At 43.1% G+C, this 46,868-nt stretch carries 48 protein-coding genes; 9 read left to right on the top strand and 39 right to left on the bottom strand.

Annotated elements, in window-relative coordinates; genetic code table 11:
- Positions 1 to 30: 30 nt before the first annotated feature.
- From HYR79_03770 to radC, 21 genes are all read right to left on the bottom strand, one after another.
- Positions 31 to 348, bottom strand: coding sequence for a DUF4258 domain-containing protein (locus HYR79_03770; GenBank protein MBI1820809.1), 318 nt, complete (start codon positions 346 to 348; stop codon positions 31 to 33).
- 71 nt (positions 349 to 419) lie between these two features.
- Entirely contained in the window at positions 420 to 1,175 is a 756-nt protein-coding gene (locus tag HYR79_03765; protein MBI1820808.1) for a glycosyltransferase family 2 protein, read from the bottom strand.
- Between the two features lie 34 nt (positions 1,176 to 1,209).
- Positions 1,210 to 1,377, bottom strand: a complete 168-nt coding sequence (locus tag HYR79_03760; protein ID MBI1820807.1) for a Trm112 family protein — start codon at positions 1,375 to 1,377, stop codon at positions 1,210 to 1,212.
- A gap of 104 nt (positions 1,378 to 1,481) precedes the next feature.
- Complete coding sequence (waaF, locus tag HYR79_03755) at positions 1,482 to 2,540, bottom strand: lipopolysaccharide heptosyltransferase II (protein MBI1820806.1); 1,059 nt, start codon at positions 2,538 to 2,540, stop codon at positions 1,482 to 1,484.
- On the bottom strand, positions 2,533 to 3,663 hold the full coding sequence (locus HYR79_03750; protein ID MBI1820805.1) for a glycosyltransferase family 4 protein: 1,131 nt from the start codon (positions 3,661 to 3,663) through the stop codon (positions 2,533 to 2,535). Before HYR79_03750 ends, waaF (HYR79_03755) begins: the two co-directional genes overlap by 8 nt.
- Positions 3,656 to 4,369 (bottom strand): PIG-L family deacetylase, encoded by a 714-nt coding sequence (locus tag HYR79_03745; protein MBI1820804.1) that lies wholly within the window; start codon positions 4,367 to 4,369, stop codon positions 3,656 to 3,658. The genes HYR79_03750 and HYR79_03745 overlap by 8 nt, the downstream gene beginning before the upstream one ends.
- A 76-nt stretch (positions 4,370 to 4,445) precedes the next feature.
- A complete protein-coding gene (gene waaF / locus HYR79_03740; protein MBI1820803.1) occupies positions 4,446 to 6,134 on the bottom strand; it encodes a lipopolysaccharide heptosyltransferase II in 1,689 nt (562 codons plus the stop codon).
- Positions 6,124 to 7,056, bottom strand: a complete 933-nt coding sequence (locus HYR79_03735) for a lysophospholipid acyltransferase family protein (GenBank protein ID MBI1820802.1) — start codon at positions 7,054 to 7,056, stop codon at positions 6,124 to 6,126. Before HYR79_03735 ends, waaF (HYR79_03740) begins: the two co-directional genes overlap by 11 nt.
- Complete coding sequence (gene lpxK, locus HYR79_03730; protein ID MBI1820801.1) at positions 7,023 to 8,132, bottom strand: tetraacyldisaccharide 4'-kinase; 1,110 nt, start codon at positions 8,130 to 8,132, stop codon at positions 7,023 to 7,025. Before lpxK ends, HYR79_03735 begins: the two co-directional genes overlap by 34 nt.
- Positions 8,122 to 9,426 (bottom strand): 3-deoxy-D-manno-octulosonic acid transferase, encoded by a 1,305-nt coding sequence (locus HYR79_03725; protein MBI1820800.1) that lies wholly within the window; start codon positions 9,424 to 9,426, stop codon positions 8,122 to 8,124. Before HYR79_03725 ends, lpxK begins: the two co-directional genes overlap by 11 nt.
- A 259-nt stretch (positions 9,427 to 9,685) precedes the next feature.
- Positions 9,686 to 10,207, bottom strand: a complete 522-nt coding sequence (locus tag HYR79_03720; protein MBI1820799.1) for a lysophospholipid acyltransferase family protein — start codon at positions 10,205 to 10,207, stop codon at positions 9,686 to 9,688.
- The gene (gene msbA, locus HYR79_03715) at positions 10,204 to 11,937 is read right to left on the bottom strand and encodes a lipid A export permease/ATP-binding protein MsbA (GenBank protein MBI1820798.1); all 1,734 of its coding nucleotides are present in this window, start codon (positions 11,935 to 11,937) and stop codon (positions 10,204 to 10,206) included. The genes HYR79_03720 and msbA overlap by 4 nt, the downstream gene beginning before the upstream one ends.
- Positions 11,934 to 13,070 carry a lipid-A-disaccharide synthase gene (gene lpxB, locus HYR79_03710; GenBank protein MBI1820797.1) on the bottom strand — a complete coding sequence of 379 codons (1,137 nt, stop codon included), beginning with the start codon at positions 13,068 to 13,070 and terminating at the stop codon, positions 11,934 to 11,936. The genes msbA and lpxB overlap by 4 nt, the downstream gene beginning before the upstream one ends.
- A gap of 3 nt (positions 13,071 to 13,073) precedes the next feature.
- Positions 13,074 to 14,063, bottom strand: a complete 990-nt coding sequence (locus HYR79_03705) for a Gfo/Idh/MocA family oxidoreductase (protein MBI1820796.1) — start codon at positions 14,061 to 14,063, stop codon at positions 13,074 to 13,076.
- Positions 14,056 to 14,865: a UDP-2,3-diacylglucosamine diphosphatase LpxI gene (lpxI, locus tag HYR79_03700; protein MBI1820795.1), complete on the bottom strand. Its 810-nt coding sequence runs from the start codon at positions 14,863 to 14,865 to the stop codon at positions 14,056 to 14,058. Before lpxI ends, HYR79_03705 begins: the two co-directional genes overlap by 8 nt.
- Positions 14,865 to 15,638, bottom strand: a complete 774-nt coding sequence (lpxA, locus tag HYR79_03695) for an acyl-ACP--UDP-N-acetylglucosamine O-acyltransferase (protein ID MBI1820794.1) — start codon at positions 15,636 to 15,638, stop codon at positions 14,865 to 14,867. The genes lpxI and lpxA overlap by 1 nt, the downstream gene beginning before the upstream one ends.
- An 8-nt stretch (positions 15,639 to 15,646) precedes the next feature.
- Complete coding sequence (gene fabZ / locus HYR79_03690; protein ID MBI1820793.1) at positions 15,647 to 16,087, bottom strand: 3-hydroxyacyl-ACP dehydratase FabZ; 441 nt, start codon at positions 16,085 to 16,087, stop codon at positions 15,647 to 15,649.
- Between the two features lie 40 nt (positions 16,088 to 16,127).
- Positions 16,128 to 17,162, bottom strand: a complete 1,035-nt coding sequence (gene lpxD, locus HYR79_03685) for a UDP-3-O-(3-hydroxymyristoyl)glucosamine N-acyltransferase (protein MBI1820792.1) — start codon at positions 17,160 to 17,162, stop codon at positions 16,128 to 16,130.
- 212 nt (positions 17,163 to 17,374) lie between these two features.
- Positions 17,375 to 17,908 carry an OmpH family outer membrane protein gene (locus HYR79_03680; GenBank protein MBI1820791.1) on the bottom strand — a complete coding sequence of 178 codons (534 nt, stop codon included), beginning with the start codon at positions 17,906 to 17,908 and terminating at the stop codon, positions 17,375 to 17,377.
- A gap of 128 nt (positions 17,909 to 18,036) precedes the next feature.
- Positions 18,037 to 20,334 carry an outer membrane protein assembly factor BamA gene (gene bamA / locus HYR79_03675; protein ID MBI1820790.1) on the bottom strand — a complete coding sequence of 766 codons (2,298 nt, stop codon included), beginning with the start codon at positions 20,332 to 20,334 and terminating at the stop codon, positions 18,037 to 18,039.
- A gap of 285 nt (positions 20,335 to 20,619) precedes the next feature.
- Positions 20,620 to 21,312, bottom strand: a complete 693-nt coding sequence (radC, locus tag HYR79_03670; GenBank protein ID MBI1820789.1) for a DNA repair protein RadC — start codon at positions 21,310 to 21,312, stop codon at positions 20,620 to 20,622.
- A 203-nt stretch (positions 21,313 to 21,515) separates the two neighbouring features.
- Here radC and HYR79_03665 point away from each other — a divergent pair, with 203 nt between their 5' ends.
- Positions 21,516 to 21,704 (top strand): hypothetical protein, encoded by a 189-nt coding sequence (locus tag HYR79_03665; protein ID MBI1820788.1) that lies wholly within the window; start codon positions 21,516 to 21,518, stop codon positions 21,702 to 21,704.
- A gap of 4 nt (positions 21,705 to 21,708) precedes the next feature.
- Here HYR79_03665 and HYR79_03660 read toward each other — a convergent pair whose 3' ends face one another.
- A complete protein-coding gene (locus HYR79_03660) occupies positions 21,709 to 22,347 on the bottom strand; it encodes a hypothetical protein (protein MBI1820787.1) in 639 nt (212 codons plus the stop codon).
- A 127-nt stretch (positions 22,348 to 22,474) separates the two neighbouring features.
- Between HYR79_03660 and rsmD the strand changes: the two genes are divergently transcribed.
- The 4 genes from rsmD (at position 22,475) to HYR79_03640 (ending at position 25,372) form a co-directional block, all read left to right on the top strand.
- Positions 22,475 to 23,098, top strand: coding sequence for a 16S rRNA (guanine(966)-N(2))-methyltransferase RsmD (gene rsmD / locus HYR79_03655; GenBank protein ID MBI1820786.1), 624 nt, complete (start codon positions 22,475 to 22,477; stop codon positions 23,096 to 23,098).
- A gap of 58 nt (positions 23,099 to 23,156) precedes the next feature.
- Positions 23,157 to 23,645 carry a pantetheine-phosphate adenylyltransferase gene (gene coaD / locus HYR79_03650; protein ID MBI1820785.1) on the top strand — a complete coding sequence of 163 codons (489 nt, stop codon included), beginning with the start codon at positions 23,157 to 23,159 and terminating at the stop codon, positions 23,643 to 23,645.
- Positions 23,642 to 24,835, top strand: a complete 1,194-nt coding sequence (locus HYR79_03645; GenBank protein ID MBI1820784.1) for a pyridoxal phosphate-dependent aminotransferase — start codon at positions 23,642 to 23,644, stop codon at positions 24,833 to 24,835. The genes coaD and HYR79_03645 overlap by 4 nt, the downstream gene beginning before the upstream one ends.
- A 207-nt stretch (positions 24,836 to 25,042) precedes the next feature.
- Positions 25,043 to 25,372: a zinc ribbon domain-containing protein gene (locus HYR79_03640; protein ID MBI1820783.1), complete on the top strand. Its 330-nt coding sequence runs from the start codon at positions 25,043 to 25,045 to the stop codon at positions 25,370 to 25,372.
- 42 nt (positions 25,373 to 25,414) lie between these two features.
- On the opposite strand, the gene HYR79_03635 is transcribed toward HYR79_03640, so the two are convergent.
- The 6 genes from HYR79_03635 to HYR79_03610 form a co-directional block, all read right to left on the bottom strand.
- Positions 25,415 to 26,371 carry a c-type cytochrome gene (locus HYR79_03635; GenBank protein MBI1820782.1) on the bottom strand — a complete coding sequence of 319 codons (957 nt, stop codon included), beginning with the start codon at positions 26,369 to 26,371 and terminating at the stop codon, positions 25,415 to 25,417.
- Between the two features lie 205 nt (positions 26,372 to 26,576).
- Positions 26,577 to 27,404 carry a cytochrome B6 gene (locus HYR79_03630; protein MBI1820781.1) on the bottom strand — a complete coding sequence of 276 codons (828 nt, stop codon included), beginning with the start codon at positions 27,402 to 27,404 and terminating at the stop codon, positions 26,577 to 26,579.
- 41 nt (positions 27,405 to 27,445) lie between these two features.
- Positions 27,446 to 28,216 (bottom strand): cytochrome b N-terminal domain-containing protein, encoded by a 771-nt coding sequence (locus HYR79_03625; protein MBI1820780.1) that lies wholly within the window; start codon positions 28,214 to 28,216, stop codon positions 27,446 to 27,448.
- Positions 28,217 to 28,249: 33 nt separating this feature from the next.
- Positions 28,250 to 28,804 carry a Rieske 2Fe-2S domain-containing protein gene (locus HYR79_03620; protein MBI1820779.1) on the bottom strand — a complete coding sequence of 185 codons (555 nt, stop codon included), beginning with the start codon at positions 28,802 to 28,804 and terminating at the stop codon, positions 28,250 to 28,252.
- On the bottom strand, positions 28,797 to 30,626 hold the full coding sequence (locus HYR79_03615) for an FAD-dependent oxidoreductase (GenBank protein ID MBI1820778.1): 1,830 nt from the start codon (positions 30,624 to 30,626) through the stop codon (positions 28,797 to 28,799). The genes HYR79_03620 and HYR79_03615 overlap by 8 nt, the downstream gene beginning before the upstream one ends.
- Positions 30,627 to 30,654: 28 nt before the next feature.
- Entirely contained in the window at positions 30,655 to 31,149 is a 495-nt protein-coding gene (locus HYR79_03610; GenBank protein ID MBI1820777.1) for a carboxypeptidase regulatory-like domain-containing protein, read from the bottom strand.
- A 306-nt stretch (positions 31,150 to 31,455) separates the two neighbouring features.
- On the opposite strand from HYR79_03610, the gene HYR79_03605 reads away from it, so the two are divergent.
- Complete coding sequence (locus HYR79_03605) at positions 31,456 to 32,322, top strand: NAD(+)/NADH kinase (GenBank protein MBI1820776.1); 867 nt, start codon at positions 31,456 to 31,458, stop codon at positions 32,320 to 32,322.
- A 4-nt stretch (positions 32,323 to 32,326) separates the two neighbouring features.
- On the opposite strand, the gene HYR79_03600 is transcribed toward HYR79_03605, so the two are convergent.
- Complete coding sequence (locus HYR79_03600) at positions 32,327 to 32,734, bottom strand: YbgC/FadM family acyl-CoA thioesterase (GenBank protein ID MBI1820775.1); 408 nt, start codon at positions 32,732 to 32,734, stop codon at positions 32,327 to 32,329.
- A 271-nt stretch (positions 32,735 to 33,005) separates the two neighbouring features.
- On the opposite strand from HYR79_03600, the gene HYR79_03595 reads away from it, so the two are divergent.
- Entirely contained in the window at positions 33,006 to 34,022 is a 1,017-nt protein-coding gene (locus HYR79_03595; protein ID MBI1820774.1) for an IS110 family transposase, read from the top strand.
- 383 nt (positions 34,023 to 34,405) lie between these two features.
- The gene (locus HYR79_03590; GenBank protein MBI1820773.1) at positions 34,406 to 35,215 is read left to right on the top strand and encodes a M14 family metallocarboxypeptidase; all 810 of its coding nucleotides are present in this window, start codon (positions 34,406 to 34,408) and stop codon (positions 35,213 to 35,215) included.
- 6 nt (positions 35,216 to 35,221) lie between these two features.
- Here HYR79_03590 and HYR79_03585 read toward each other — a convergent pair whose 3' ends face one another.
- The 10 genes from HYR79_03585 to queC form a co-directional block, all read right to left on the bottom strand.
- On the bottom strand, positions 35,222 to 37,285 hold the full coding sequence (locus HYR79_03585; GenBank protein ID MBI1820772.1) for an LPS-assembly protein LptD: 2,064 nt from the start codon (positions 37,283 to 37,285) through the stop codon (positions 35,222 to 35,224).
- A 43-nt stretch (positions 37,286 to 37,328) separates the two neighbouring features.
- Positions 37,329 to 38,624 carry a bifunctional folylpolyglutamate synthase/dihydrofolate synthase gene (locus tag HYR79_03580; protein ID MBI1820771.1) on the bottom strand — a complete coding sequence of 432 codons (1,296 nt, stop codon included), beginning with the start codon at positions 38,622 to 38,624 and terminating at the stop codon, positions 37,329 to 37,331.
- A gap of 32 nt (positions 38,625 to 38,656) precedes the next feature.
- Positions 38,657 to 39,499: an acetyl-CoA carboxylase carboxyltransferase subunit beta gene (locus tag HYR79_03575; protein ID MBI1820770.1), complete on the bottom strand. Its 843-nt coding sequence runs from the start codon at positions 39,497 to 39,499 to the stop codon at positions 38,657 to 38,659.
- A 129-nt stretch (positions 39,500 to 39,628) separates the two neighbouring features.
- A complete protein-coding gene (locus HYR79_03570; GenBank protein ID MBI1820769.1) occupies positions 39,629 to 40,903 on the bottom strand; it encodes an adenosylhomocysteinase in 1,275 nt (424 codons plus the stop codon).
- Between the two features lie 71 nt (positions 40,904 to 40,974).
- On the bottom strand, positions 40,975 to 42,126 hold the full coding sequence (locus HYR79_03565; protein ID MBI1820768.1) for a methionine adenosyltransferase: 1,152 nt from the start codon (positions 42,124 to 42,126) through the stop codon (positions 40,975 to 40,977).
- A gap of 463 nt (positions 42,127 to 42,589) precedes the next feature.
- A complete protein-coding gene (locus HYR79_03560; GenBank protein ID MBI1820767.1) occupies positions 42,590 to 43,039 on the bottom strand; it encodes a c-type cytochrome in 450 nt (149 codons plus the stop codon).
- A gap of 224 nt (positions 43,040 to 43,263) precedes the next feature.
- The gene (gene nth / locus HYR79_03555) at positions 43,264 to 43,887 is read right to left on the bottom strand and encodes an endonuclease III (GenBank protein ID MBI1820766.1); all 624 of its coding nucleotides are present in this window, start codon (positions 43,885 to 43,887) and stop codon (positions 43,264 to 43,266) included.
- A 14-nt stretch (positions 43,888 to 43,901) separates the two neighbouring features.
- Positions 43,902 to 44,306, bottom strand: a complete 405-nt coding sequence (locus tag HYR79_03550; protein MBI1820765.1) for a type II toxin-antitoxin system VapC family toxin — start codon at positions 44,304 to 44,306, stop codon at positions 43,902 to 43,904.
- On the bottom strand, positions 44,303 to 44,548 hold the full coding sequence (locus tag HYR79_03545; GenBank protein MBI1820764.1) for an AbrB/MazE/SpoVT family DNA-binding domain-containing protein: 246 nt from the start codon (positions 44,546 to 44,548) through the stop codon (positions 44,303 to 44,305). The genes HYR79_03550 and HYR79_03545 overlap by 4 nt, the downstream gene beginning before the upstream one ends.
- A gap of 101 nt (positions 44,549 to 44,649) precedes the next feature.
- A complete protein-coding gene (gene queC / locus HYR79_03540; GenBank protein ID MBI1820763.1) occupies positions 44,650 to 45,339 on the bottom strand; it encodes a 7-cyano-7-deazaguanine synthase QueC in 690 nt (229 codons plus the stop codon).
- 56 nt (positions 45,340 to 45,395) lie between these two features.
- Here queC and HYR79_03535 point away from each other — a divergent pair, with 56 nt between their 5' ends.
- The gene (locus HYR79_03535) at positions 45,396 to 46,622 is read left to right on the top strand and encodes a hypothetical protein (GenBank protein MBI1820762.1); all 1,227 of its coding nucleotides are present in this window, start codon (positions 45,396 to 45,398) and stop codon (positions 46,620 to 46,622) included.
- The last annotated feature ends 246 nt before the right edge of the window (positions 46,623 to 46,868 follow it).

Genomic DNA, 46,868 nt, shown 5'->3' with positions numbered 1-46,868 from the left:
TACACTCCGGGCAAATTCTTTCTTTAGACATTACTTTTTTCCTCTCTTTCTCCGGCGTTGATAATTGTTTATCCATTCCCCATCGGTCGGAATATACACTGTAGGAATATACATCATCTCTTTATCTGAGTAATCACAAACGACATGCAAAGGCAATCCATTCAGCATCATCCCATAGATTAAAATCCTCTGTCTTGCCGGGTACCTCTCGATGATCTTCCCGGTGAGTAACACATAAACAATGTCCTCTGGCTCAACTCCATCCTTTTTGGCCTCAGTAATAGCATGATTGTAATACTCATAGTTTTCATTTTGTACAATTTGTTTTACTTTCTCAATAGAAATCAATGGGACTTGCCCTTTCCTGATTAACTCACCTTAAACTGCAAAATGTCCTGTAATACATCATCGGTAGTTGATTAAGTTTTTGCATTCTTATTGAGTTCCCATAGCTTTGAATATTTTACGAATGTATAAAAAGCATAAAGCCCGCATAAAATAATCCCCAAAAAGCCTTCTTTATAGCCCCCTTTGACTAAATACATTTTTATAAAAGCTGCAGGCGGTCTGAAAATCATTTTTAAAACAGTCCTTTTTTTTTTCGAAGCAAATAAATCATTTGCGGCAAGAGTGGAATAACGGTTCATTCTGATTAAGAAATCAGAGATATTTTTATAGGTGTAATGGATTAATGAATGTTTTAAATAGCCTGTTTTTCCTTTAATCTGGACCGATTCGTGAACCTGCACATCATTAAATCGACCCATCTTCTTATTAAAAATCCGGATACTGTAATCAGGGAACCAGCCGCAATGGAGAATTAACCTTTTTTCAAAGTAACTTTTACGGCTAATGGAGTAACCCGAGAAATCAATTTCCTGCTTAAGAAGTGTTTGAATTTCCTCTTTTAATTCAGGAGTCACCCGCTCATCCGCGTCAACACTCAATATCCAATCAAAGTGGGCCAGGTCAACCGCGGAATTTTTCTGTTTCCCAAATCCCTGCCATGGAACCTCATAAACGAAGTTACTATATCGTTTACAAATTTCAATAGTTTTATCGTGGCTTCCAGAATCGACCACGATAATTTCATCCGCCCATTTAACGCTTTCCAGACAGGCCGCCATATTGTTCTCTTCATTGAGCGTTATAATAACAACTGATAAACGGTTCATTCCAGGTCCAGAATAAAAACGGAGGAGGTTTCTTTCATAATTTAATGGCTTCATCAATGAGCATGATAGGGATATCCTCTTTAATCGGATACTTCAACCTGCAGTGATCGCAAATTAACCCGTCTTTTGATTGATTCAAATAGATCGGTCCTTTACATTTCGGGCATGCAAGAATTTCCAATAGCTCTTTATCAAGCGGCATATTTTTCCCCTTCGAAACATGTTGAATTGTTTAATTGTTGAAGTGTTAAACTGGTCCTCTTTTATTTATCCCAACTCAACAGTTTAACACCTAAACATACTCCATCAACTGATTTTCACTATTTTTTTAAATGCTTCAAATACCTCTTCCGGAGTAATAGTTTCCATACACTCCATTGGACGATTTTTATTCAGACAGTTTCTGCTGAAACATGGACTGCACAAAACACCCTTATGGAGGATAAGATGCTGATCCCCGTAAGGTCCGGTCATTCGAAAATCGGTAGCTCCAAATAAGGCAATGACCGGAATATTCAGTGCCGCAGCGAGGTGCATCGGACCCGAGTCATTTGTGATCAGCATTTCACATCTCTTAAGCAATGCCGCCAATTGTTTCAAAGTCAGTTTTCCAGTGGCGATAATGGGAAGACTTGTCATTTGACGAACGATCTTTTGGACTTGAAGGAGTTCTTCCCTTGAACCAAAGAAAACCACCTGACATTCCTGGTTCTGCTGGATCAAATCGGCTAATTTAGCGAAATTCGCTCCTGACCATTCTTTGGTTTTCCATCTCGCAACAGGCTGAATTCCGATAAGTTTCAAATAAGATTTTACTTTTTCCGCTTTTATAAAATCTTCAATAAATACTTTATCTTTTTCGCATATTTCAATATTAAATTGAGGTTTTTCTTTCCAGCCCATTGTCTTTGGAATGAGCAAATATCGGTCAACAGCGTGAATATTTTCATTTGGAACCGAAATCCGCTGATCATAAAAAAAACGGCTTCCCTCTCTGGAATTATTAAAACCAATGACTTTTTTCCCGCTAGCCGCCCAGGCCAATAAGCCGCTTCTTAACAGACCCTGGAGGTCAATCACCAGATCAAAGCTTTTTTTCCGGATTTCATTGACCAATTTCACAATGGAAAAAATAGATTTTGGAAATTGATTCCAAATATTCCTGTCAAATAAGAAAATTTCATCAATAAATGGATTCCCCGCTAGAATGTCCTGATATTGCCGGTTCACTAAAAAAGAAATTCTTGCATCCGGATAAAGGGCTTTTAACGCTTGAGAGACTGGAAGACTGTGAATAATATCTCCCATGGAACTTAATTTAATGATCAGGATGTTTTGAACAGCCTCCTTTTTCGATTTATCCATTTTCAATTAATTGATGAAATAAATCTGCCGTTTCCCGCCCAACGCGGTCCATATTGAAAAATTGTTCCACCCGGTCTTTTCCTGCCTTAGCCAAATCTTTTCTTAAGAAGGTATTGTCTAATAAATGATTGATTTGGCGGGATAAATCGACGGAGTCACCCTTCGAAAAAAGAAGACCATTTTTGGCATGGCGGATAATTTCGTTAATTCCGCCGATGTTTGTCCCAACACAGGGCACACCGGCTGCCATCGCTTCTAAGGTTACCAAACCCAGGGATTCTGAATAAGACGGAAGAACATGAATATCCATTAAAAAATAATAGGGAACGATATCCTCCTGAAAGGGAATGATAAAGATCTGATCCTCCCCTATTCCCTTTGTTTTGGCAATCCTTAATAGCGGCTCACAGTTTTCAGAATTAGGGCCGATTAAAAGTAAACTCACTTTGCCCCGGAGATATTGAATTGCATCAAACAAAACCGAATGACCTTTTCCGTGGCCACGGGTATTTTTTCCTTCCGGGTCAAAATCCGCTACCATTCCGATAATTGGCCAGTGTAAATCCTTTTTGAAAATCTCCTTTTTTAACCTCTCTATTTTATTTAAATCGGGGGTTTTAAACCTGTCTGTATCAATTCCCCCGTAAATTATTTTTTTTTTAAAGGTAAAGTCTCTTCTCAGACTCTGAAAAACGATATCGCTAACAGCGATATTCATGTCTGCGCCCAGATTATAAATCATTGTGCCAAAAAACGGAACTGTTCCGGAAACCGCATGGCGCGTAATTACAATTTTGGCCTTACATTTATACAATAATTTAGCAAAGATAGCGAGATAACGTTCACCGGAGTGGTGGGCATTGATAACCTGAATTTCATGGTCATTGGCAAATTTTGCCAATTGTTTTGCTTTTTCAAATTCATATAGACTTTGAATATTAATCAGATGAGTCGGTATTTTTTCTTTTTCGGCGGCCCGCAGGGTAAAACTGCTTGCGGAACACCCCTGAATGACAGAATGGCCTAATTGCATTAATTTTTTAGAAAGAGCAGTCGCAAAAACTCCGGAACCCGCCCTTCCATCACCCAAATTCAAATTCATCACCCGCAAAGATTTATCCATAGAGGCTGTCCCATAGCTTAATATATTTGTCAGGGCTCATTCTAAAAAAAGCCTCTCCATGACTTTTGGCATTTGAAACCATACCTCTGTATCGGTTGAGAGAAAGGGTTCCTTCAAGCCAATTATGCCCGGCTAACTGGCTGGGATAACAGGCCATTGCCCGTTTTTTGATTTCAACCTGATCGGAAATATCGACCACCACATTGGGGATCAGAGTCGTCCAGACCTCATAGCTGTAAATCATAAAGTTTTTCTTTAAGTTTTTCAGCGCTTGAAAAAAATAATAATTCAGGGTGACGTGGTCATTATGACGGTCTATAAATGATGGAAGATACACCACATCCGGATCGGTTTCCTTAATGAGGTCTATTAACCGTCCTCTGATTTCAGGAAATTGATTAAGTGTTTTGGATTGGTATTCCCAATAAATTCTCTTCGACACACCTAATATCTTTCCAGCCGCCTCTCCCTCCTTTTGCCTTTCTTCGGTACAGTCGGCCAGAAAAAGAACAGTGACCGTGTGGCCCGCGGCAGAATGTTTAAAAAGCGTTCCTCCACAACCGATGGTTTCGTCATCAATATGAGGGGCAAGAACCAAAACCTTATCTCCCTTGGGAAGCTCTTCCAGAGGAAGAGACATTTTAAGATGAGGTTCGACCGCTTCATAAAAGCGATAGATATGCGCCCACTTAACACGAAAGTTCAACAATTCATTCCCTTCAGAATAGCGACAATTTCAGTGCTGCTACTTCATTGCGAGCGTAGCGAAGCAATCCCTGGCTCTAAGATTGCTTCGTCGTTTCACTTCTCGCAATGACGCGTTTTTTATGTGTTTGTTTTAGGTCCGAATCGGCGTTTTTAAAATCTTCTTGTATCCACCTAGCCGCATGAAGAATATTGTCGGCAACATATACCGGAATAATATCGGGTTGATCTTTTAACTTCATCAGGGTTTCCTTCCCTTTGCCGGTCAGCACCAAAATCCCTTTTGCTCCGATTCGATTGGCCAATTCAAGGTCTGAAAGCTGATCTCCCACAAAATACGACTTTTTTAAATTGACCGGATACTTTTCAAGAATCTTGTTGATCATTCCGACCTTTGGTTTTCGGCAAAAACATCCGGTTTCAGGGCGGTGCGGACAATAATAAAACCCTGAAATTTTGGCTTGAACCCGGTTAAGGTCTGCCTCCAGTTTCATATGAAGCTTTAAGAGCAACGCCTCGGTAAAAAAACCTCTTTCAACGCCGGATTGGTTCGAAACTACAAAAACCGGGACCTGTATCTGATTAAGCAACAAGATTCCCTCCGAAGTTTCTGGAAATATCTTAAATTGTTCTTCTGATGAAACATAATGGGTATCTTCATTGATCGTCCCATCCCGGTCAAGAAAAACAGCCGGAGAAGAAGACTCTTTTCCGGATAACCAGGAGGTGTGAAAAAGATTGAATACCTCGTCAACCGTTATCGAGGTCATACAACGGTGGTCAATCGGACATTCCCTCATCAGACAGGGGGAGCATTCAACATTCTTTTTGATCATGACGGAATCGTCTCCCACCGGCGATGTGGTTGTATCATCTGTTGGACCAAAAATCGAGAGGGTAGGAATATTTAAAGCACTTGCAATATGCATCGGACCGGAGTCATTCGTGACAAACCAGGAACAACGGGCAATCGCCGCAATCAGCTCTCTTAAATTTGTCTTTCCGGTTAACGCAAATGATTTTTCGGTCATTTGACTTTGAATTTTTTTTACAAGAGCCGTTTCGCTAGATGAGCCAAAAAAAACAACCTGGCTTTGAGTTTCCCTGATGAAACGATCCGCCAGCTGTGAAAATCTTTCCGGAAGCCATCTTTTGGCCGATCCGTAGGCCGCGCCAGGATTCATTCCGATCATTTTTTTATTTTCCAGGATTCCTTCCTCTTCGAACAAAATCCGGGCCCTGGCTTTTTCTCTTTCAGATATTTTCAGAACGGGTTTTTCAAAAACCGGTTCCACCCCGATTAACGGCTTTACCAGGTTAAGATAGAATTGAAGTTGATGGATCTTTTCAGATTTCGAAAAAAAAGGAACCGGATCGGTTAACAGGAAACCTCGTCCATCCCTGTTATATCCATAACGGTACCGAATAGAAGATAAAAAGGTAATGAGAGCGGCTTCAAACGCGTTTTGAAAAAGAATGGCAAGGTCGAACCTTTGCTTTTTCAGGTTTTGAATTAACCGTAATTTACCCCCAACGCTCCGATAATTGTTATCAAGAGAAATAAAGTCGTCGGCGATTTTATTTTCTAGCAACAGTTGAATAACGGAATCCGGACCGAGGATAGAAATCTTTGAATTCCTAAAATGTTTTCGAACGGCAGTCATCGCGGGGATTGAAAGAACGGCATCTCCAATCCAATTAGGCGTTCTAATTAAAATCCTTTTAATCCATTCAGGCTTAACTTTGAATTCTAATTCAGGGGGCATTCTGGGTTTTCCATCTCCGATGCATCCATAACCACTGTTCGGGACATTGGCTCACCATCTCTTCAATCGCAAGCGTAATCTGGGCCGTATTTTGACGCACATCATTTTTTAAATGACCGGTCTGGACAAGCGGAAGCTCCGGTTTTACAATGACATGATGAGTTCCGTTCGGCAAACGAATCATAAAAATCGGAATCATGGGAGTTTTTGTTTTTAGAACGATCATCGCCAACCCTTTATTGGTACACGCCGGGTGGCCAAAAAATGGAACAAAAACCCCTTCCCTCTTCGCGACATTTTGATCCATTAAAACACCGACCAGTTCCCCTTTTTTTAAAAGCTTCATCATTTCCCAAAAGGCATCGTTCTTATTGATAAAATGGTTCCCTGTAAAAGTTCTTGTTTTTTCAATTCTCTGATGAATGAAGGGATTGTCCAGTTTCCTGGCGACAACATAGCCCTTTTGAAATAACAGGGAAATAACAATTGCCAGCATTTCCCAATTACCGAAATGGGCTCCGATAAAAACCAGGCCCCTCCCCTTTTTCATTGCCTCGTGATAATGCTCCATCCCCTCGACCGAAATGCTTTTCAAAAGCTCTTTCTCATTCATGTTTTTTAAACGAATCATTTCAGCGATTGAGATCCCTAAATTTTCAAAACAACTTAACGAAATCTTTTTGATCTCTTCAGAAGTTTTCCGGGTTCCGTATATCATCTCCAGGTTTTCAAGAGCTACCGTTCGATGGCGTTTGTCCAAATAATAAAAAAGAGTTCCCAACCCCTTTCCCAATCGCAAGGCATATGGACAGGGAAGAATGTTAAATACTTTCTCAATGAAAATAAAAACAAGATACTGGAGATATTGGATAATCGGAGTCATCTGCTTCAGGAGCCTTTTTCGGATTTTAACGTTTCCCATGGAAAATCAGCTTCGGTTTTAAATTCAAGTTTCAAAATAATGAGCGGCACTTCTTTTCTTAAATATGGCGTTAATTTTACCGCATCTTTATCCGTTGTTATAATAAAATCGACCTTTCTGGACCGGGCAATATCATAAATCGCGTCGATATCATGAGGTTGATACCGATGATGGTCCGGGAAAACAAGTTCCCGGACAACTTGAATATGGCACGTGTCAACCATGGCTCTAAAAGACCTGGGATTCGCTATCCCGGAAAAAATAAGCGAAGTATTTCCAGAAAGTTTTTTAATCGGGCAGGTTTCCGCTGTCAACGCATTAAAAAAACACTTCGGTGCAAAATGGACATTGTATTTCGGAATCCCGGCAAAAAGCTCCTCTTTTAAAATGGCTGCCGCTTTATTGTGATTGCCATTCTTCGAGGTTAGGAAAATCATCGAAGCCCGTTTAATCGACGACAGGGGTTCTCGAAGGCCTCCCCTCGGAAGAAGGGAACCGTTGCTAAAGGGATGGTCTGAATCCAGCAAAAGGATGTTGGTATCCCGATGCAACTTTAAATGCTGATATCCATCGTCTAAAATAAATAAATCAATCTTGTATTTCGTTAAGAGATTCAGACCCGTTTTGTAGCGATTTTTCCCAACCGCGACAATAACACCTTTTAATTCTTTCGCTAGAAAGTAAGCCTCCTCTCCCGCCGACGACGGAGAGGAGAATATCTGGTTTCCATCTGAAACGATTAAAATGGCTCCTTCATTCGTTCTTCCGTAACCCCGGCTTAAGATGGCAACTTTTTTACCGTTCTCGTTAAAGAACCGGGCCAGAGCGAGAACTGTTGGCGTTTTTCCGGTTCCTCCCACTGTGATATTGCCAACGCTGATTACCCTTTTGGGAAGGGTATAGGTTTTTAAGATTTTACAGGAATATAAAACCGTTCTTGACTTAACGATAAAAAAATATAATAACGAAACCAGATAAAGAAATGAAAATAATACTCTCCACCCCCCTTCCGGTTGGGTCGTATTGATGATTTTATTGAACCATTGGCGGGAGGAGGTATAGGTTTCAGTTTTCATATCTCTCTGATTCAGGGGCCCGTGCGGCGCTTCGCGTCCTCCGATGCCCCCGAACCCCGCGTTCCGCACTGGCAGAGCCAGTTGCTTCACTTATCAGCTTTTCAATCAGGTCCATATTTCTATCGGTTGCGCCCTGATTTTCATGGAGAGTCTTTAAGGCGGTCTTTCCTTTCTCCTCCAAAAGATTCTTGTTTTTAAGATACAAACCGATTTTTGGAACGAGTTCTTCTTCGCTGGAAATCTCTATTCCCGCGTTGTTTTCTTTGAAAATTTGCACCATCTCCTTGAAATTTTCAGAATATTTTCCAAAAAAAGGGGCTTTCCCCCAGATGACCGCCTCCAGGATATTATGACCTCCTTTGGGAACCAGACTGCCTCCTATAAACGCTATCGTGGCCCAATAATAAAATTCCGAAAGCTCCCCAATGGTATCCAGTAAAATCACCGGGGGAAAATGACTTTTCCAGACCGTTTCATTTTTTAACTGGCTCTTTCTGGAATAAAAAATCCCCTTCTGTTCGATCAGACCGGAAACTTCTGAAAATCTTTCCGGATGCCGCGGGGCTATTATTAAACCCAGCCTGGGAAACTCGTTTCTAAGACGAAGATAAGCGTTTAAAATCATCTCTTCCTCTCCCGGATGGGTGCTGCCGGCAACCCACCAATCCCATTGGCCTAAAACAGAAATTTGGCCAAAAGGAATTTTATCCGGTTGTTTTAACTGATCATATTTCGTATTCCCGGTGGTCATGATTCTACAGGGGTCCGCGCCTAGCTCTAACATTTTAAACCTGTCTTCCTCTGTTTGCATGAGAGCCAGAGAGATGTTTCCGATCCACTCCTTCATCAACCATTTTATTTTAAGATAACGGGAAAATGAGCGATTGGATATCCGGCCATTCACCAAAACCGAAGGAATGCCGTTCTTTTTAAGATTTCCCAGCAGATTAGGCCAGATTTCCGTTTCAAAAAATATAAAAATCGAAGGATGGAGCATTCTAATGACTCTTTTAATGATCCACGGGATGTCAAATGGGAAGTAAAACAGACCGTCGATTCCTTTTATCTTGGCGGCAACGGTCTTGTGCCCGGTTACGGTGACGGTCGAAAAAATAAGCTTTTTATCCGGAAACCTTTCCTTTAAGAGCCGGATCATCGGTATCGCCGCGTGGACTTCACCTACTGAGACCGCGTGCACCCATAAAACGGAACGATTTTTTAAGGAATTTATCATTTCGGATGAAAGAAAACCTACCCGCTGGCTCCATCCGACACTGTATTTTCGAACAAACAAACTGAGTCCCCACCAAACAAAAATGAGTGGAGAGAGTAACAGGAGTATGAAATTGTAAAGAAAAGAGGCCATTGACTTAATTGATTTTCATGATTTTCACCGCAAAGACGTACCGGCTTATTCCAATGCTTTTAGGAAGTAAAGTCATAAGAGTCAGCCTTCAGGGTAATGGAATTTAAGGCGTCTTCTAATTCCCGTCTTTTCATTTCCACCTGGTCACGATTGAGTTGATTGTCGACAAAGATCGGGTTTCCCCATATCAAGACTCCCTTTGAAAAAAAACAGGGGATGATAAATTGATCCCATGATTTAAGGGTTTTTTTTTTGACGCTCCGAACGTAACCGGAATGATGGGAAGACCGGTCAATCTTGCCAGTTCGACAACTCCTGCCTGGGCTTTGCAGGGCGGGCCTTTTGGTCCGTCCGGCGTTATGGCAAGATCGGATTCCCGTGAAATTTTTATCATTTCCCTAAAGGCCTTAAAACCACCCCGTGTAGACGATCCCCGAATCGAACCAAAACCATAATACCTCATTGCCCGGCTGACAATTTCTCCGTCCCCATGCTGGCTGATGAGAATATGAATTTTTTTTCCATGATAAGAATAGGGCATAAAAAGCTGTCTTCCATGCCAAAAGGCCAGAATAAAACGTTTATCATTTTTAAAATAATCCTCAACGACCTCTTTTCCAACTGTTTTTATTTTCATTGTCAGGCGGAGCAAGACGAGAATCAGGAATCCGAAAAAAGGCAATATTTTTAGCAAAAGTTTGTTTTTCATGTTGACCGGCCCTTGAACTGGATTTCATAAAGCTTTTTATAAGTCCCGTTTCTGGCCATTAACTCCGCATGGGCGCCCGATTCCACAATCCTTCCCCTGTCCAGTACAAGGATGACTTTCGCGTTTTGAATGGTCGAAAGCCGGTGAGCAATCACAAAAGTCGTACGGTTTTTCATTAATATTTGCAGGGCCTGCTGAACCATATATTCGGATTCCGAATCAAGGGACGAGGTCGCCTCGTCCAAAATAAGGATAGGCGGATTTTTCAACAAAGCTCTGGCGATAGCTAACCGCTGTCTTTCTCCTCCGGAAAGGTTAATTCCCCGCTCCCCGACCAATGTCTCATAGCCCCTGGGGAGTTTCGAGATAAAAGAATCGGCATGAGCTGATTTTGCCGCCTGGATAATTTCGCCCTCGGACACATTTTTCATCCCATAGGCAATATTTTCTTTAACGGATTCATCAAATAAAACAATATCCTGGCTGACAATTCCGATCTGATTTCTCAGGGAAGACAGGGTAATATTCTTGATATTTTGATCATCTATCGTGATTTCACCCTCTTGAGGTTCATAAAATCGGGGGATTAAGTTAATTAACGTCGTTTTTCCACTCCCGCTTTCACCGACCAGGGCAATCACATCTCCTATTCGGGCATCGATATTAATACGGTTCAGGGCCAATGTTTCAATTCCTTCATACTGAAAAGAGACATTCTTAAAGGAAACCGATTTTTGAACCGTTTTTAATTCAATCGTTCCTGTTTCCCGCTGGTATTCCGTTGGCGCGTCTAAGATTTGGAACAACCTTTCGGCGGCGCCTAAAGTCTGCTGAATCGTATTATGGGTCAGGCTAAGGTGTCTAATTGGCGTATACATAAACAGACAAGCTGTCATAAATGAAAAAAAAGTCCCGGCCGTCGTAACACCCTGAATCACCTGGAATCCCCCGTACCAGATAATAAACGCAACGCCCATCCCGCCGATAAATTCCATTAAGGGGGATGTGGTTTCTGAAATTTGGATCCCCTTCATGATGTTCCTGAAATATTGAAGACTCTTTATATTAAATCTTAAATACTCTTTTTCCTCCGTTCCAAAGGCTTTAATCAGGCGTATTCCGCTTAATGTTTCCTGCAGGAACGTCGTTAGATCGGCTATTTTTTCCTGACCCGATCTTGAAACAAGACGGAGTCTTTTCCCAAATTTAATCAAGGGATAATAGGCAAAAGGGAGAACCACAAAAGCAAAGAAGGCCAATTTCCAATTTTGATAAAGGATGACTGCAGCCAGTGCGATAATCGTTAAGGTCTGCTGAAAAACATCTTTAACCGCGATCGAAAGAGCGCTCTGCATTAAACCAACATCATTCATCACATTTGACATGAGCTGGCCGGAGGCTGTTCGGTTATGAAATCCAAGAGGCATCTGAAGAATATGATGATAAACCTTGCCTCTCAGGTCCATGATGACTTTGTTGCCTACATAGTTCATCATGTAGGACTGTCCGTAGGAGAAAATCCCCTTAAAAAAAGAGGTTGCCAAAACCGCGAGCGGAACCACCATTAAAAGGGTGGCGTCCTTTTTAATGAAAATACCGTCCAGAACCGGCCGGACCAGCCAGGCGTAAAGCGCTGTTAAAAGAGATACGAAAACCGCGCAAATTGCCGCGACGACCAGCCTTTTCCAATAAGGCTTTACATAGGTTAAAAGTCTTAGATAAATCTTCATCGATAAAGGAGTCTCAAAATGGCTTCCGCGGCGTTTTCACTGGCCTTTTTTTCGGTCAATTTTTCTTTAATCAGAGACAATTTGCTTTTCATGATCCGGTTTTTTTCTTTATTCTGAAATAATTTCACGATTTCTAATTTAATATTTTCCGCGGTCGCTTCATGCTGAATGAGTTCAGGAATGATTTTATCACCCAGAATAATATTTACAAGGCCAATCATTTTGATTTTTAACAATTTTTTACCTATCCAGTAGGTCAGAGGGGACACTTTATAGACAATAATCATCGGGGTTCCGATGATCGCCGCCTGAAGCGTCGCCGTCCCCGAAGCGACGGTCAGAAAATCACACACCGCCATGACCTCGCTGGTATCCCCTTTTACAGCTTTAATTTTTTCGGCGTAAGACCCCAATCGCTTTAAAAATTTCTCTTTCGAAAAAGGCGCGGCAATGGGAAGAATAAATTGCACATTTGGAATTTCCGTTCTGATTTTTTCAGAGGCTTCCAACATCACCGGAAGCAGGCGCTTTAACTCGCTCTCCCGGCTTCCCGGGCAAATTCCAACAATGGGATAGGAAGGATTTAAACCAAATTTTTTGCAGAGGGGATCCTTCTGATAAACCGGGTTAATCTCCTCCAGTAATGGATGACCGACAAACGCCACTGGAATCCGCTCTTTGCGGTAGAGCGTCTCCTCAAAAGGGAGAATGACCAGCATCTGGTCGATGAGTTGCTTAATCAGGTGAATTCTTCCATGCCGCCATGCCCAAATCTGGGGGCTGATATAATAGGTAACCGGAATCCCCATTTGCTTTGCCCGCCGCGCGACTCTTAAATTAAAGTCTGGATAATCAATTAAAACGAGGTGATCAATCGAATTTTTTCGGAGGGTCTCAAGAACGGTTTGAAACGCCTTCCTGATGACTTTTAAATGCGTGATGACTTCAAATAACCCGACAACGCCCAGGGATTCAATGTTGAAAATTAAATCTCCGCCAGCGGCCTGAATGGCGGAACCCCCAACCGCGAAAATCTTAAGAGTGGGATCTTTTTTGATAAGGGCTTGAACCAGTTTTCCTCCATGTAAATCCCCGGAAGGCTCTCCCGTTACAATGAGGATGTTTTTTGCCATACGTTACAGGAACTTTCGGGATTGTTGTATGGCAATTTTAGCGATCTCCTCAGCCACCCTCAGCGCTTCCTTTCCTTCAACCCCCGAAATTTCAGGAGCCGTCCGGTTTAGACAGTTCAAAACAAAATCATGAAGCTCAAGCTTCAGCGGCTCCTCTTTTTCAACAACCGGATGATCAACGACGATGCGTGTCGTGTCGTTTTCCTTGACTTTTCTGGCTATGGTCACTTCCTGGTTCTGATAATCGAGGGAAATATAGGCCTCTGGCTGAAAAATCCTTATCTTTCTCATTTTCTCCAGAGAAACCCGGCTCGCCGTCATATTCGCAATGCATCCACTTTTAAATTCAAGCCGGGCATTGACGATGTCAACTTCCCTGGACAGGACAGGAATTCCGACCGCCCGAATTTCGGTAAGAGGAGACGCGGTCAAACTTAAAATAATATCAATATCATGAATCATCAAATCAAGGATCACATTGACATCCGTTCCCCTTGCCGCAAAGGGCCCGATTCGGTGGTTTTCAATAAATCGGGGGTTTCGAATCAATCCTTTAATTTTTAAGAAGGCCCGATTGTATCGTTCGAGATGACCGATTTGGAAAATAATCTTATTTTTTCCAGCTTCCGAAATCAACGACTCCGCCTCTTCCACCGTCGCCGAAATGGGTTTTTCCAACAAGACATCGATGCCGTTTTGAAGACATTGATGCGTCACTTCATAATGGAACTGCGTCGGGACAGCAATACTTAACGCGTCAACCTTCGGTATCAAATCAAGATAATTTGAAAAATATTTTGTTTTATATTTTTCACTGATTTCTTTACCACGGGCTTCCTGGGTGTCTGCAACGCCCACCAGGTCGACATCAGGCATTTGTGAATAAATTCGCGCATGATGTTGTCCTAAATGGCCTACCCCGACAACCCCCACTCTTAATTTTTTTACCCCTTCTGAACGGCCAGGATTTTTAACGGTTTCCTTTCTATTCATACCGGACTCCAATAATTCCAATGCCTCCTTTTTCTGCTGCCTTCAGGGTTTCTTCGCGGTCCAAAAGAAGCGTGTTTCCCGCTTCAACCGCCAAAATAGACGCTTTTACGGATACCATGGATTTTATTGTTCCGGGACCTATCGCCGGCAGGTCAAATCGTAAATCCTGTCCCGGTTTGCAAATTTTAACCACGATCGCATTTTCTTCACCAAGCCGCCCGCCTCTTTTAATGGCCTCGTCGGTCCCTTCAATGGCTTCGACGGCCAAAACAACCTTATCCTTGACCACGATGGATTGTCCAATATCCAGCTTTCCGATACCTTTTCCAATCTTCCAACCAAATTCAATATCTTCAAACTCTTTTTTGGTCGGTTTTCGGGAAGTTAACGGGCCTTCCTCCACCAGAAGAGAAAAAAGATAGTAACTGGAATCCTTGATATGCAGCCCTTCTTTTTCCAAATCGGAAGCAATCGCCCGTAAAATCGCATCGTCTTTTTTTTCTTTTAAAGAGGAGAGTAAACGAACAGCCCTCAAATCGGGAAGGACATCTGTAAACAACCGGGTTTTTTTTATTCCCCCCGCCATGACAATATTTTGAACATGTTCGTGCTTAAATATCTTTATGAGTTTTCCCAGTTGTCCGACTTTAATCCAGAAAATTTTATCAACAAATGCTTCAAGATCCCTTTCCGTTTCCCCTAAATGAGCAACGGCGATGACTTGCTTTCCCTGGGATTTGATCTGACTCGCGAAAATGATTGGAAAACGGCCGTTTCCGGCAATCAAGCCAATTTTCTCCATTATCTGGAGATTCCCCTTTTGGACTGTTCGATAAATTGAATTAAGTAATCAACGTCAGGCTGGTTGAGCTGTTCTTCTTTAATTTTCTTAACGGCTTCAGTAAAGGTCGTCCCGGACCGAAAAATGATTTTATAGGCTTTCTTAAGAGCGCTAATCCGTTCATTTGAAAACCCCTTTCTTTTCAGGCCAATTAAATTAAGACCATACAAGGAGGTCCGGTTTCCGGCTGCACAGACAAAATGCGGTATATCCTGGGCAACGGCAGAAGCGCCGCCGATCATCACGTAATCGCCAATTCGGACAAATTGGTGAATGCCCGATAATCCTCCGACGACCGAATCATTACCCACTTCAACATGTCCGCCAAGGGTTGCGGCATTAGCTAAAATGCTCCGGTGGCCGATGATACAATCATGCGCCACATGAACATAGGCCATGAAAAAATTATCATCTCCAATAACCGTTTTTCCTTTTCCACTGCCTGTACCGCGGTGGACCGTCACGAATTCCCTAAAGGTATTATTTTTTCCAATAACCACCGACGTCTCTTCATTTTTATACTTAAGATCCTGGGGCGCCGCGCCGACGGAAATAAACGGAAAAAATTTGCAATCGGGGCCGATCTCGGTTTTCCCTTCAATGACGCAATGCGGACCGATCTGGGATCCTTTTCCAATATGAACTTTTTCCCCAATGATAGAATAGGGTCCGATGGTGACCCCCTCTTCGATCTCAGCCTTTGGGTGGATAATCGCAGTTGAATGCTTATTCATGGAGTTTTTCACGCTCCTTTTTCTTTCGAAATCATCGCTTTTAATTCGGCTTCACACACCAGCTCTTCCTTGACAAAGGCTTTTCCCGTCAATCTCCAATAAGGAGGGCGGCTCTGAAGGACTTCCACCTGAAGAAGGATCTGGTCCCCGGGAACAACCGGTTTTCGAAATTTTGCCTTGTCAATACTCAGAAAATAAACGAGGCTTCCCTCGACATTTTCGGCCGACTTAAAGGCAAGAACACCTCCAACCTGGGCAAGGGCCTCAATAATTAAAACACCCGGCATGATGGGAAATCCTGGAAAATGTCCCTGAAAAAAGGGCTCATTGATCGTCACATTTTTCAAACCAACGATTTTTTTCCCGATTTCCATTTCCACGATCCGATCGACTAATAAAAAAGGATATCGATGGGGAAGAATTTTTTGAATCTCGGATTGACTTAACATGACCCTCCCGGCTTAATCTACTGAAAATTTAAATGAAATCCTAATCAAGTTTCTGTATCTTTTGTTCTAAAGCCTCAATCTGTTCTTTGAGTGTTTGAATCTGCTTTTGCAAATTTGAAAGGTGGTTAAAAAGAATCACGGATCTTTTCCACTGAACGTGGGGAATGGCCGGAAATCCCGCGACGGTTTGGTGGTCCTCGATATCATGGGTAATTCCAGATTTCCCCGCCATCTTGACATGATTTCCAACCCGAACATGTCCTGAAAAACCGGTTTGCCCGCCCGTAACCGCATAATCTCCGATTTTGACACTCCCCGATATTCCGGTTTGCGCGGCAAAAAGACCATTTTCTCCGATGATGACATTGTGTCCGACATGGACCTGATCATCCATTTTTGTACCCTTTTTAATCCGGGTTTCACCCAGAGCCGCACGATCGATCGTTACATTCGCTCCAATTTCCACGTCGTCTTCGATGACAGCGATTCCGACCTGGGGAATTTTATGATGGACTCCCTCGACGGTTACAAATCCAAATCCATCGCTTCCAATGACAGCCCCGCTATGAATGGTCACCCTATGCCCGATTTTACTCCTGTCGCGGATGGAAACATTTGAATAAATTAACGCATCGTCTCCAATCGAGGTCCCTTTACCAATATAAACCCCCGGAAATAAGACGACCCGGGCTCCGATCATGACATCTTCATCGATAAAAACAAAAGACGCGATCGAGGGGTTTTCTCCGATCTTGACATTTTTTAAAATTTCGGCCTTTGAACTGATCCCGGGCGGAGGCAAAAATTTCTTCTGAAATAACTGAATGATTTGTATAAATGCAAAATAGGGATTGGAAACCTGAAGTTGATTTTTCTTGATCTCTTCATAAGGTTTGGAAACAATCACACAGCTTGCTTTTGTCGAAAGAACGGCGGGAAGATATTTTGGAAATGCCAGAAACGTGATTTCCCCCTCTCCGGCTTCATCTGCCGAGGCAAATCCGCGAATGGTCTGTTCAGGGTTTCCAAGAACCTTTCCGTTTACGTGTTGTGCAAGCTGTTCGAGGGTATACATTATTTAACACTGTTTGGCTAAAGAATATTGAGGATGTGTTCCTCTTCAGAGACCTCTTCGAAACTTGTTTACCCTTCCATAGTGTCTGTTAAGATAAGTGGTAAATTTCGGAGCCTGGAGCCACAAAGCTTGCTCGCGAGCGATTCCGCAGCGAAGCTAATGTTTTTGTTTTAATTGCCTCGATATTCGAACGATAGGCTTGAGATTAATATTTATTTGCTATTGAGTTTGTCCATTTCCTCAATGACTTTATCGCTGATATCCATTGAACTGGCCATATAAACGACAGTGCCAATATCGGGGTTTTTATCCAGGACCACCTGATAGCCCTCTTTTTCAGCGATCTTTTTGACGATATCTTCAAGATTTTTATTAAACTCGTGAAGGACTTCCGATTTTTTCTCCTGGATTTCTTTATTTAAATCCATTGCTTTTTTTTGATATTGAGCTAATTTTTTTTGAAAAAGAGCCTCTTTTTCTTTTTTGGCGTCATTGCTTAAAACCGATCCCTGCCGGCTCAATTCTTCCTCAAGCTTTTTAATTTCATCTTCTTCCAGATCAACGATTTTTTGACGGCTTTTAATATAATCCTCTAAAATCGCTTTTGATTTCTTTCCCGTTTTTGTCGAATCAAAAATCTTAATCGCATTGATATATCCAACTTTTAACGAGTCCGCCGCGAATGTTTCCTGAATGCCAAATCCTATTCCGGCAATTAACATTAAAAACATAACCCCGTATTTCATGAAAAACCTCCCACAAAGCTTGCTCGCGAGCGTTCCCGCAGCGAAGCTATAATTTTATATCCCAAATCCTATGTTTTGCACCCACTAAACCGGTTGCTTCACTTATCATTTATATTATTGTCGTCCTCTTAAAATACCGATCCGATACTAAAGTCAAATCGCGAGCTCTCTTCTGTTTCGCGGGGAAACAAATTCCGGCTCCATTCAAACCGAATCGGACCAAGTTGTGGAATGACCCAGCGAATACCAAAACCAGCCCCATATCTCAGCTTATCCACACTCACGACTTCTCCGAGGTCAAAACCTCTTCCCCCGTCAAAAAAGAAGACCCCTTTAATTTTAGCCTCCGTAACCAATGGGAACATCAGTTCGGCATTAAAGAGCAGCAATTTTGACGCTGGAATAATTTCTCCCGCCGGTCCGACGGGACCCGCTTTTCCATAATCAAACCCTCGGAGCGTATTCAATCCACCGACAATAAATCCCTCAAATAAAGTGGCACTGCCCTTAATCTCGTGGATATAACCGGTCTCGCCATGAAGGGAAAACACGGTATTCCAGATTAAGGGAAAATACCGGCTGCTATCAAGAACCACTTTATAAAATTGCGTGTTTCCCCCCAGTTCAGGGCCGGCAAAAGTCAATGAGAGTGAATTCCTGCTCCCTTTTGAAGGATCGAAAATAAAATCCCGGGTATCTCGCGCAATACCCAGACCGAGACTGCTGGTCACCGTTTGCCCTGAAGTGGAAATATCTTGAATCCGTTGAGAGGATGTGGTTAAAACGTCAAAAAAATCAACATATTGAAGTGTATAGCTTAAACTTCCGCTTGTATATTCGCCAAACGATTTTCCCAGAACAAGATTTCCCCCGACCTTTCTTTCTTTGTAGGAGACAAAATTTTGTTCCACCCTGAATAAATTAATGGAACCTGAAATGGGCAGATCATTAATGTAAGGATCTCTAAAAGTAATATCATAAATGGTGCTTCGGCCACCTAATTGAGCCTTTGTTTTCAATAAATATCCTCTGCCCAGAAAATTTCCCTCGTTAATTTCAAACATTCCGATTAGATGGTCTACCGAACTATATCCTCCCCCCAAACTAATTTGTCCTGTCGACTTTTCTTTCACTTTGACATTGAGATCCATTAGGTTTTCACTCACCCGTTCCGGTGAAATTTCGATGTTCTCATAAAAATTAAGATTTCTGATCCGTTCATAACTTCTTTTGAGAGATTTAGTATTAAAAAGGCCCTGTTCATCCAGGCGGATTTCCCTTCGAATAACTTTATCCCTCGTTTTTTCATTTCCTGAGATGTTAATTTTCCGGATATACGTCAGATTCCCTTCAGAAATTTCGAGCGTCAACTCTACCGTTTTTGAGGCGTTATCTGTCACAAATTGAGGAGTGATATTAAGAAACGCATACCCCCGCTCTCCATATAAATCGGTTAAGGTATTGATATCCTGGCGCAGGACATCTCTTTTGAAAATTTCTCCCTCACGGGTATTTATTTTTTTTAATAATTCTTCCGAGGGAAAAAGCGTATTTCCCGAGAAGTTGATTTTTCGAATCGAAAATTGGGGACCTTCAGAAATAATAAATTTTAAATTAAACCATTTTTTATCCGGGGTTAACGTCAACTCCGGCGCTCCGGCCTGAACGGTGAGATATCCGTTATTCAGATAAAGTTCTTTAATCCTTTCTGAATCGTTTTGGGCTTCCTCCGCTTTATAAACTCCCCGATCGGTCAGCCATGAGGTCAGCCAAAAAAATTCTTTCGATTCAATGATGCTTTTCAGTTTTTTATCATTAAAAACATGGTTTCCCTCAAATTGAACTGACTTGATTTTAGTTTTGGTCCCCTCCTTAATTGAGAAAACAAGGCTGGTCTGATTATTTTCAAGTTTTTCAATGACCGGAACGATTTCAACGTTATAGTAACCTTCACCTTTATAATATTGAATCAGCTTCTCCTGATAGGATTTAATTTGAGCAAGATCGATAAAAGTATCTTTTTTGATGTAAACTTTTTCTTTTAAAGTCTCCTTTTTTATCTTCTCATTTCCGATATAAGAGACATCTTTCAAGATCGGCTTTTCCGAGACGATAATAAAAAGTTTTATTCCTCCTTCAAAACCCTCCGTTTCAAACTTGATATCTTCGAAAAACCCGAGGCGATACAGGTTTTTAATTTCATTTCTGATCTTCTCAGGTGAATATTTATCTCCCTCGTTAATATCTAATTTTCCACGAATGGTCGAGGACTCAATCTTTTTATTTCCCTTAATTTCAATTCCCTTTATGTGAATTTGCGGGAGGGTTTCCTGGCTGTTTTCCTTCTCCACAGCCAACAGAACGTGTCCGTTTAAGAAGAAAATCATTCCAAACAAGAAAATTCCAATCCATTTTGTTTTTTCCAAAAATGACAACTCCAGCCGTTATTAAAATAAAGAGTGAATTTTCCGTTAGTCATTGTAATAAACGAAATATCCTACCATTTTTTTATAAAAAATGTAAATAAAATTCCGGCCCCCAGGAACATATAGCGATAGGATTTGTAACTCCTTGTTTTGCCTGTCATCGCGAGCGCCCGCAGGGTGCGTGGCGATCTCGGTTCACGATGGCGAGATTGCTTCGCTTCGCTCGCAATGACAACTTTCTATCGCTGGTCTTGGGCGGCCGCACGGTATTCGTCAAACCGATTCCTATTTTTCAATCAGAGCTTGGTTGTCGGCAAAACTATAGTAATCTCCATTTCCGATGATGATATGGTCCAGGACAGGAATTCCCAATAACTGACCCGATTTTACAAGGGTTTGGGTCAACGCAATATCCTCCTGGCTTGGAGCCGGGTCCCCGCTGGGATGATTATGGATTAAAATAAGAGACGCGGCGGAATTCTTAATGGCTTTATTAAAAACCTCTCGCGGATGCACAATCGTTTGATTCAAACTCCCTTTTGAAATTTCAACCCCGTGAATGAGTTGGTTTTTTGTATTTAACAAAACGACTTTAAAAATCTCCACTTTCAAGGAAGAGTATTCAGGAAAAAAATAGGAGTAAATTTCTTTACTCGATAAAAACTTTCCCTTCATTGATCTTTTATTTGAAACGACTCTTTTACCGATTTCAATCGCTCCAAGGATTTGTGCCGCCTTCGACGGACCGATTCCACCAATCTGACACAGCTCCACTACCGTCGCGCCGGCGACACCTTTTAAGCCATTAAAATGTTCAAGCAGTCTAAACGCAATATCCATTGCGGTTTGACCTTTTTTCCCCATTCGAATCATGATTGCTAATAGCTGGGCATCAGACAAAACCTCTGCTCCCTGATCAATTAACCTTTCGCGGGGTCTCTCTAATTCCGGCCAGGACGGTATCCCTGATTTTTCCATTTATTCTTCTCGCACCGACAAGTTTTGGACAAAATATGACAGAATTGGGCAATTTATACTCTTTAAATCTATCTTTATTTTATATAAATCTTATTTTTTCAATAGGTTACGAATATTGACAAAAAACGGTATATTTGTTGCATATATTGTCACACAAGAACGAGTAGGTCTTTAATCAACCTAAACGAGTTAAGGAGACTTCCATGAAATGTCCAAAATGTGAAGGGTTAATGTTTTTAGAGAGATTATCCGATTTTTTTCTCACCTTTTATGCATGGAAATGCGTCAACTGCGGAGCCATTATGGATCGCACCATCTTAAATAACAGGAAAAAAAGCAATATTTTTATTAATGAGCTCGCCTCAGTCGGGCCATCAAAGGAAGAGGAATAAGGCTTTATTCTTTAGGACATTTTAAAGGAAAACTTACCTTTCTTTCCTGATGGTTGGTCTGAATTCCGGCAACGACAAGTAAAACATTTTCACAGTGATTCAGCGAAACCTTCCTGAATAAAAGCAAGCCTTCAGCTTCCTGTCCGGGAGGAACCGACGCAGGCTTCACGATAAACCGTTTAATATTTTCTATATCCTCTTTTTGCTGCTCATACGGCTTTTGCAGCAATACGATTGAATCGCCCGGCAACTCTCCACGTTTATAATAATCAATTGCCCCATCTTCATTGAAAGTCTGAAACTCTTTTTCCTCACCATTTTTTAAAATCGATTGAAAAGGATCCCATTGAACTGGATTTTGGGTGCTATTGTGAACCCGGATTTCAATAGCCGTGAAAAATTGTGAAAAATCAAAATGATAAAAATCAAGATCTTTTGATTTAAATCCCGAGGTGTCTATCGGCCTAATTTGAATATCCACTCTGTCGCTTCCTAATTCCTTTTCCTTTTGGCCGCTCTCTTTTTCTGGAACAAGAAAAGGAGCTGAGGTGGAACAGGCCTGTAAAAATATTCCGTTAAAAAGAATTAAAGAAACAACCGCCGCAGCCGCCCTGGATTTAGTTTTTTGACCTATCATGTCCATTTTTTATGTTGCCTCTGCCTGTAAATTAAAAAGGTATTTTTTAAATTATATTTTCTTTATCGAAGAATGTCAAAATAAACAAGAAGATATGTTACAATCAAGGTTAACAGTAAATTTCTGGACTTAAATGATTAAGATATCCGGCGGATTAGAAAAGGGAAAACATCTTTCCGTGTTGGGTGGTCACGATTTACGCCCAACGGGCGCCAAAGTTAGACAGGCTTTATTTAACATTCTTGGAGACAAAATTATTCACTCCAATTTCCTGGACCTCTTTGCGGGAACAGGAGCCATAGGAATCGAAGCCCTTAGCCGGGGCGCAGATCACTCTACCTTCGTCGAAAAAAACAAAGATCATTTCAAACTTTTAAAAAAAAATATCGACCTTTTTCAGTTCACTCACAAATCGACTCTCCTCTGCCTGGATGTTTTCAAATATAAAATAAGTGAAGCACCTGGCTCTGCCAGTGCGGAACGCGGGGTTCGGGGGCATTGGGAGCGAAGCGAGCAGGCCCCTGAATATAAAAAAGACGTTTTATTTGATATCGTTTTTCTTGATCCCCCCTATTTAGCGGGTCTTTTGGAAAAATTATTGCCTGTCCTGGGAGAGAGTGATATGATTCAGAAAAGCGGTATCATGGTCGTCGAACATTTTAAAAAAATCTCTCTTAAAGATGACTATGGCCATTTTTCTCAGATGAAACGCTACCCGTACGGTGATACGATTTTGTCCGTCTACCAATATAGATAATTTCAACTTTACTGAGCATTGCAAATGACCCCTTATCAACGTTCAGACAAGGAAAATGATGAAAAGAGGCGTCTACCCGGGAACCTTCGATCCCGTCACCAACGGACATATTGATTTAATCAAAAGAAGTTTGGCCTTATTTGAAGAAGTGATTGTTGCCATCGCTCCCAGCCCGCATAAGCATCCCCTTTTTAACGTCGAAGACCGTCTTGAAATGATCAAAACGTCGGTCGCGGATATTCCAAGAGTCGAGGTGGAAGTTTTTGACGGCTTGTTGATTGATTATGTTCGTGAAAAAAAAGCAGTCGCTGTGATCAGAGGGCTTCGCGCCGTGTCAGACTTTGAATACGAGCTCCAAATGGCGTTAATGAACCGCAAACTCGATGCTCATATTGAAACGGTCTTTTTAATGCCCAGTGAAGAATATTCGTATTTGACATCCAGCATTATAAAAGGGGTCGCGGGTTACGGCGGCGATGTCAGAGAATTAGTACCTCCCGTTGTCTGGAAGTACCTTCAAAAAAATATGAGAAAGAAAAAAATATGAGGCTGGCAAAGCGTGTTTCTTCGATTAAACCTTCCGCAACTCTTGCGATGACGGTAAAAGCCAAAACCCTTACGGCGAAAGGGATTCCGATTATCGATTTTGGCGTCGGTGAGCCGGATTTTGATACGCCAGACGTTATTAAGAAAGGAGCCATTGAAGCGATCGAAAGCGGGTTCACAAAATATACGCCTCCGGCGGGAATCGAGTCCTTAAAAACGGCTATCCTTAAAAAAACATTAGAAGAAAAAAACATTTCATATGAAAAAAATGAAGTGATTATTTCGTGCGGAGCAAAACATTCGCTTTACAATATTGCCCAGGCGTTATTTGAAAAAGGGGACGAGGTTATTATCCCCTCGCCGTTTTGGGTCTCTTACCCCGATCAGGTCCTGATCAACGAAGGGACGCCGGTGATTCTTCCTACCCGGGAAGAAGAGGGTTTTCTGCTGGACCCCAGGGAATTGGAAAAATTAGTTACGTCAAAGACGAAAGCCCTTATCCTAAACTCCCCTTCTAATCCAACCGGCGCCGCTTATCCGAGAAAAAATCTTGAATCCATTGCTGAAATTATTTTAAAGTTCAAGCTAATCGTGATTTACGACGAAATTTATGAAAAAATTGTTTATGACCAATATCAACATGTCACTATCGCTTCTCTTGCCCCCGAGTTAAAAAACCAGACCTTGACCGTCAATGGCGTATCAAAGGCCTATGCGATGACCGGCTGGCGGATCGGCTATACATTGGGACCGCCGGAAATTATAAAAGCGATGGAAGTGATTCAAAGTCAAAGCACGTCGAATCCAACTTCGATTTCTCAAAAGGCCGCTATCGTCGCTCTTGAAAAAGGAGACCCGTTTACCCGTCAAATGGTCGTTGAATTCGATAAAAGAAGAAGGTACATGGTCGGTCGCTTGAATAAAATTCCTGGAATTAAATGTTTCTTACCCCCGGGAGCCTTTTATGCTTTTCCAAACATTTCTTTTTATTATGGAAAAAGGGGGCCCATGGGATTGATTCAAAATTCAATGGATATGGCCAATTATCTCCTGGAGGAAGCTCATGTCGCCGTAGTGGCCGGCGAGCCTTTTGGTAATGATCATTACATTAGATTATCTTATGCGACGGGAATGGATAAGATTACGACGGGTCTTGACCAGATCGAAAATGCGCTATTAAAGTTAAAGTAGTTGCGTTGTGGAACGTTGAACCCAAGAACAGCGATAGGATTTGTAACTCCTTGTTTTGCCTGTCATCGCGAGCGCCCGCAGGGTGCGTGGCGATCTCGGTTCACGATGGCGAGATTGCTTCGCTCGCAATGACAACTTTCTATCGCTGTTCTTGGGTTGAACTGTTGAGTGGGAAAATGAAAATAAATAAAGGAGAATGAAAGAAAAGTGCCTATTTATGAATATGAATGCGAAAGCTGCAAACACCAATTCGAGTTGATTCAGAAATTCAGTGACCTTCCTGTCAACGAGTGCCCTCTCTGCAAAGGAAGCGTAAAAAAGCTCATTTCTTCTTCTGGAATCAGTTTCAAAGGCTCAGGATGGTATGTTACTGACTATTCAGATAAATTAAAAAATAAATCGGATGGCGAAAAAAAGAAGCCCGGGGGGGACGGTAAAGAAAGCAAATCTTTAGAAAAATCAGAAAGCCCGAAAGAAACTTCTGCAAAAGCTGCACCCCCTGTCCCGGCAACAAAACCGGGGGAAAGTAAAAAATAAACATAAAAAGGGAAACAATTTTTGTTTCCCTTTTTATGTCCGTCAGGATTTCTTTGAGGCCTTCTTTGGAGGCGCTTCTTTAACCGCCTGGGCCGGCGGCGGGGTTGCAGGATAAGGGGGAGGAAGATAATCAAGCGGGATATTCTCCACCTTTTTGTCCTTAAAACTCATCACAAAAACCGTAAGCGCCGTCGCCTCGTCATCCGTCAAATGAAAGTTCGGCATAATGGTTGGCGGTTGAGGCGGAGTAGCTTGAGGATTTCCGGGGGTAACTTTTTGGGGATCTTTAAAATGCTCCCACTCCCAGTTTTTAATCGATTTAACCGGATTTTCAACATGCGAAAAGTCATGAACCAGGTGAAAAGAAAGTTCCGTTCTCGTCCCAAAAGCAGAAAGTTCAGGAGCCAAAATTCCTGAGAAACCCATCTGTTTAATGGTATGGCATGCCCCGCATCCTTTCGCCATCACCAGGGCTTTCGCCTGCATTAAAACAGGAGCTTCTTTAAAGTTTACGTCGGCGCTGTAAACATTGATATGACATTTAGTGCACGACGAATAAACAAAAATACCTGTTAAAAGCTGTCGATCGACATGTTCAACAAACCCATGGGTTTTTTCGACTGAATTGCCCTGCGGATCCCCCTGGTGGCAGATCGTGCATCCAAATTTCTCAAAAGGATGCTTTCTCATAAACTCCCCTTCATTTAAAAAGGGATGAGATTTAAAAGGTTGTTTGGCGTCCGCAAAAAACTTGGCGTTTGAAATCCCCATGTGACAGCTCGTACATCGGTCTATCCGGTTGAGCACGTTATTCCAGTTCTGCTTTATGGTCAGAGGAAGATTGGCAAGTTTCGGATCTCCGGCTTTTTCCGCTAAAAGCACGTTGTACTCCTGCTGATATTTTTTCCATTCAGGATGTTCTTCTTTATAAGTCGCAAATCCAAGTAAAACAAAAATCAGCAAACTTAAGCCCGCAAAAAGAATGGTATTTCGATACATGATTTACTGGTCTCCCTTTTTTTTAAAGGTTCTTTCCTGCCAGATTTGAATTCCAACAAAAAGAAGGGTGATTAAAATAGTTCCCACCAATAAAAACATTCCAATCCAGAAGCGTTGCATAATTTCCCTCCTATTATATTCAGGGGCCCATCGGAGAAATGATTAAAACCATATGTTCGCTTTCACAGCGAAGCTGTGTTTTATTTTATATTTTAAAAAACGGAGTAACCAGCAAATATTTAATATTAAAAACCAGACGGAGTATAATCTTAATCGGAACGCCCATCATCAGCAAAAAAAGCATCATTGTAATATTATAACGGGCAAAACCCAGGGATTTAAAAAAATTTCTGAAAAATATAAAAGGAATGGTCATCCCGACGACAAAATACCCCAAAACGGTCGCATAAGCGATCAGTTGGGCGGCAGATTTACTGATTCCCCACGAAGTCAAGATGACTGAATAGTCGATTAAGCTCACGCCGGAAGGAGGTTTATGAAGTTCCCAGTTATCCCACGGCCAATACCATTGCCAATCCAAACCTCTAAAATAAACGCCTACGACGATCATGATGTACCACAACGCCAAACCAAAGGAAAAAGTCCAAATGGCAAACTTTCTGTCAGAGTAGTTATATTGACCCACCCCTTTCGGATTCACATCGATATACGGAAGAAGAATCATCCCCACGATAATAAAACTCGGCAACACAACTCCTGCCAGCCACGGATCAAAGAAGACCAGAAGTTCCTGCAGCCCTAAAAAATACCATGGGGCCTTCATCGGATTAGGCGTTGTATCCGGACTCGCCATTTCTTCAAGCGGCGCCCCGGAAATCATCGTCAGCACAATGAGGATAGCGGTGGAGAGCAAGATCGCAATCAGTTCAATAAAAAGCAGATTCGGCCAGGAAAACACGGTGGTCTCAGGCTCTTTTTCCGTAATAGGCGACGTTCCTTTTACGAGTTCGACCAATCCGTAACTTTTTTTCGGATCTTTAGGAAAGATTTCATGTTTGATCTCTATTGCCATTGCGATGCCTCGATTTTTAAGGGATAAAAATTAATATTAATTTATAGCGGTCCCGAAAACCCGTCTTTTCTGATTCTCCAGAAATGAACGGCCAGAAATACGGTCGCCAGTAACGGGAGGCCGACACAGTGAAGAACATAAAATCTTAACAGAGTGCTCTGGCCGACGACAGTTCCTCCCAATAACATAAACCGGATATCGTTATCGACTCGCATCCCCATTTCTCTTCCAAATGGGCCGGAATATCCGATCAGAGGGCTGGCCTCGGCCATTTTTGAACCCACCGTCACCGCCCAAAGGGCTAATTGATCCCATGGCAGCAAATATCCTGTCCAGCTTAATAACAACGTTAGCACCAGGAGTAAAACACCAACCACCCAGTTAAACTCTCTTGGGGGTTTGTAAGAACTCGTTAAAAAGACGCGTGTCATGTGAAGCCAGACCAAAAAGACCATGGCATGAGCGCCCCAGCGATGGAGGTCACGCATGAGATTGCCGAAATAAATGGCATACTGTAAATCTTTAATGTTCTGGTAGGCGCTTCGGGTGTCCGGAACATAATAAAACATTAAGAAAACGCCTGTAATGGTCAGGAGGATAAACATGAAAAAGGTTAGTCCGCCCAGGCACCAGGTATATCGAATCCGAAGCGCGCTCTTTCTCACCTTTACAGGATGTAGATGCAACAACACATTGGAAAACATCACCAGTGCGCGATTGGTATCCGTATCCGGGTATCCATGGCGAAAAATGGATTTCCATACCTGGGTTTCGACAATCTTGTTTTTTAAGTTTTCCATCCAGTCGGCCATTCTTTTTCTTCTCCCGCAAAGCTGGTTTTTTAATTAAGCGCTCTTAACAAAATAGGGTGCTGTTTCGCGTGGGGGTTCCTCAACCGTCAACCCTTCTGCAGTCGATTCCGGATCAGGATCCTGACGGTTCAGAAAATTTACAGAAATCTGGTTGTCGGCAGCATCGATCGAAACCGCCGCTCTCCAGAGGGTTCTTGGAGCAGGACCTCCCCTTACATTCCCGTAGATATCGTAAATACTCCCGTGACACGGACATCTGAAACGCTGCTGGTCAGGAAACCAGTTCGGCGTACAGCCCAAATGTCTGCAAATCGCAATCAGGACATATAAACCCCGGTCGTTTTTTACGACCCAGATTTGACGTTCTTTTTTAAGGCGTTCGTCAACGCCCATTCCAAAATCAGCGGCCTTCCCAATTTTAAAAACAGTGGGAGGTTCATACAAAACGGTTGGAAACATGAATTTATAGGTGCCAACAGCCGAACCCCCGACCGATGCCAAAAGGCCGCCCCAACCAATCAAGTTAAAAAATTTTCTGCGGCTCATTTCGCTGGACTTGTTTGGCTTATTTTTATCTTCGCTACTCATGGACTTTTACCTCCTGGGTATATTCAAGATGTTCCATTGTAATGGCCCGGGTTGGACACCGTTTCGCACAATAACCGCAACGGATACAGACATTCCCATCCCATATCATGGCTGTTCCCAACTTTTTTAATTTGACATCCGGCTGCCCATCAGTCGAGTCTAAAGAAATTTCATAATAATTTTCGATGGCTTTATGGATAGCCGGGGTCTGCTCCATTTGCTCCAGGGGAATCATTTTCAAAGCAAACTCGGGGCAAATATCAACACATCCTCCGCATAAAATACAGAGGTCTCCGTTAAAAATCGGGTTAATATGACATTTTAGACAACGGGTGCCTTCATTCACTGCGGTTTTTTCGTGAAACGATAATTCAGCCAGTTCAAAATTGGAGGCTCGTTGGGAAGGGAGCAAGAGAGCGGGGTTTTGTCTGGGGATTTTTGTCCAATCCGCCGGCATTTCGTGATCTCTCACGCCATCGCCGATTAACGTAGAGACCCCTTTATTCAAAATCTCGATGTTTTTTCCGGTCAGATAAGAATGGACCGCCTTTGCCGCTTTTTGTCCTCCGGCAATCGCCTCGATAAAAATTCTCGGTCCTGTGACAACGTCCCCGACCGCAAAAACCCCGGGCACATTCGTAGACATATCGGAATTGACGGAAATGGTCCCGCCTCTTCCGATCTTTATTCCGGGGGATTGATTTAAAAACGTAATATCCGAGGCCTGACCGATCGACGCAATAATCGTATCCGCCTCCAGAATCCATTCACTCCCGTCATGAAACTTCGGACTAAATCTCCGCTGTTCATCGAAAAGAGATTTTACTTTCGTACACTCCAGCCCGGTCACTTTTCCATTCTGACCGACAGCCCGTTTTGGACCGTTTCCAGGATGGAAAATAACGCCTTCATCCACAGCGTCTTCAATTTCCATCGGATCGGCCGGCATTTCATCCCATGATTCCAGGCAAACCACATGAACTTCCGGACAAAGCCGAACAGCGGTTCGGCAGACATCCATTGCGACGTTTCCACCGCCGATGACGATCACTTTTTTCCCAAGATCGACTTTTTCATGTTCCAGATAAACTTTTTGTAGAAAATTCAAACCCTCCATAAACCCTGGAAGCGTATGTCCCTCAATATTGAGGGTGCGAGGAAGCCAGCATCCCACGGCAACGACAACAGATTTAAATTCCTTTTGAATTTCCTCAAAGGAAATATCTTTTCCGACCCTGGTCTTCAACCTGGCTTCGATCCCCATGCTCATGATCGCATCTATTTCGGCTCTGATCAGGGGACGCGGCAGACGATATTCGGGGACCAGGAAAAACATTCCCCCGAGAAAAGGCTGCGCTTCAAATATCGTCACCCGGTACCCTAAACGGGCAAGATCATGGGCGGCGGTCAATCCTCCTGCTCCAGAACCGATGATCGCAACCTTTTCACCGGTATTGATTCCATAAGGCCGGCCGGAAGCCGTCGAGTATTTCAGGGTTCCTGAAGGATCTTTCAAAGTTTCGACCCCGTATTTTTCTGTAACGAAGCGTTTTAGGGCGCGAATGGCAATTGGACGGTCGACATTTCCCTTATTACAAGCAGTTTCACAGGGCGCATTGCAGACCCATCCGCAAATTGACGCGAAGGGGTTCGGTCCCCTGGCGATGGCGTAGGCTTTTTCATATTCGCGATTGGCGATCGCTTGAACGTAGGCCCCCGCGTCAGTTCCCACGGGACAGGCTGCCCGGCATTCCACTTCGTTCGCAAAATACTCAAGACCGGGAACATCAATCTTATATTGATGATTATTTGTGGAACTCATCGGGAAACCTCCATCAAACCATGGATGTTTATTTTAACATTTTTCGTTGTTGAAATAACCTTTTTAATAAAAAAAGAAAACCCATCACAAATAAAATCCCGGCAGCCACACTCCATCCGTAACCCTGCTTCGCTCCCCTGAATTCGACCATTTCAACGTCAACCGCCGTTTTCCTTTCGGTTTTTTTATCCTCCGGATTAAAAAGAGCTTTGATCGTTTTAATCTCTTTACCGGCCATTATTCTGATTTCATCCCCTAAATTATTATTATGGAGATGAAGTAAAACCTCATAATGGCCCTTTTGATCTGTAAAAACCGTATTTCCTTCCCCTGTCACGGTGTCTGAAATCATCACTTTAACATTGGGTTGAGGAGCGCCGGAGGAATCTTTAACGGTTCCATAAACCGTAAACCGATGATCCGTTTCGTGGGTGGCAAAGGCCTTGTTTTTACCAAAAACATTTAAACAAACGATAAAAAACAGACAAAGAAATAACTGAATAACAAAACGGAAAATAAACACTTTAGAAATCAACAATTTTTAAAAGTGGCGCGTTTTTTAATTTATTTGAGCGGCCTGGCAGGTCAGTTGACTCTAACTTCATTTAATCCATTATTGTTTAGATTTTTTCAAAAATGAAACAAAGTTTTATTGGTATAACACAGGTATTTTTTAATGTCAAATTCTTTTTTGGTTCCTTTTCCTTAGGTTAAATCCTGTATAACTTTTTGTTTTTCACCTGTTTGATGTGGTACACTTACGGGCAAGTTACTTAAAAAAACATGTTTTACAGGTTCAAAACCAAATAAAAACCAAGAAATCGGAAAAATGAAAAAAATCGGAATAATCGCGAAACCTTTTGGTTCTGAAGTCAAAAAAATTATCGAAGAACTCCTGCTCTGGTTGAAAGAAAAAGAGAAAGAGGTTTACCTGGACCCCGAAACGGCCGCAAGCTTTTCAGACCGGCCGCATTTTTTCAAGATTCCTTTTATTCCTCAGCAAATGGAACTGGTCATTGTCCTGGGAGGCGACGGAACTCTTTTGTCTGTCGCCCGGTTGATTGAGGGAAATAATGTTCCGATTCTTGGGGTCAATCTCGGAGGTCTGGGCTTTTTAACTGAAATTAATATGGAAGACCTTTATCCCACGCTGGAAAAGATCTTTCAAAATGAATTCCTCGTTGATGAGAGGATCATGTTAAAAACCAGCGTTGACCGGCAGGGGAAAAAAATAGCCCACTCCCACGTTCTTAATGACGTCATCATCAACAAAGGCGCCCTGGCCAAAATGATTAAACTCGAAATTTATTCCAACGGACACTTCCTCTCTTCCCTACGGGGCGACGGCCTGATCGTTTCCTCGCCAACGGGCTCTACGGCTTACTCTCTTTCCGCCGGAGGCCCTATTCTCTACCCGTCTGTTGACGCTCTCATTTTAACCCCAATCTGTCCCCATACGCTTACCCAGCGTCCTATTGTCATCCCCTCCGAAATGAAACTTGAAATCATCCTCAAATCAAAAGAAGAAGGAGCCATGGTTACGTTTGACGGCCAGGTTGGATTTTCATTAAGGCTGGAAGATCAAATTCATATTGAAAAAAGTGAAGCGAAAACCCAGCTCATCCGATCTCCCGGTTTGAGTTATTTTGATGTTTTACGGAATAAGCTGCACTGGGGAGAAGGAAAGAACCGGTAAAACCTTACCCTTCCGAAGGCCGGGTTTGGACAGAAGCAAGTTTGTCAACCGTTTCCCGGGGCAGTCGTTTAACTTTTCCGTTTAATCCCACACAAACCAATTTGGTCAACCCGTCGACCACCAATCTCCCGCTTTTTTTCTCATAAATACGATAGGTAAAGGTTAAAACGGTTCGAGTGACCTCCGTTAATTCCGTTTCAATTCGAAGAATATCCCGATACCGCGCCGGAGATCGATAAAAGATGACACATTGAACCACGGTAAAGACATACCCCTCCTCCATGAGTTTTAAAAGAGGGAGCTGCAAAGTCTCTAAAAGTTCAGTTCTCGCCCGCTCGAAATATTTTAAATAATTGGCGTAATAAACCACCCCTCCACAGTCTGTGTCTTCATAAAAGATACTGATTTCCATAAATTGATTTCTTTTCCGTTCGTTAAATAAGAGAATCCAAGAACAAAGATAGAAAGTTGTCATTGCGAGCGAAGCGAAGCAATCTCGCCATCGTGAATCGAGATCGCCACGCACCCTGCGGGCGCTCGCGATGACAGGCAAAACAAGGAGTTGCAAATCCTATATATATATATGGGATGGACCCATCCCTCTTTCAAAATGCCTTGAGAGAAGGCATGATGGATGTTGATAAGGTTTGAAACATTCATCCAATAAAAGAAGGAGGGTCCAGATGAACGTTACCACATTAGGGATTGATATCGCAAAACAAGTGTTTCAGCTTCATGGGATCAATGAGAAAGGAAAAGTGATCTTAAGGAAACAAGTCAGTCGCAAGAAGCTTTCCGAAGTCATTGTGAATCTTCCTCCCTGTGTCATTGGGATAGAAGCCTGTGGAGGTGCCAATTACTGGGCCCGGGTTTTTGAGAAGATGGGACATACCGTGAGACTCATCAGCCCGCAGTTTGTAAAGCCGTACGTGAAGAGTAATAAAAACGATTCTAACGATGCGGAAGCGATCTGTGAGGCCCTGACCCGGCCGAACATGCGATTTGTGCCGATTAAGCGCGTGGATCAACAGGACATCCAGAGTCTTCATCGGATGCGGGATTTAATCATTAAAGATCGCACGGCGCTTGTGAATCAAATTCGAGGATTATTAGCGGAGTATGGGATTGTCATTCCCCAAGGAGTGGCCAGTGTTCGTCGGCGTCTTCCGGCGATCTTAGCCGATACGGACAATGAACTGACCGGCATGAGCCGGGAGTTATTTTATGAGCTTTATCAACAGCTTTTGGCCTTTGATCAGAGGATAGCGGGATATGACCAAAGGATCAAGCGGGTGTTTGAGGCTCATCCAATATGTCAAAAGATTGGGAAGATCGAAGGGATAGGCCCTATGACTGCCACAGCGGTGGTGGCCTCGGTGGGAGATGCGAAGATGTTTAAGAATGGCCGACAGATGTCAGCCTGGATGGGTTTGGTTCCGCGCCAACGCTCAAGCGGAGGAAAGAACGTCTTACTGGGGATCAGTAAACGAGGTGATCGGCATCTGCGAACGCTTTTCATTCATGGGGGACGATCCGTGGTCAAACTGGCTTCCAATAAAAAAGATCCCCGAAGCCAATGGATCAGAAATATTAAGAACCGGCGAGGCGCCAACGTTGCGGCAGTGGCCCTGGCCAACAAAAATGCTCGAATTGTCTGGGCCTTAATGACAAGTGAAGAAGCCTATCGAAAAGCGGATTAGGACTTAAAGGACGAAATAAAAAAAATAAACTAAAAAAAAGAAAAAATGTTTGCAGGGAACAAAAAAGGAGGATAACCCCGCCAAGGATTGCTGGGATTGTTTTTAATAATAGATGGCAAGACAGGTCAGACCGGTGCTCTCAGAACCTGACAAGAACAAGGGCCAAAAAAGGCCGTATCTCTGATAAGGAGAGAGCGCGCGGATTCCATCGGGGCCAGGAAGCAAATAAAACTTCCAACCAAAGGCCGAATATATGAATGCAATCTGCTCCTTCTGCGCCTCAATTGAAAAACATCCTTGCGAAACGGGATGGGTCCATATCTCTGTTCCTGGAAGAATACCCGCATTTGAAGAACTGATCACAAATATGATAAAATAAAAAAATGGAGAAAAAAAGAAACTTTTATAACCTGGCCAGGAGAATTGAAAAATTAGGGCAAAGTTCTTCCCGCATTAAAATCAGTGTCCCTGAAAAAATCCGGCACGATCAAGAAGAATATCCTCTTTATGTGCTTTATATATCACAGAATAAAAAACCGTTTCAATACGTTAAAAAAAATATTTGTCTCTCTGCCGGTATCCATGGGGATGAGCCGGGAGGCGTGGAGGCGATTCTTTCGGTCATCGAATCGAAGGCGTTTCAGGACCTTTATCTGCAATCGTTCGATTTTATCGTTTTTCCCTGCATCAATCCCTCCGGTTATGAATATCACCAAAGAGAAAACCTGTCGGGAATAGACCTCAACCGGCAATTCAACCATTGTTCCCCTCCTCGCGAGGTGCTCTTTGTTAAAGAAATTATTCATTCTATTCCGTTCAGGCTGCATATTGATTTTCATGAGGATATCGATACGCCTGGCTTTTATCTTTATGAAACGGTCCAAAGCGGAACCCCCAGGTGGGGGGAAAAAATAATTAAAGCCGTTTCAAAACAATATCCCATTAATCTCCGCGAACAAATCGAAGGTCTCTTTGCCAAAAACGGGGTCATCGGAAGAGATGAACAAACCCCGTCTCCGAATTTCCAGGAAATTCTGCAAAAGACCCCGGGTTGGCCGCTGGCTTTTTATTTTTTCTCAAAAGGGACGTCTCATTCTTTAACTTTCGAAACGCCCGTCCACCTCACAATAAAAGAACGGGTCGACATCCACTCAACCGCTTTTTACACCGCTCTGGAATCGTTAAAAAGGTGAGCCGATTCAGTTGCCAAAGAGGCTCTTTAAATTATCGGAACCCTGCTCGGCCAGACCCGTTAAATTAATTAAGAAGGTGACCTGGCTTTTTTCCGGAAAACGGACATATCCCACAGAAAAACCCCAGCAATTTGCAATGTACCGAATGCCGTAATCCGCTTCGGCGACAATATTATTTTGATAATCAAAATAATATTGTGCCGCGAAGGTCCACCGATAGGGAAGAAAAATTCTAACCGTCGAGGTTAAAAAGCGAATGGGGAAGGGTTGATCTTGAAGAAGGCCCAAAGAGAGCGGGTTAAAAATATCCCCCTTTTTCGGAATGGAACCCTGTCTGGAAAATCTTTCTCCAACAGAAAAAAAACCTAAACCCGGAGAGTCGATTAAAATATCGGCATTAAAAATATCAGTGGACCCGCTGTAAAAATTAAAATAACCGTCGGTCTTGACCTTAAATTCTCCCGAACGGATCATCATTTCCGATCTCAAATCTGAAAATCTCCCCTCCGTTGGATTGACCAGATAACTATCGGTTAATTTTAAATAAAACACCTCCTCTTTTTTCAGGAGACGATTCGTCAGCGAATAAGTAAAAAGGTTCTTATCCGGGATAAAATCGAGATTATCAAATTGGGGGAGATCTGATTGGTCTACCGGAGGGACATATTCGTAAAGGAGAGAGGATTCAATCACATGCGTTAAAGCTTCTGAACCGCCATAAACCCGGCTGACGCTGGAATCCAGGCCCACCCCCAGATCTGAAATATTTCTTTCGAATTTATGGTCCTCTGAAATACTTCTCGTGTAAATCGTTTTCCGGAGACCTGCCCGCGGGGTCAAAATTCCAAAATGAGGAAGCGGTATTTCATCAATCAACCTGACATAGGTATCGGAACGTCCCGCTTTTAAACCGGTTTGCCGGTAAAAATAGGTCGCGGTTGAATTAAAATCAAGATACAAAGGAAAGGAAAAAATGGGCGCTGTGTGAAACGAATATCCGACTTCAGGTAACTTTTGAAGAGTCAAATCGCTATCCGTCGTCAGATCTCGGGTAAAACGCGTCAACAAATAAGCCGTTTGGTTTTCCCATATTCCTGAAACATAAACGTTCGATTCCAGGCTTCGCTGGCTTCGATCAATCGTGGATACGCTTAAATCTTTAAAAAAATCCTGGTCACTCACATAGTTAAGCGAGATTCTGGCATTGACATGTTCAGAAAGGGTCTGTGAATGGCCATATCTCACCTCCGAACGTTCCAACCCCACCAGCGTATCCTTAAAAAAATGGGTAAATAAGCTCCCGCTGGAAGAAGAATTGACAACATACCGATACTCGATTTCCGCACCCAGCCCTCTTAAGGATCTGTAATCGACCGAAAAAGTCGCATCCTGGTTTTTAGCAATCACCCAATAAAAAGGCTGAAGAATTTTAAAACCGTCCTGACTATTGTAATCCAATTTAGGAATGAGGAGCCCGCTCTGACGTTCTTTTATAATCGGCAAATAAAGAAAAGGCGAATAAAAAACAGGAATATTCCTGATTTCAAAAAAAACATTCTTTCCCGTTAAATAGTGGTCTGGACTCACTTTAAGTTCGCTTGTGGTAATTCTCCAGGGAAGCGGAGGTGAAGGGTCCTGGTATTGAATGCACTCGCAGGTGGTCACCATGGCGTTTCTGGCGAAGTACTCATTTCTGTCGACTTTTTCAATGATCTCCCCATCCAAATGATAGTGATCAGGCCCAAAGATCATATGACCCTGGTAAATAATCCCTGTCTGACTTTTTACATTCAGAACAACTTTATCGGCCTTGATCTGATTGGCTCCTTCTGAAATGATGACGTGCCCCGAAATTTCCATTTGGCCGGTTCCCTGATTAAAATTGACGACATCCCCGGACATTTCTTTCGTTTCCTGAATCATTTTGATATGGCCTGTCGCCACATAGGTTTGCGTTTCCTGAAAAAATTCCAGATGATCGGCCTGTAACTGGATAGGCTCTTTGCTTAAACCCTTTATCGGTTCCTGAGCCTGTGCCGGCGCGGAATAGAAAAGAAAAGAGGTCATCATAATAAAAAAATAAAGGATGAAGGGAAAAAATAGGAGGCGGGTCTTATCCATGAAGGGGTACAGTAATATGAATTCCTTCCAGGGCCGCCTTAACCTCTCCGATGGTATAAAGAGACCCCGCGAAACAAATGATGTCATCGGGAAGGGTCCTGGTTCTTAAAAATCGGAGCGTCTCACTGATCGTTTCAATCAGATGAACAGGTTTAGAGGTTGGGGGGAGAGCCTCGCGGAGGTCTTGAGGCGGAGCCGCGCGCTGAAAATGCGGTTGGGTTAAAATGATTTCGTCCGCCCAGGGAAATAAGGCCTCGCCGATTTTGTAAATATCTTTATCTTTCATAATACCGAGAATTAAATATTTATTCCCCGAAGAATTCAATCCCCGTAAAAATTCAGCCAACACTCTGGCCCCTGCCGGGTTATGGGCGCCGTCTAAAATCATCAAAGGTTTTTCCTTAATGATTTCAATTCTTCCGGGCCAGTCAACCTTTTGAATTCCTTCTCTTAGATGTTCTTCCGTGACTTTGAAACCTTTTTCCAGGATTAACTCCAACGCAGCCAGGGCAAGAGAAACATTGGCTTTTTGATGCTCCCCCAGTAATGGGGTCGACAAATTGGAAAAAGAACGATTGATCCCTTTGTAGTCAAAAAAACTTTGAAATTGCGCAGACGTTAAGGATTTGAATGAAAAATCGCTCCCTAAACGAAAAACCGGGGCATTCAGGGAAGCGGCCGTCCGGGAGATCAGGTCACGGACCCCAGGTTGAGAAACGCCTGAAACCACGGGAACCCCTTTTTTAATAATCCCGGCCTTTTCGTTGCCTATTTCAAACAGGGTGCTTCCCAGATATTCCTGATGATCATAGTCGATATTGGTAATCACTGAAACCAGCGGGGTTAAAACGTTCGTCGAATCCAATCTCCCGCCCAGCCCAACTTCGATTACGGCAATATCGGCCTGCTGTTCCAAAAAATATAAAAAGGCCATCGCCGTCGTGAATTCAAAAAAAGTCGGGGTATGCTTCATTGAATTCATAATCGAGCGGGTCAGTCGTATGACATCTTTTTGAGCGATCGGAATAGAGTTCACAACAACGCGTTCGCTGAAATCAATCAAATGAGGGGACGTATATAGCCCGACTTTATATCCGGAAGCCTGGAGGCAGGCCGCCAGCGTGGAGCAGGTGGACCCTTTTCCATTCGTCCCGCCGACATGAATGGTTTTCAGATTCTGATGGGGATTATTGAGATTTGACAACAACTCGAACATGGAGGAAAGACCCAGCTTCATCCCGTTCTTTTGCAACAGGAACAAATATTCGAGGGTTTTCTGATACGTCATCGATGTGGGATGAAATCCGTCTGAAGCTGGATTTACGAAATAAAAAAGCCTGCCAGGTGACTTAAAGTTTCTTTTAATTTCTTTCTTTCGACGATCATATCCAGCATCCCGTGTTCCATTAGAAATTCAGACCTTTGAAATCCTTCCGGAAGCTGTTGTTTAATGGTCTGTTCGATTACCCGGGGACCTGTAAAACCGATTAACGCCTTCGGTTCCGCTATATGAATGTCACCCAACATTGAAAAACTGGCGGTGACACCTCCAAAGGTCGGGTCGGTTAAAATAGAAATAAAAGGAACGCCGGCTTCGTGAAGTCTGGCCACGGCCGCGGACGTCTTTACCATCTGCATGAGAGAAAAAATCCCCTCCTGCATTCTGGCCCCGCCGGAAGAACTGACCAAAATAAGGGGGTGACGAGTTTCAGCCGACCTTTCGGCCGCACGGACGATTTTTTCTCCCACCACACACCCCATGCTCCCGCCCATGAAGCTAAAATTAAAAACTCCAAAAACCACAGGCAGACCGTTAATCAGGCCATCCCCGTAAATGAAGGCGTCCCTCTGCCCCGTTTTCTCCTGATAAACCTTCAGACGGTCTTTATATCTCAAAATGTCTTTAAAATTCAGGGGGTCGGTCGGCTCCATTGCGGCGTCGCGTTCCTTAAAACTCCCCTCATCCAGAATCAGGGCAATCCGTTCCTCAACAGAAATCGGAAAATGATAATCGCACTTCGGGCAAACATGAAAGTTTTTTTCCAGCTCTTTTCGATAAACCAACTCCCTGCAGTTATTGCATTTAACCCAGAGACCTTCCGGGATTTTTACCCGACGTCCTTCAGAGGGTTCGAGTCGGTTCGTCCTTTTAAACCACGCCATACATATCCACACCTTTCAATCCGATCGTTGAGAAGAGGCCATATGCAAGGCCGCAGGAGCGAGGCAACCGGAGTGTACAAAGTCAGTACATGAGGATTGCCGAACGACGAGAACGCGGCAGATGGCCTCTTATCGACGTATCGGACTATAGGTGCCCATTTCCCAGGACGCCAGATACTTTTCCTGCTCACGCGTCAGCTTATCAATATGAATTCCCAACCCGTCCAATTTCAACCGGGCGATTTCTTTATCAATTTCCTTTGGAACCGCATAGACTTTCTTTTCAAGCTGGGAGGCATTCTTAACCATATATTCCGCGGATAACGCCTGGTTGGCAAAGCTCATATCCATCACCGAGGAAGGATGTCCTTCCGCGGAAGCCAGATTAATCAGTCTTCCCTCCCCCAGAAGATTAATCCTGCGGCCGTTTGGAAGGGTATATTCATCCACAAATTCCCGAATCACTCTTTTCTTCCTGGCCATTTTTTCAAGGGCCGGGATGTCGATTTCCACATTGAAATGACCTGAATTGGCAACGATCGCGCCATCTTTCATTACGGCAAAGTGCTCCTTACGGAGAACCTTAAGGTCGCCGGTCACCGTACAGAAGAAATCTCCCAGGGACGCAGCCTCGGTCATCGGCATCACGCGGTAACCATCCATCACCGCTTCCAGCGCTTTTAAGGGGTCGATCTCTGTCACGATCACATTGGCGCCCATTCCGTGGGCCCGTAAGGCTAAACCTCTTCCACACCACCCATAACCTGCCACGACAAACACAGACCCCGCCACTAACCGGTTGGTCGCTCTCAAAAACCCATCCAGCGTGCTCTGTCCTGTTCCATACCGATTATCAAACATATGTTTCGTGTCAGCGTCATTGACCGAAATGACCGGAAATTTCAAGACCTTTTTGTCCGCCATACTTCGAAGCCTGATGACACCGGTTGTCGTTTCTTCTGTCCCCCCCACGACATGCTTTAGAAGTTCAGGCCGTTCGGAATGAAGCGTGGAAACCAGGTCTGCCCCGTCATCCATCGTAATCGCGGGTCTATAATTTAAAGCCGCCTGGATATGGCTATAATAGGTTTTATTATCTTCCCCTTTTATGGCAAAGGTTGGAATCCCAAACCGGTCGACAAGGGCCGCCGCCACATCATCCTGAGTGCTCAGCGGATTTGACGCGCAGATTAAAACCTCTGCTCCGCCGATCTTAAGCGTTTCCATCAAATTAGCCGTCTCAGTGGTCACATGAAGACAGGCTGACACCCTTAACCCGGCCAAAGGCTTTTCTTTCCTGAATCTTTTCTTAATCAGACGGAGAACCGGCATATTTTGTTCCGCCCATTCAATTCTTAACTTCCCTTTTTCAGCCAATTTTATATCTTTAATATCGTATTCCATTAAAATCCTCTTAGTAGACCTGTTTAATTGTTGAAATGTTTAATTGTTGAATTGGTTCGTCACAAAGACCGTTACAACCCGGCGGCTTTTTTGATCGTATCGGCCAGGTCGGTTCTTTCCCAGGTAAATTCAGGCTCCGTTCTTCCAAAATGTCCATAAGCAGCCGTCTTTTTATATATCGGTCTTCTTAACCTTAAATGGTCGATCATCCCCTTTGGCGTTAACGGGAAATGATCGCGAACAAGCCTGGTGATTTTGTCATGGGGAAGGTCAGACGTGTTAAACGTATCCACCAGAATCGAAATCGGATCGGCCACCCCAATCGCATAGGCCAGCTGAACTTCGCACTTTTCAGCAATGCCCGCCGCGATTAAATTTTTGGCGACATAACGGGCCATATAGCAGGCCGAACGGTCGACCTTCGACGGATCTTTTCCTGAAAAGGCCCCTCCGCCATGCCGACCCATGCCGCCGTAGGTATCGACAATGATTTTTCGCCCTGTCAAACCGGTATCTCCCATCGGGCCTCCGGTTACAAAGCGGCCGGTCGGGTTAATATGGTAGATGATTTTTTTAGGATCAATAAGTTCCGCCGGAATCACCGGTTTAATGACTTTTTCAATAATCGCTTCACGCAACTCGTTCATTTTTACATCGGGAGCATGTTGAGTGGAAATAACAACCGTATTGACAAATCTCGGCTTTCCGTCGATATATTCAATAGTGACTTGCGATTTTCCATCCGGTCTCAAAAAATCCAAACTGTTATTTTTTCTCAATTCAGTCAATTTCTTGGTCAAACGGTGAGCTAAAAGAATCGGCATGGGCATCAGTTCGGGCGTTTCATTGGTGGCGTATCCAAACATAAGCCCTTGATCTCCAGCCCCCCCTGTATCCACTCCCATCGCAATATCAGGCGACTGGTTATGAATAGAGGTCATGACCCCGCAGGTTTCATAATCAAACCCGTATTTGGCTCTCGTATAACCAATATTTTTAATCGTTTCTCTGACCACATCGGGAATTTCAACATAACAGGATGTGGTAATCTCCCCTGCGACAAACGCTAACCCTGTCGTTAACATCGTCTCACAGGCGACTCTGCAGGTCGGATCCTGGGCAATAATCGCATCTAAAACCGCATCGGAAATCTGGTCAGCAATCTTATCGGGATGCCCTTCCGTTACCGATTCGGAGGTGAACAAATGACTCTCTTTACTCATTAATTGGCTCCTTCGCTTTTTACTCAGGGGCCTGTGCCACAAAGCTTGCTCGCAAGCGCTTCTGCAGCGAAGCTATGTTTTTCATGCCCCCGAACCCCAGCCTCGCCCAGGCAAAGCCTGTTGCGAGACTTTTATCTCTATTTATTTCAAAAAAAAACCCTATGCAAAAAGCACAGGGTTTTAAACTCTGGACTAATTAGCACTTTTTTTTGGTGGTTGCAATTGTACCTTAAATCATTCCACCTTAAACTTAAAATCCAAGAAAAACCAGAAAATTCTTATCTTAAATAAGTTCGAGATCATTTAAAATGATGGGGTGGATAATATCGAACCCCGTCCATTTTGTCAAGGCAATAACTCAACTATTTTATTCAGGGGCCCGTGCGGTTTCACTTCGTGAAATCCTCCGATGCCCCCGAACCCCGGGTCTCGCTCAGGCGAAGCCTGCTGCGAGACCATTATTTTACTTCTTGTTAAAAGTCCGTTCATATAATAAAACGTACCACGCCTCTTCTTCGTCAATCGTGCTTCCTACCATTGGGATCATCGCCGTGCCGGGGCTTCCGTTTTTAATCACCCAATATAACTCTCCATCGGTTCTCGCGGCATGAAAAGCGGGATTGGTAAAATTCCTTGGAGAGGGTTCGAGACCCGAAGCGGCCGTTCCATCACCCTTTCCTTCCTTCCCATGGCAAACATAACAGGTCCCCTTCCCTTCGAATATTTCTTTTCCTTTGGCAATATTTTCAGGAGTTTCCGGAAAAGGGTTTTTCATCTCTTTTACCTTTGGCAAGAGGTCTTTGGGAACCCTCGGGAGCAAAGGATCCCGCTCAGCGGCTAATGAATAACCGTTAGAAAAAGAGAAACAAAATAATAAAATAGCTGTAAAAATAATAGGTTGAATTTTCATCATCCATCCTCTGTTAAAATTTAGACGATTTTAACATAAAAAACCATTAAAACCAATATTTAACAATTCACCCAAGACCAGCGATAGACTTCGCACCCACTTATTAATCATGTCATTGCGAGCACCGAAGGGTGCGTGGCAATCTTATCGTAAAGTCTTGAGATTGCTTCACTTTGTTGCAATGACAGCTTTCTAACTCTGTTCTAGGGATTCATTTTGAAACCATCTCACCATTTTCCTTTGCTTATACAAGTTTGATAAAATTTACACCCTTCACATTTTGGGGACCTGGCTTTACAAGAATAACGGCCAAATAATAAAATCTGGTGGGAGATTTTCGTCCATTTTTCTCTTGGAAACAATTTCTGTAAATCCTTTTCTATGACTTCTGGATCTTCCGATTCTGTTAAACCTAATCTTTTTGAAACCCTTTTGACATGAGTATCCACGACAATGGCAGGTTGTTTAAACCATCCTCCGAGAATCACATTGGCGGTTTTTCTCCCTACTCCGGGCAATGTTGTCAATTCCTCCATGATGTTGGGGACATTTCCTTGGTACTGTTTAACCATCGCCTGGGCCGCCGCGATCACATTTTTGGCCTTGTTTTTATAAAAACCGGTAGATTGAATCTCTTTTTCAAAAATGGCCGGATCAGCCTTTGCGTAATCCTGGGCGGTTTTATATTTTTTAAAAAGAACCTCTGTAACTTTATTGACCCGCTCATCGGTGCATTGCGCCGAAAGAATCGTCGCGACTAACAGTTCGAGAGGATTAGAATGCTTCAATTCGATTTCAGGCTCCGGAATCGCCTGATCAAACAGCTTTAATAAGGTTTTAGATTCAATCATTTTTTCAATTTAATTTATAGCCAAACAATCTTTATATCTTTCTCGACGGATCTGAACTCAGGATCGCCCGTATAGACTTCCGCGCCTTCCTGTTTTGCCAGCGCCGCGCAAAAACAATCCGCAAGGGACATTTTATGAAAAGCTTTGATTTCACCGGCAGACTCGGCGAGAGAATGATCACATGAAATAATATCGAGTGGAAGTCCCAGGAGTTTAGGCCGCACTTCATTCCACCTGTCGGTTCCCGATTTTCGTTCAATCATATAGCGTACTTCAGCCCAGTTGATTGAAGTCATTAAAACGGGAATATCCTTTTCCGCGGCTTTTTCAAATAACGCAATCACTTTTTCATATCCATTTTGCTGGAATAAAAAAACAAGGATTGCATAGCTATCGACGACGACAACTGTTTTTTTCAATATTTTTCTTTCTCTTTTTCTTTATCTTTTGCCCGTTCTTTAAGCAACTCTTGCGTCACTGAAGTATTGCTCTTTAAAATGCCACATACACTCCGGATATATTCAGGGGTGACAGGTTGAAACAAGATTTCATTATCACGTTCAATAAAACAGACTTTTGTTCCGGGTTTAATGCCGTACTTTTTCCTGAGCCTGGATGGCACGACCAGTTGCCCTTTGCTCGTTACATGAACAGATTCCAATTTTAAACCTCCATGTTGAGTTATGTCTTACATTATCATATTTGTAAGATAAAATCAAATCCATCTGCATTTTTTAATATTGGAATTGTTTATCATCAAAATTAATTTGCATAAGAAACCGGGTCTGACATCCCCGCTTCAGAAAAACCTTTTTTTCTTAAAAGACAGCTATCGCACCTTCCGCAACTCTCCCCTGTCGGCAAGGGATCATAACAACTATGGGTGAGATGAAAGGGGATATTTAATGCTTTCCCTTTTTTTACAATTTCCCCTTTTGTCATATAAAGAAGCGGCGTCCGGATTTCAAGCGGAGGGATATTTTTTTCTTTGGTGGCCAGAGCAAGGTTTGCCATCTGTTCAAAAGCTTTTAAATAGTCAGGTCTACAATCGGGGTAACCGCTGTAATCAAGAACATTTGCCCCGATATAAACAGCCTGACTTGACGTTATCTCGGCAAAAGCCATGGCGAATGAAAGAAAGATCGTATTCCGTCCAGGGACATAGGTAATCGGGATGGCGGCAGACATTTCGGTGACATTTCTGTCCTTGGGAACCGCAATATCATCGGTCAGCGCAGATCCTCCGATCTGCCTCAAGTCAATTGTAATGATTTTATGGGAGACTTTGTAATACGCCGTGATTTTCTTTGCGCTCTCAAGTTCAATGGCGTGTCTCTGGCCATAATCAAAGCTTAAGGCGTGGATTTTCTCTCCCTTTTCTTTTGAAATCGCCAGAACGGTGGTGGAATCTAACCCTCCGCTGACCAAAATAACGACTTTATTTAAATTCATTTATACACTCTAAGTTAATGGATTTATTATATCTTTTATTATAAAATAATTAAATAATGTTTAGTGTTAAAAAAACGATATCGGGCATTCTTCTCATTCTCAGTTTAGGGAGCACTGGCTGCGGGCTTCCCCCTGGACCGAATACCGCTCCTAATTTTGCCACGATTTCTTCCCAAACGATCATCCTTCCTAACCCTGCCACCGGAGCAATTAATTCCAGAAATCCTCAAATAGCAATTGATCCCTCAGGAATTTATGTCGTATGGGAAGATAAAACAAATAGTAATATCTTATTTTCGTCTTCTACCAATGACGGCAGTAGTTTCCAAACCCCAATTGCTATTCCCGGATCCAGTGGAGGAGTTTTCCCCCGCATAAAAACTGATGGCACCGGAAATGCCTATGTGATCTGGCAATCAGGGACCCGGATATTATTAAATTATACAACTTCTTCAGCTTTTCAAACTACTCTTCAAGTTTCAACTCAAGCGGTTCCATTTTCACAAAGTGGACAAGGAGGAGCGGCTCCTCCGGCGGACATTGCCTACGATTCAGGCAGTAACAGCCTCTATGTTTCGTGGACTCAGTGCAGTACTTGCCAAGCGAACTCTACTATTAACGATATTTATTATGCCTCGATACCGATTACCAATCCTCTTTCTGTTTCAACGCCGGTAAAGGTTACCGATAATACAACGGGCGCATTTTTGGGATACCCTAAAATTACCGTTTTTGGAGGTATCCCTTATATGGTGTATCAATCGACCATTTCAACGAGTGGTCTATATCTTTCAAAGGCAACTCCGCCGGTAATAACATCCCTAAATGTATCGGGGAGCCAGGCAACAGCATCCAGCGCCGCGCTCGGTGTCGATAGCAGTGGAAATAGCTACGTTTCCTGGAATCCGGCTCAGTCCGGAAGCGATGTCTATTTCAATACACTAAAGACCAACTCTCCATTTAATTCGATTCCCGTCAACCTTTCCAATAATGGAAGTTCGTATGGTCCTGCCATCGCGTTGGATTCCAGCCAGTATGTTTATGTCGCCTTCTTTTCAATACCGGGCGGACAGACAAAATATGATGTTTTTTTAACACGAACGACAAATACAGGGTCAACATTTTCCGGGGCGTTTAATATTTCGAATACCTCCGGAGGGGATAGTTTTTCTTATGCCCCGGGAATGGCGATTGTGGGAAAGGCCGCCTATTTTGTCTGGGATGATAACTCCGTCACGGGCGGAAACTATCAGATCTTTTTTCAAAAAGTCACGCTGAATTAAGACAAGAGATTGCTTCGTCGAAAAAACCTCCTCGCAATGACACCCTGTTTGTCATTGCGAGCGACAAACGGGAACGTGGCAATCCATGGTGTGAGTATCCAGGCGGCTAGCCCGACTTTCTCACTTCGTGATGATTTTAAGGTTTTTTCAGGCCTCTTTTTTATGTAACTGATTGAAAAATCAACATAGACCTATCTCACTTGCCCTGTAGTGGAGACCTACCCCCTTGTTTCTTCCTGTTTTTTT

The sequence above is a fragment of the Nitrospirota bacterium genome (assembly GCA_016178585.1).
Taxonomy (GTDB): domain Bacteria; phylum Nitrospirota; class Nitrospiria; order JACQBW01; family JACQBW01; genus JACOTA01.
The sequence above is the reverse complement of the archived record's forward strand: the minus strand, read 5'-3'. Positions and strand labels throughout refer to the sequence as shown.

Coding starts and splice junctions, on each gene's coding strand:
- HYR79_03765 (MBI1820808.1), bottom strand. CDS start 1,175: ATGAACCGTTTATCAGTTGTTATTATAACGCTCAATGAAGAGAACAAT.
- HYR79_03760 (MBI1820807.1), bottom strand. CDS start 1,377: ATGCCGCTTGATAAAGAGCTATTGGAAATTCTTGCATGCCCGAAATGT.
- waaF (MBI1820806.1), bottom strand. CDS start 2,540: ATGGATAAATCGAAAAAGGAGGCTGTTCAAAACATCCTGATCATTAAA.
- HYR79_03750 (MBI1820805.1), bottom strand. CDS start 3,663: ATGGATAAATCTTTGCGGGTGATGAATTTGAATTTGGGTGATGGAAGG.
- waaF (MBI1820803.1), bottom strand. CDS start 6,134: ATGCCCCCTGAATTAGAATTCAAAGTTAAGCCTGAATGGATTAAAAGG.
- HYR79_03735 (MBI1820802.1), bottom strand. CDS start 7,056: ATGGGAAACGTTAAAATCCGAAAAAGGCTCCTGAAGCAGATGACTCCG.
- lpxK (MBI1820801.1), bottom strand. CDS start 8,132: ATGAAAACTGAAACCTATACCTCCTCCCGCCAATGGTTCAATAAAATC.
- HYR79_03720 (MBI1820799.1), bottom strand. CDS start 10,207: ATGAAAAACAAACTTTTGCTAAAAATATTGCCTTTTTTCGGATTCCTG.
- msbA (MBI1820798.1), bottom strand. CDS start 11,937: ATGAAGATTTATCTAAGACTTTTAACCTATGTAAAGCCTTATTGGAAA.
- lpxB (MBI1820797.1), bottom strand. CDS start 13,070: ATGGCAAAAAACATCCTCATTGTAACGGGAGAGCCTTCCGGGGATTTA.
- HYR79_03705 (MBI1820796.1), bottom strand. CDS start 14,063: ATGAATAGAAAGGAAACCGTTAAAAATCCTGGCCGTTCAGAAGGGGTA.
- lpxI (MBI1820795.1), bottom strand. CDS start 14,865: ATGGAGAAAATTGGCTTGATTGCCGGAAACGGCCGTTTTCCAATCATT.
- lpxA (MBI1820794.1), bottom strand. CDS start 15,638: ATGAATAAGCATTCAACTGCGATTATCCACCCAAAGGCTGAGATCGAA.
- fabZ (MBI1820793.1), bottom strand. CDS start 16,087: ATGTTAAGTCAATCCGAGATTCAAAAAATTCTTCCCCATCGATATCCT.
- lpxD (MBI1820792.1), bottom strand. CDS start 17,162: ATGTATACCCTCGAACAGCTTGCACAACACGTAAACGGAAAGGTTCTT.
- HYR79_03680 (MBI1820791.1), bottom strand. CDS start 17,908: ATGAAATACGGGGTTATGTTTTTAATGTTAATTGCCGGAATAGGATTT.
- radC (MBI1820789.1), bottom strand. CDS start 21,312: ATGGAAAAATCAGGGATACCGTCCTGGCCGGAATTAGAGAGACCCCGC.
- HYR79_03665 (MBI1820788.1), top strand. CDS start 21,516: ATGAAATGTCCAAAATGTGAAGGGTTAATGTTTTTAGAGAGATTATCC.
- HYR79_03660 (MBI1820787.1), bottom strand. CDS start 22,347: ATGGACATGATAGGTCAAAAAACTAAATCCAGGGCGGCTGCGGCGGTT.
- rsmD (MBI1820786.1), top strand. CDS start 22,475: ATGATTAAGATATCCGGCGGATTAGAAAAGGGAAAACATCTTTCCGTG.
- coaD (MBI1820785.1), top strand. CDS start 23,157: ATGAAAAGAGGCGTCTACCCGGGAACCTTCGATCCCGTCACCAACGGA.
- HYR79_03645 (MBI1820784.1), top strand. CDS start 23,642: ATGAGGCTGGCAAAGCGTGTTTCTTCGATTAAACCTTCCGCAACTCTT.
- HYR79_03635 (MBI1820782.1), bottom strand. CDS start 26,371: ATGTATCGAAATACCATTCTTTTTGCGGGCTTAAGTTTGCTGATTTTT.
- HYR79_03630 (MBI1820781.1), bottom strand. CDS start 27,404: ATGGCAATAGAGATCAAACATGAAATCTTTCCTAAAGATCCGAAAAAA.
- HYR79_03625 (MBI1820780.1), bottom strand. CDS start 28,216: ATGGCCGACTGGATGGAAAACTTAAAAAACAAGATTGTCGAAACCCAG.
- HYR79_03620 (MBI1820779.1), bottom strand. CDS start 28,804: ATGAGTAGCGAAGATAAAAATAAGCCAAACAAGTCCAGCGAAATGAGC.
- HYR79_03615 (MBI1820778.1), bottom strand. CDS start 30,626: ATGAGTTCCACAAATAATCATCAATATAAGATTGATGTTCCCGGTCTT.
- HYR79_03605 (MBI1820776.1), top strand. CDS start 31,456: ATGAAAAAAATCGGAATAATCGCGAAACCTTTTGGTTCTGAAGTCAAA.
- HYR79_03600 (MBI1820775.1), bottom strand. CDS start 32,734: ATGGAAATCAGTATCTTTTATGAAGACACAGACTGTGGAGGGGTGGTT.
- HYR79_03595 (MBI1820774.1), top strand. CDS start 33,006: ATGAACGTTACCACATTAGGGATTGATATCGCAAAACAAGTGTTTCAG.
- HYR79_03590 (MBI1820773.1), top strand. CDS start 34,406: ATGGAGAAAAAAAGAAACTTTTATAACCTGGCCAGGAGAATTGAAAAA.
- HYR79_03585 (MBI1820772.1), bottom strand. CDS start 37,285: ATGATGACCTCTTTTCTTTTCTATTCCGCGCCGGCACAGGCTCAGGAA.
- HYR79_03580 (MBI1820771.1), bottom strand. CDS start 38,624: ATGACGTATCAGAAAACCCTCGAATATTTGTTCCTGTTGCAAAAGAAC.
- HYR79_03575 (MBI1820770.1), bottom strand. CDS start 39,499: ATGGCGTGGTTTAAAAGGACGAACCGACTCGAACCCTCTGAAGGACGT.
- HYR79_03570 (MBI1820769.1), bottom strand. CDS start 40,903: ATGGAATACGATATTAAAGATATAAAATTGGCTGAAAAAGGGAAGTTA.
- HYR79_03565 (MBI1820768.1), bottom strand. CDS start 42,126: ATGAGTAAAGAGAGTCATTTGTTCACCTCCGAATCGGTAACGGAAGGG.
- HYR79_03560 (MBI1820767.1), bottom strand. CDS start 43,039: ATGATGAAAATTCAACCTATTATTTTTACAGCTATTTTATTATTTTGT.
- nth (MBI1820766.1), bottom strand. CDS start 43,887: ATGATTGAATCTAAAACCTTATTAAAGCTGTTTGATCAGGCGATTCCG.
- queC (MBI1820763.1), bottom strand. CDS start 45,339: ATGAATTTAAATAAAGTCGTTATTTTGGTCAGCGGAGGGTTAGATTCC.
- HYR79_03535 (MBI1820762.1), top strand. CDS start 45,396: ATGTTTAGTGTTAAAAAAACGATATCGGGCATTCTTCTCATTCTCAGT.